Genomic DNA, 57,671 nt, shown 5'->3' on the forward strand with positions numbered 1-57,671 from the left:
GATGAAGATATTCAGTTTGCCCAATCAAGAATTAACAACCGTCCTAGAAAGTGTTTAGGGTTCAAGCAGCCAGCAGTTATTTTCAAAGAAATAATGGCCGCTTGATATGGAGAGTGTCGCACTTCGATGTTGAATTCGGGGATAAGTACTCAAATAACATCAGAAAAGATTTTTGACTAATGATGAACTTTATTCGGCTGTTAGATCTTTAGTAAGTTGATTACGAATACCAGTCAAATCATGCGAGAGCCAATCAATAAGTAGGTCTGCCGCCATAGGTTTAGCAAAATAATATCCTTGAACAAGGTCGACATTTAATTGATGAATGAACTTAAAATCTTCCAAGTGCTCTATGCCTTCAGCTACAGTCTCTAGCTGCAAATCTTTACTTAAACCCACCGTACTTTTTAGGATTGCCTGTTGTTGAGGGTTTGTTGCTACATTGTCGACAAGGATACGATCAAGTTTTAGTTCTGTTGCAGGTACTCTTGAAAGCTGTTGAGCATTGGCAAAACCAGTTCCATAATCGTCGATTGCAATCTTAAACCCCTTCAGACGCAGCTTTGCTAGCGTTTCTATGGCCTTTGATACTTCACCACACAAGGCGTTTTCTGTTATTTCAAACACTATATCTTTTGGGGAGACATGATAATTTTCGACTTGAGCGGCGATATCATCGGCTAAACTATACTCTGACAAAGACAATGGTGATAGGTTAAATGACAAATGAAAATTTAACCCATGACTAAACCAGTCCGCTTTTTGTTTTAAGGCCTGCTCAAATAAATATATGGTCAACTTTGAAATAATGCCATATCGCTCTGCAGCTGCAATAAATTCTACCGGTGAAATATCCCCACGTTTTGGATGATGCCATCTAGATAAAGCTTCAACGCCTTTAAAAAGTAGACCCTTTACCGTTAATTTAGGTTGATAGTGCAGTATGATTTCTTTTTTAAGAATACCTTGGAGAATATCTTGTTCAGTTAAATCTATTTTCGCTTGTTCAGTTTTTACTTGCGCTAGACCACGCTCAAACCGCTTTAAACTAGTCACCAGCTCTTCACCTTTGAGTGGCTTTTGAAAAGAACCTACGACTGATAATCCATCATTTTCTGCCATGGTACCGATACTCAAAATAAGAGAAGGATCTTTTGAACTTAAAATAATAACAGATTTAACTAATTTTTTTTCAGCAATTCGTCTGACTAATTCAACACCATCCATAACAGGCATTTCTAGGTCAATAAATGCAAGATCGTATTTGGCCAAAGTCAATTTTTCAAGGGCAACTAGACCATTTTCAGCTATATCAAAATCGTAAATACCCTGTACTTTACATAAGCCAATCACATGAGCTCTCTGAACTTCACTGTCGTCCACCACTAGTACTCTTGGTTTTTCCATTTGTATACCTATAACAACCTAGCCCAAAAATTAATTAATAAACCTTGTGATATCTTTCAAGTCTACAACTTGTTGAGCAGCATTTAACTTAATAGCTTCCTTTGGCATACCAAATACCACACAAGATGCCTCATCTTGTGCCACTGTTTTACTGCCTGATTCTTTCATGGCTAATAACCCTTTTGCACCATCATTACCCATTCCTGTTAATATAATACCTGTCGCATTTTGTTTTACGTTTTTTGCAAGAGATTTAAATAACACATCAACAGATGGACAATGGCGATTAACGGCAGGACCTTCAGAAACAATCGTTATATACTGCCCACCTGATCGTTTAACTTGTAAATGTCTCCCTCCTGGTGCTATCAGTACTCGGCCCGGTATGACTCTATCTCCAGATGTCGCTTCTTTTACTTCTACCTCACATAAACCATTTAATCGCTCTGCAAAAGCAGCTGTAAATTTTTCAGGCATATGTTGAACAATCACCAAACCGGGACATGTTCGGGGCAATTTAGTTAATATTTTCTCTAGAGCAATCGTGCCACCAGTTGAAGAGCCAATACCGATAACTTTATCAGTGGTCTGGGCTAAGCTGGCTAAATCTAAATCATCCACTCTGTCAGTGTCACCATTAACAAAATCCATAACATCATCGTCAGTGTGATTAGATTCAAATGATGAAGTCGGATCAGACAATGTAAATTTGTCTACTTTTGCGACTGAAGCAGCGCGAACTATAGTAATAATTTCTTTTCCAGCACTTTCTAAGAAACTCTTAACTCCCAGAGTCGGTTTACTGATAATGTCAAACGCGCCTGCAGACAGTGCAGAGACTGATAACTCTGCACCTTGTTGGGCCAAAGAAGAACAAATAATCACAGGCGTTGGTCGCTCAGCCATAATTTTCTTTAAGAAGGTAATGCCATCCATCCGTGGCATTTCTATGTCCAAAATAATTACATCAGGCCATTCCTTTTGCATTTTGCTATAAGCAAAAATAGGGTCATTTGCGACTGAACACACTTCTATGTCAGGAGCTTCGTTTAGGACCGCTGATATGACTTGGCGGACAACAGCCGAGTCATCAACTATCATTACGTTGATTGCCATATCTATCTCCCATTTTTATTCACTTACTGCTCTTGCTGATATCTTTTTAAATGAACATCGCCTGTCGACAAATCTAAAATTAGTGTTCGACACACTTCACCTAACACATCTTCATTCTTAGCGTTTAAACCCAGCTGCTTTAACCACTGATGAGCATAAGAGACGTTTTTTTCACCTATAGTAGAAGAACTTTCAGAATTATACATGTTGCTTCCGCCATAAATGCCAACCTCATATTCCTTTAAATCAGCATTGCACATCATCTGCTGTTTCAAAAATGCTAATGCCTGCTTACCATATTTATAATCGCCTGACTTAGTTGAGTTTGTGTTATCTTTTCTTTCTGATATTAAATAGTGACATAAACCACCTAATTTGAGTTCTGAATGCCAAACAGTTACCGCAACGCAAGAGCCCAAGAGTGTTCTGATTCGTTTTGGCGCCTTACCAAAATACGCTTCTCCTGCCTGCAAATTAATATCTGTATTCATTTGTACAAACTTTATTCAGACTTAGAATTCAATTTATAAATAGCTGGTTTTATCAATTCAAAATTATGAGATAACCCATGCAACGTTTCAGAATGACTGATAAACAACCAACCTCCTGGTTTCAGAGTTTTTTGTAAATTATTGACAATTTTCTGTTTGGTATCGTCATCGAAATAAATCATGACATTGCGAAGAAAAATTAAGTCGACATGTTCCATATCAGCCATGCTATCAAGTAAATTAAAGTTAAAAAACACTACTTTCTTTCTCAGCTCTGGTTTGACACGTAAATAACCTTCGTATTCGTCAGTTCCTTTCATGCAATAAGCAGTGCGATACTCCGCTGGTAAGAATTTTGCTCGGTCATCAATGTATATGCCTTTTCGAGCATGTTCTAGCACACTGTTATTTACATCTGAGGCTTTTAGTTGCCAGGGCGTAATACAGTGTTTTTGGAGTGTCATAGCAATGCTATATGGCTCTTCACCTGAAGAACCGGCAGCGCTCCACACTTTAAAGACTTTATTAGGACTAACTTGACTTAATATTTCATCTTTTAAAAAATCAAAATGTTTTTCTTCGCGAAAAAAGAAGGTTTCATTGGTCGTAATAAGTTCCAATGCACGTTCCATTTCCTGAGCATTTTCTAACAAGTTAATGTGACGATAATACTCACCAAAACTCGATAAATTTAGAGACTTGACACGTTTGAATAGACGATGCCCAAGCATGACACGTTTATGCTTGGGTAAACTTATCCCTAATCTTGAATGTACTAAGCTCTGAAATAATAAGAACTCTTGTTCTGAAGGTACAATCTCATTGGTGCAAATAGTCATCGTCGTCAGTCAGCTTATTTATCGTAGTCTACAAACTTTTCATCATCTGAGTCACTTTCATTGCGACTCTTACCTAATTTATTGGCCGAGTTACCCATTGTGCTTTTAACGTTCATTCCCGCCATATTTTTCGAATCATTATTTGATTTATTTACCTTATTAGATTTATTTTGCCTCTGCTTAGGTGTTAAAAACTCATCTAAAGTAAAGTAATTTACAGACTCTTGTAAGGTAACTGCTTGAATATTCATTTCTTCTGAAGTGGCACTTAGCTGTTCTGATGCCGCGGCGTTATGTTGCATGGTTTGATTCACTTGAGAAATTGCTTCGTTAATTTGATGAACACCCGTAGCCTGCTCTGAAGAGGCTGCTGCAATTTCTTGAACAAGGTCTGCCGTCTTATTTATAGATGGCACCATTTCTTGTAAGGATTTACCTGCTTTGTCAGCACGAACCACACTATCTTTGGCCAGTTCACCGATTTCCTGCGCAGCCACCTGACTACGTTCTGCAAGTTTTCTCACTTCTGAAGCAACGACTGCAAACCCTTTACCATGGTCTCCAGCTCGGCCAGCTTCAATTGCCGCGTTTAACGCTAATAAGTTTGTTTGATAAGCAATATCATCAATAACACTTATTTTCTCTGCAATTTTCTGCATTGCATCAACAGTTTCAGAAACCGCAGCACCGCCAGAAGAAGCCTCTTTCGCAGCTTGTTGTGCCATTCCATCTGTGATACTGGCATTTTCATTATTTTGAGAAATAGAAGCAGACATTTGCTCCATAGACGCTGAAGTTTCTTCAACACTTGCAGCTTGTACTGACGCACCTTTAGCAATTGTTTGGGCAGTAGAGTTCACCTGCGACGAGGCTGCACTCAGCGCCTCGGAAGAGCTCCTTACTTCAGTAATAATAGCTGCAAGCTCGTTTTTCATATTACTGATACTGAGTAACAACGATCCCTTGTCATTAGCCATTAATCTAATGTCAACACTTAGAACGCCTTGTGCAACTTGATTACATACATGCGCAGCATAACTGGGTTCACCTCCTAGTGTTTTAAATAAATCCCAAAAGATACAGCCCATAACGACCAAAACCAATAATGAACCGAAAACAACAAACGAGCTCAAAGAAGTCTCGACTTTCTGATACTGAACTTCCATATTCTTAATTGTGTCAGTAATTACTTTTTTAAACAAAGCTTCAGTATCAGCTGCGATTTTTGTCATGCCTTTACTAGCTGGACGATCTACGCCGCGCACACTTTTATCTACCTTTTGACCAGTCAGTCGATCACGCGCATCAAAATTGGCTAATGCAGCCATATATGCGCTCTTTAAGTCAGCATGATCTTTTTTTACATTGGCTAGCTCTTCGGTATCTAAGTTTAATGACTTGCTAATTTTTAAAGCACTAGCCAAATATTCCTGTACTTTGTCTGAGTTAGCTTGAAAACGAGTGGCATATTTATCGTATTGCTTTTTCTCATTACCTCGGATCAAAACATTTTTCCACTCTTGTACTTGGATCTTGAAAATCACATGTGCATTCGTGATATAAGTTAATAACTCTACTTGCTGACTGACTGTTTTAAAATCTTTTTCTGTAGTTTCGTGGAATTCAGATAATTTACTTAATGAAACTTGCCCTAACGAAAGCAAAGCGGTGATCACAACAACACCAAGAAATAACACTTTGGTTTTTAAGCTTACTTTATCTAACATGATAATTTCCTCTTGTACCCTTATGATACTTCTTTACAATTATTGCAACTCTGCCTCAACTAAACTTGCCAACTCAATTGGTGACAACGTTTTTTCTGCATCCAGTAAAATAACAAAATCATCTTTTACCTTAGCGATACCCTGAATAAATTCCGCTCGAATTTTAGCTCCAAAAGCAGGTGCATCTTCAACATCTGATAACGACAATTCAACCACTTCGTTTACCGCGTCAGCTAGTAGACCAAGCACACAGTACTGCTCATAACCATGTAACTCGACAACAATCACACATGTGCGTTTGTGAATTGTAATTGGCTCTCTGCCCAACCTGACAGATAGATCAATAACTGGTAAAACTTCACCTCTGAGATTAATGACCCCAGATAAAAACTGGGGCATTAGTGGTACTTCGGTGATACCGGCATACTCTATAATTTCTCGTGTTTGATGAAGTTCCATACCAAAATGCTCTTTACCAATAGAGAAGGTCAAATATTGGCTTCGTTGAGTGGAGGTACTAAGTTGTTCTGCAACTTGACTCATGATTCCTCTTACTCCTGTGTTTTGTTAATGTGTTTCATGCGCTTGTCTTGATCAATCGCAAGCTCTATTAATTGCGGAATATCTAAAATAAAGGCAATATCTCCATTACCCAGCAGACTAGAACCACCTATACCTTTTAATGGTTTAAAAATTGGTCCTAAAGGTTTGATTACTGTTTGCACTTCACCGTGAAGACGCTCAACGGCGATGCCCGCCAAATTACCCCCAAATTGCACAATAACTAATTCTTCTTTCGGCTGCTTTGCCATCGACACCTGAGAAACCAACGCATTATCAGAATCACGATTTTGAAGTTGTAAGTTAAAAACATCACTCATGGTTAAATAGGGGATCATATCGCCACGTAAATTAATGCAATTGCGTTCATCAATTTCAACATGACTTGCTAAGTCAAGGCATTCAATGATAGTTGCTTGTGGGATAATAAAATGAGTGCCACTACACTCGACGTGAAAACCATCGATTATCGCCAACGTTAGCGGTAAACTAATACGAAACTCAGACCCTTTCCCTTTCTCACTTAGAATCTCAATGCTTCCCTGTAGTGCCTCCACATTACGCTTAACGACATCCATACCCACACCGCGTCCCGATAGATTAGTAACTTGTGCAGCGGTTGAAAAACCAGGATGAAAAATCAAATTAAAAAGTTCATGATCACTTAACTCTGTGTGCTGAAAAATTATGCCTTTTTCGATCGCTTTTAATCGAACTCCCTCTTTATTAATCCCCTTACCATCATCACTGATTGCAATAACAATATGTCCTGATTCATGGTAAGCTTTTAATATCAATTCACCTTTAGGAGACTTACCCGAAACTATTCGCTCTTCAACAGATTCGATCCCATGATCCATCGCGTTTCTAACAATATGCGTTAAAGGATCGGCTATTTTCTCTACCATTAAACGATCTAATTCAGTTTCAGCACCTATGATTGTTAAACCAATGTTCTTTCCTAATTCTTGTGCTGTGTCTCTTACTATTCGTTTGAAGCGCTGAAAAGTCCCGCCTATAGGGATCATTCGTAAATTTAATGCGGCATCACGAATTTGCTCTGTAAAACTCTCGAAGTCATCAACTGCCTCTATAAGTGTTGTGTTTCTAGTTTTACCTGCGAGTAAATCGACACGCTGCTGATTAATCACCAATTCACCAATTAAATTGATCAAGTGATCAAGTCGATCTGAATCAATTCTAATTTGCTTACTGGGCGCCGTTTGTTTTATGGATTTATTTGACGTTGGTTTTTCTGCTAAGTTTATCGGTTTAGTTGATATCTCGGTTAAAGTCGCATTATCTTGAACCTCAGTGTGTTTTTCGTCGAGTGATTTATATGTGCCACATTCTTTGAGTACTTGAATTAAATACCTATTGTCTTCCGGTAATTGTTCTATTAGATCAGCAAAGTCTTTACCTGATGCATTGGGTGGCAAGATTACGATGTGAGAATCGTCTTGGACAAACATAAAAGTGTTCTCAATTTCTTCTTTGTTTGACGCTGACTCTAAAGCTATTTCGAAAGCAAAGTAGAGTTGCTCTGGGTCTAATTTAACCAATTTAGGTACTTTGTCAGTGAGGCAAACAATTCGGTGGATCTCACCAAGCGTTGATAAAAAACGAATGAAAGACATGGGGTCCATGCCGTTTTTTAAACAATCTTCAGATAAGCGAAGTGAAATATGCCAAAACCCACCAGTTTCAATGCTTGACTTACCTTCTACTTTATTTTCATTTATTGGCTCAAGTGATGCTTGTTTATCGGCCCAAGGTAATAGTTGCTCAATTAGTAATTGGCCTTTTTTTTGAACTTCAACTTGCTGTTTATATTCATCAATAGACAAAGCAACAATGGTTACCATGTGGTCTCTGCATTTAAACAGCAAATCTATTAGCGGTTTTTCAATGACTATCTTTTCATCACGTGCTCTATCTAGTACGTTTTCAACCACATGCGTAAAATCAACTATGTGAGTTAGTCCAAATATACCAGCAGACCCTTTTATAGTATGAGCTGAGCGAAAAATATCATTGAGTATATCGTTATTGATATAACCGTCATCCATTTGCAAAAGGTTGTTATCCATTAGCTCTAAATGCTCTTGAGCTTCAACGTAAAATGTTTCTAATGCAGCATCAAGAGACATATTCTACTCCTAGCGAAGATTGCACCTCGTAATTCATTAAAAACTTTAGGTCAAATAACTCACTAAACTCCTTAACAGGTTCGCTGGTACTACTAACTTGATATTGACTGCCTTGCTCTAATAAAGATTTAATGATGGAGGTAATAAGCTGTATACCAGCAGTATCAATCTCTTCTATTTTATCAAGCTTAAAAACTACTAACTGCTTAAAAGTGAATGTCTCGAAATGCTGTTGATAGGCTTCCATAACAGAGTATATTGTTAGCCCTCCTGCGAAGGAGATTTCAGTAGAGTTGTTTCTTTTTTGAGTCACTTTTATAGAAGCCATGGACTGATTTCCTTTTGTTAAGGTAAAACCAACATCGACACTGCTTGAAGCATTTTTGCGGGCTCAAACGGTTTAACTATCCAGGCTTTTGCACCTGCTGCTTGCCCTTGTCTTTTTTTCTCTTCGGCCCCCTCTGTTGTTAGCATAATAATGGGCGTAAATTTATAATTAGCCATCTGTTTAACTTCTTTAACCATACTAATACCGTCCATATTTGGCATATTGACATCTGATATAATTAAATGAATTTTTTTGCCATCAAGCTTAGCAATACCGTCTCTACCATCAATAGCTTCAATCACATTGTAACCAGCCCCTTTTAGCGTCATTGATACCACCTGACGAACACTGGCTGAATCATCAACAATCAAAATATTTTTGCTCATTAAACTCACCCTTTCATATTTATTACTGGGATTATTAACTTACTAAAAAAATGTAATCTCCGATTTCTCAGCTTGCTTCGTTTCTGCTGATTGATCTTCATGCATCTGTACTTGTTCAACCGTTGTATAAGTGCTCTTAAAGTCACTTAGCCATTGCTTGGAATTAATCTCTTCTACAGCAGAACCTGCTGATATGTCATTTAAAGCCTGCGAAATTTTGGGAGAGAATTTATTCATATTGATATGAATTTGATCGAGCATTTGACTTACGCGGTCTTGAAATTGTAGTGAGACAATTACTTCTTCTATTGAAGACTTAACCATGCGACTTTCTTCTTCCAAATGCCCTGCAGATTCGATGATTTTCATGCCTGAATCTCGATATTGGTTAATGACTTCTTCAATTACATTTTCAGCCTTCTCTATAAGCTTGACATCTTGTTTAGTAAATTTTTGAGTTTTCTCTAACGTACTGAATAATGTGGAATTTACTTGACCTATTCTCTCAGTGATACGGGTGCCCGTTTCACCAGAACGAGTTGACAGCGTTCTCACTTCATCCGCTACAACAGCAAAACCTCTACCCGCCTCTCCAGCTCGAGCTGCTTCAATGGCAGCATTTAATGCTAACAAGTTCGTTTGAGAAGCAATACCTGCTACCTCATCACCCATGTGAGAAAGCTCCTCTGCAATAGAAGTCAGATTATTTATCTCACTGAGCAACTCGTCTCGCCCAGACATAGCTTCATTTAAGGAACGAAGGATTTGATTTAGCCTTTTATCCGCGCGATCAATGATATGAGTTAAACCTGTTTCACTGTGCATGTCCCCTGATGTAGCTTGAGAGGCCTCTATCGCTACCTCAAGTTTATTGCGTATATCAGCAAAGGTAGCAGCTAAATCATTTACTGAATTATCTCCTTGAAAACGAGCTAACTCTAGCTGTTTTGCCCAAACGGGTATCAGCTCTTCAACCCACTGTAAATACTGTTTTAGGTCATCACTAGATTGTGAACTTGGGCTTGTAGAAGTCGCTTTTTCTGCTAATTCGTTTTGAAGCTGAGTTAGACTTGATTGGTGCAACTTAAAAATCGCGGTAGCTGAAACCAGGCATATGGCAAAAAGAATCAACGATATGAGATTGGATAAAGGGCTCGCTATCCATAAAATCAGAATACAGGCTAACATTATGGCCAACCCAGCGGCTGTAAATCGTGTTTCTTTTTGCATGTTTTCTCCGTTTAAGAAGCAATACAACGATTTAAATATAGGATATATTGTTAAAAATGAAAGCGAGGTATTTATAATTTACCAATACCCTCCCCTGATTATTATTAAATAATTTTTTTTATAAGAAAATATGCTTTACTTTTATGAGTATAGATTGAAGTAGTAAACTTTTTTAAAAATTGGAACAAGGTTATAAAGACTATTGCTTGCAACATATGGTACAACAGACGAATAAAATTTTAGTAAAAAATTATTTAGCCTCATATCTGCATAGGAATTAAATCTTAGTTACTTTTATACTCTGCATTTTAGTCTGAAGGGTGTATGCGATTGATCCAGCTGTTAGATTAATCATAGATGAGATGAGGCTTCGATGCCTTGTATGGTCTATTCAGTCATGTTTAGTAGATAGTCGAAAACAGTCTTGATGATGAAACGCTTTGAATGCATCATTCTAAACAAGATGCTACTGACTCACCTTTCATATCACTTCATTTTTTATAATAAAGTCAGTACCTTGTGTAACTCCCCCTAAAAATAAAACAGTTCATAAGTAGAATTTTCCATTAACTAAAATAGTAAAATTTACCGCAAACATGGCATCGGCCAAAGCACATTTTACAAATGGCGCTCAAAATATGGTGGTATGGAAGCGTCTGATGTTAAACGCCTTAAAGAACTTGAAGAAGAAAATCGTAAGCTAAAAGATATGTTTGCAACGTTGAGCTTAAAGCACTCGATGCTTGAGGATATCATTGCAAAAAAGCTGTAAAGACAAGTAGACGCAGAGCTTGGGTTGAGCATTTGAGAACTCAATTTAACGTCAGCGTCGCATTTGCTTGTGAAGTGGCTGGGCTAAGCCGCTCAGTTTTTTATTACAAACATAAACGGCCATCAGATGATGAAGTTATCGACGCATTGCTAGCATTGGTCGAACGCCACCAAAGATGGGGGCTGCCCAAACTATTTAAAAGGCTTCGCAACAAGGGTAAACCTTGGAATAAGAAGCGTGTTGAACGAGTTTACAACATGCTTAAACTCAACTTAAGACGTAAAGGAAAACGCCGTGTACCAACGAGAACGCCAGAACCGTTAAGTGCCCCAGCAGAACATAACGAATCTTGGTCAATGGACTTTATGAGTGATTCATTAAGCTATGGACATCGGTTCAGAACATTGAATGTACTTGATGACTTCAATCGACAAGCATTAGCGATTGAAGTTGATACCAGTTTAACGGCTGAGAGAGTAATTAGGACACTAAAACAGATCATTGCTTGGCGCGGAAAACCAAAACAAGGCCGCATAAAATTCTACAAAAGAGCTGTACTAAATGGGGTGGAGTTACAGCTTCAGGCTACGTTACCCGCTCTGTATAGTTATTTATAGTCGCGCTTTGATAAGCTAACAGGCATAGCATTCATTTATTCAACTTCACTTAAGGTTTGTTACAACATGCGTATTCCTTGCTACCAAGTTTTTGCAGGCAAAGCCAAACGAGGCAAAGGAACAATGGACTGATTTTATGGCTTTAAACTTCACCTTATTATGAATGACGAAGGCGGTTTACTCGTCGTAAAAGTGACCACTGGAAATATTGATGACACAAGCCAGCACTAGATATTGTCGTGAATAATACAGGTAGCTTATACGCTGATAAAGGCTTTGTATCTGCAAGCCTAAAAGCGGAACTTGCTGAGCAAGGCATTGATTTTATTACAGGCCAACGAAGTAATATGAAACGTCAGTCAATCTCATCTTGGGATAGAGTAATGCTATCAAAACGCTTCATCATTGAAACTGTTTTCGATCAGCTAAAAAACATGGCTCAAATAGACCATACAAAACACCTTAGTTGTATCTCATTTATGGTTAGTTTAATGGCAAGATTGATTGCTTATACCTTTAAGGCTAAAAAGCAGGGTATAAAATTAGCTAGGCTATGATTCTTATGCAGAACTGAGGTTAATCAACTTACTAAAAAATGCGCTTGAGTCATGCAGTGTCGGCGGCATAATTGCCCATATCATACTCAGTGCACAAAGGCAGTGTGGGTCTTTATTGATGAAGGTTGTTGATAATGCCATCGGTAATGCTCAAGTCGATAATTTATTTGTGCCTTCTTAAACAACTAAAGCCGATGGGCAAGGCATTGGTTTGGTGCAAAAAGGTGATAGAGCAACATCGATTGGTGAAGCGGCTAAATCAGCTGCGGTATTAATATTTTCTCCATCAACAGTCGCACCTAAATAAATAAGGTCTACACCATCATCATTCGGGTCGTATAAATGACGCGGACCACTATCTGCAAGCGTGGTCGCATAACCATTTGGCGCATCGCCAAAGTCGATCGAGTTATCAGTGACTTTTACTTCCGCAATAGCACAACGCGCACCGTCATTTTGCCCTGATTTAGGGCCACTGGTAAAAATGGCTGCTGTCGGTGTGTACCCTACAACTGGGCTTGTGGATAAATCGACTATGTGTATTTTTCCACTTTTATTGTTACTGGCGTAGAACTGCCCGTCAACATCAAAATAAGCCGCACCAAACGCGCCACTATCACCTGCTGTGTCTAACTGTGTTATGAACGTTGTGGTAGCGGTGTCCACGTTAATTTCATGCAAGTTGCCGTTAGACTCCATCGCGTAAAGTAAATTACTGTTAGGGTGAAATGCAAAGTCAAAGATGTTAAGATCCCAATTCTCACTACCTGTATAGTGAATTGAGGCGATAGATTGCGTAAGATCGCCATTAAGTGGAATTTTATAAAGTCCAGAATTAGGGGTGTATACAAAATAATAGGCTTCTTGGCTCGCGCCAGACCCGATAACTTGTATATCACCCACGTAAAAGTTGGTTTCGGGTAACCCCGTTACATCGAGCACTGTCATATCATAATCATTGCCTATTTGTACTATGCGCCTAGGTGATTGTTTACTGTAGCCATACATGTATTGATCTTTGTAGTTAAATCCCACTGCGTTCACGCTTGAGGTGTTAGCTGCGCCTTCGCGGGTTAAACTTGCTGCTACGGTTGTGGCTTTCGCCGAGACCAGATCAATACCGTACAACTTTGCAACAGAGTTTTGCATTAAAAAGGCTTTACTCGGACAGTTTTCAAATGGGTCAGCTATCGCACTTCCTGCGGCGAACAGCATACACATTGTTGCGATGTAAGTTTGTTTCATAATTAAAGGCCAGTAGCAGAAGTAATATACACCTCTTTAAGCATGTGATGTTCCAACTTGTAATATAATGAAAAGTATAGTTTTCATACTTTTTTACATGTGAATTTGTTGCATCTTGCAATGACTTATTTGCATATTGCGAGTGAAATTCAATTTGCGGGCGAAGAGCGTTGTTGTACTATGCGGTTTTTTGATGTGGCGGTAAGGTGAGCAGTGGAATTATCAACGTGGTTGAGTTTGGTATTTATTTGTATGGTAGGGGCCATGTCGCCTGGGCCAAGTTTGGCTGTTGTATTGCGCCATTCGTTATATAACAGTGCAAGGCACGGTATTGTTGCCAGCGTTTCTCATGGAGTGGGTGTGGGTGTATATGCCGGTTTATCATTGGCAGGTCTTGCGAGCTTAATTAGCCATTTTCCAATTGTTTATAATGCGTTAGTGTATGGTGGTGCTGCATACCTTGCTTATATGGGAATACATATACTGATGAGTCAATCATCAGGACTTACTGTCTCAAATACTCAGGCTCTCACCTCTTATAAGCAAGCCGCGCAAGATGGCTTTGCCATTGCTTTTTTAAATCCTAAACTGGCTATCTTTTTCGTGGCACTCTTTTCACAGTTTATAGATCCAGAAGCTATGACGATGACGGTGGCCATGCTCATGTGTGCGACTGTATTGGTGATTGATACTGTGTGGTATTTCATTGTCTCTATTGGATCTGCCAAAGCACGCGATAAATTTGATTTAACCAAAAAGCAAACCGTTATTGATAAAGTACTGGGTGTCGCTTTTTTACTCTTAGCGTTGCGAGTTGTGGTTGGATAGATAATAGCGATGGCGAGCGCTATTGTTGATTGTCGGACTCAAAAATCGCCAGTTTTAAATGAGCGTATCCATCGTGAGTGTTCATTATTTCTAGTGCGATGGTGTTGTTATTAATGAGGCGGCCCAATGTTACATCAAATCGAACGTTGTTCTGTTGTGCTAGGGTGAGATTGACGGTGACATCTGTAAATTGATCGTTCAAACTATGTACTTTGTAGGGACATGTGCGCACGACTAATCCAGATAATGACAGAGAAAGTACTTTACAGGGGCAAGGAAGATGTGATTAGCGTAGCTGAGTATGCTCTAATTCTTTTGTACGCCAATGACGGTAATGATTGTTGATATCCACGATACTGGGTAGCTCGCAGCTTACTGTGAGGTCTCCATCACTTTGATCATCAATGTGTGCAGGGAAGTACATGAGTTGAGAGTTAATTTTTGCTAAAAGTTGCACGTCACTTGCTTTAGCTGAGCGGCCTCTGGTTTTGACAATGTTAGGTCAAATTGTGCTGTACTTTCTCGTTGTACTATTTGCGTTATGAAATCAGATTCTTTCAGTGTAAGTTTCATGATTGCTTATTGCTTATTGCTTATTGCTTATTGCTTATAGAGTGTGCATTAGGTCAACTAATGCACAATTCTTACCGCAAAATAATAGCTTATGTGGTGATTTTGGCTCGTTTCAATAATCTCTTTTTGAGCATCATCTGTATAAGTACAAAGCTTAATATTGCTTGTAAGAAAACGGTAGCGGCCGAAAGTATCCACACGGTGGTGATTTCCATATGTGTTTGTGTCACAAAATATACCAACAATATAGAGAATAGGCCTACTCTTACCAATGTACTGAACAAAGCCGGCCAGGTATTGCCAAACGCTTGGAACATGGCTGAGTATGAGAATACGAGGCCAGCAGGTACAAAATTGAACCCCACATAACTTAAAAATGTTGCTGCGACGGCAATAACTGCCGGATCATTGCTGAAGGGTGTGAAAAAAAACTCAGGAAAGAAAATACAGGGTAAAGCCAATACAAACATTAATGAGGTAGTGGCGATGGTCGTGACTTTATATGTGGTGAACACACGCTTCATTTTACTGGCTGCATAATTTTGTGCGGCAATCGCAGGTGCGGCAAAAGCAATGGCCATTACGGGTAAAAAGAGTGCTTGCATGATCCGCGACCCCAAACCAAATCCTGCTTGCTCGTCTGTACCAAACTGACTAAGTGCCCAGTAAATCATCGCCATATATAAAAAGGTCAGCATAAACTCGCTGCCTGCTGGCCCGCCAATTTTTAGTAGCGATTTTAATATCGGTGCGTTGGGCGTGACTTTTTGTTTGTTTAATTTGAGAATATTAGGCGTACGTTTGATATACATGATACCCATAACCACAGCTGAGCAGGCTGCAAGAGAGCTGGCAAACCCAGCTCCTGCGACACCCATACCGTTGAAAATACCCACACCAGTGATCAGTATGGGAGACAGAACAATATTTAATAACAACGCAGCCATTTGTATGATCATAAAGGGTTTAACCAGCCCAGAGCCACGCATAGAGGCTGATACCACAGTTAAAATAAACTGCATCGCTAATGAAGGTAAAAACCAATATAAATATGTTACCCCTGCGGTTTCAATGGCTTCCGTAGCCGCTAATAGAGAAAAATAGTGGTGGCCAAATAAGTAACCAAACACACTAATGATTAAGCAGGCAGCTATGCCGTAAAACAACGCATGACTATATACCGCACTTGCATGAAGGGGGTCTTTTCGGCCAATTGCATGAGCGACTAAAGTCGCACACCCTACGTTAAATACTTGGGTCAATGCGAGAACGAAAAAGAACAAATTACCCGCAGTGCTTACGCCCGCCAGTGCAACATCGCCTAAATGACCGACAAAGTAGAGGTCCACAATAAAGTAAAAGGTTTGCACTAACAAACCAAAGGCAATTGGCATTGACATATTAAAGAGATGTTTATAAATAGAACCGTGTGTTAAGTTTTGCATAAAGTGTGCTTAATAATTCAGTATGATGTCCCTATTTTATTTCGCTAGTGTCGCATGTCTTGATTGTAATTGCTATGTTAGTTGTTTATTGATTTCATTAGCTATTTTATTAAGCTGAGTCTGAATGTCGACGGTGAATTCCAGCCCAAAGTTCAACCTGAAACACTCTTTATAGTGTTTCGTTGTGCCAAATACGGTACCTGGCTTTATAAAAATATGTTGCGATACTAACACTGTTGCTAGCATATCCGAATCAAGATCAGGCACTTTTATCCATAGCACCATACCACCATGGGGAATATATATGCTGCTATTAACGGGTAAGATGCTGTTGAGCAGTGTGATATATAAGTTTTTATGGGAGGCCAGCTTATTATTTGTGCGTTTGAGGTGCTGCTGATAATGACCTCGGTTGATGTAGTGTGCAATTGCTAACTGAAGGGGTTTATTAACCCCTGAGGTTCGCACTTTTTGCTGTGTAATGTACGCATCAAAGTATCGACCTGGCGCACACCACCCTAATCGAAGGCCTGCGGATAATGATTTTGAAAAGCTCGCACACCAAATAACCCAACCATTTTCATCAAAGTGCTTGATGGGAAGCGGTGGCGTGCGATTATGGCTAATTTCGCGAAATACATCATCTTCTATGATTGGTAATTGATAGGTGTTGGCTAACTGGGCAATTTGGCGTTTTTGACTGTTGCTCAAACTATGGCCCGTTGGGTTTTGGTGGTTAGCAGTGAGCAAGCATGCCACTACATTGTGCTGTTGAATAGCGTACTCCATTTGTACTAGATCAATGCCATCATGTGTACTTGGAATTTCAATCACGCGCCTTTTAAGTGTGTGTAACATATCAAGTAAGCCACTGTAACAGGGGGAGCTGACCAAAATGATGTCGTGTTCATTGCTGAGTACCGAAATAGCCAGTTGCACCGCATCGAGGCAGCCGTGGGTGATTGAAATTTCTTTTTCGGACAGTGCAAATCCCTGTGTACTAAAATGTTTGCTAAGCGCAAGCCTTAATGTTGCTTCTCCTTGTATACAGGCATAGCCCCAGATCAAATCACTATGGCGGCATGCTTGAGCAAGTGATGCACTAAGCGCTTTATGATCCACCAATGAAGCGCCAAGTTCTGCGGTGGCTAACGATTGTGGCATGAGCTCATTAGAACGCGCTGAATGTTTTGACTGGGTGGGCTTGGCAACAAAGTTTGGAAAGTCATATTTTACTGCACCAGCTATGGGCGTAGTGACAAAGTAGCCACGTTTTGGATGCGCTGTGATATAACCTTGTGACTCAACATATCGATAGCAAGCTAACGCCGTTGTCATGCTTACTTGTTGAATATCGCAAAACGACCTTAATGAAGGAAGTGGTTTGTCAGAGGTATAAATTCGCTGCTCTATTTTGCTAATTAGTTGCTGAGCGAGTTGTTTATATTTTGCTTTTTGCTTCATCTGTTATCTAAAAAAGTCCACTTTTTGTATCTGTTACCTTATTTTTATCAGCATAAACTAATATGTATGTATCGTCACTCATTAGGAATAAAAATGCAGTACACTTCAGATATTCAAAAAAGTATGATTGGCTTGTTAGAAGCGCAGTTCTGTCAATTTCGAGATCAACTGGACGCGCGGGATGTTGCATCTAAGAATCAAACTTTGGCAACCTTACCTATGCCGGAGCATGGCGCTGGGTTAAATGATTTTTATCAGTTTTTTAATCAACATGTTGTAGGCAATTTGTCGGCCAGTAATGGTGGGCGTTATTGGGGTTTTGTTACCGGAGGCGCTAACCCCTGTGCAACCTTTGCAGATTGGTTAGTCAGTTTATTTAATCAAAATGTTGCGCAGCGAGGAGATTCTATTGCCTCCGAACTTGAGCTACACACTCTAGCTTGGTTATGTGATCTGTTCTTTTTACCCGCCGACTTTAAGGGCGTGTTTACTACTGGTGCAACTGCGGCAAACGTATTGGGTGCGTTAAGTGCTCGGCAGTGTTTAGGTAAGCAGCAAGGAATGGATGTTGCGTTGGATGGCATGGCGGGATTAGCTATTGAAATATATGCGGCAACACCGCACGCGAGTATGGTCCAAAGTTTAGGCATGGCAGGGTTTGGTCAAAAGAGTTGGCATCAGGTTCGTACTTTGTCTAATAGCGAAGCCATGTGTACTGATTCTTTGGCACATATGCTGTCTAACAGTAATTGCAAAGGAAAGTTGGTGATAGCCAGTGCAGCAACTGTCACGGGGACTGATTTTGATGACCTCAGAGCCATCAGCCAGTTATGCAAACTTCATGGGGCATGGCTTCATGTTGATGCTGCATTTGGTATTTTTGAGCGGCTACTAACTGGCCCCAATGGAAAAACAGCCGGGATAGAGTGTGCTGATAGCATTACTCTCGATTGCCATAAATGGCTCAATGTACCGTATGACTGTGGTGTATTTTTAACTCGCCAACCCCGCTACTTGGTACAGACGTGTGATGTACAAGCACCTTATTTAAACACGACTTCTGGGGGTACTAACTTTAGGTCTATGGGCATAGAAAACTCGCGTCGATTCAGAGCATTACCAGTTTTGGCGACCTTAATTGGCTACGGTAAAGAAGGGATTAAAAAGCAAATACAAAATAACATTACGTCTGCGCAGGCATTTGCTCAGTGGTTGGCTAAAAGTGAGTATTATGAGTTGGTTAAGTCATGTGAACTCAATGTGGTGCTATTTTGCCCTAATGCATCGCATTCATTGAAAAGTGTAGAGGCATGTCTAGCGGCGATTAATGCATCGGGTCGAGTATTTATGACTCCAGGTGTGTGGCAGGGAAAACCTATTATTAGAGCTGCATTAAGCAATTGGGAGACGTCTGAGAGTGACATCGAACAAGTGACTACTCTACTACAGGCACTGGGGGTGTAGTGAAAGCGGCAAATGATTGCCGCTTTGCTGTCTGATCTTGGTTACTGTAAATTGCGACTTGCTGTTATTCGCGTGACGTGTGTGCGTAGTAATGCTTGTAAATATTGAGGTTGAGCTTTTGCAAATAATGGCTTATTAGGCTAACGCTTTTCTCCGTGGGTTGTGCAACTTTTGTGATCTTTTGTACGTTGTCATTTACTAATGAAAGCTTTACCAGAGCAAAAATACCAATGACTAACATGGATAATATGATTGCTGCATAACCGGCTGAGACTTGCTTATTACAGATGATTTGAGCATTTTAAACTGATGCAATGAAATTTTGCAGGATTAAAACATATTTAGGTACAAAAACACCTAGTAATTATTCAGTATTTCTAAATATTCCGTGTTTGAAAGTTGTTATTACTGATACAAAATGATTGCTTTATTAAGGTGTGTATACTGCTTTTTGTATTTTTTAAAAACTAAATGGATGGGGATGTGTTTTTTATGTTTTTAATTTGGTCTTGCTTTGTGTTTTTTGTGTGTAAATTTTAACATAATTACGTGAAGAGAGCGGGTTAATAGTGCGGATAAGGTGCCATTGTATTAGTGGGTTATTTGACCCAAGCTATTTTTAAGCACTTGTTGTTCAGCGTCTTGTATCAGCGTATCAAGGTCTCCGGTCTCTTTCATTTTTTTTATTTCTTGGTTCACCTTGGGGACTAAATGTTGCAGTGATTTATGTACATAATGGTATAAGCTTTGGCGATCTAGGCTTTTAGAGATTGGTCTGACATTGGTGATTTTGAGTTGTTTTAGGGCGACTAAGCCGTCAATTGTATTGGTCAGGGCCACATCAGCGAGCCCAGCTGAAACAAGTCTTAACATTTGTATGGTGGTGTCTAAATCTTTCGCATTAGTCATGCCTTTGGTGATATTGTTAGTATGTTTAACGCCCCGTACTTTCACTATCTGGTATTTTTTTAAATCTTTGATAGTATTTATTTTTATATTGCTATCGGCTCTAATGAAGGCCATTGTTTCTAAATGATAATAGGGAGTAGGGATCCGAATTGTTGAAGGCGTTTCGGTACCATAACTATAGATACGCATTACCTCACCGTCTTTCAATCCCGATTGGGCTTCCTGTTGCGCACGTTTACCTGGTAGCGGCGAGATTGTGATTTTGATCCCGAGTCGGTTATAAATTTCAGGGAGCACGATCCTTCCTACTTCTTGCTCAATTAAATAATTAATAGAGGCAAAATGATACTGTTCAGCATATGCCTTGGGAGTGAGTAAGAATAAAAAAAATAGGTACTTCATTGTGAATTAAGGCGTTACCAGTATCGTTGCATGATGCCATAAGTGGTCTTTAATTGCATTTTATTATATTAAAACCACTAATTTTGTAAATTAAAGGTGTTTTTTGATAATGTGATGTGTTTATTTTTGTCTGAATCATGCTTTTTGGCACCGCTTTTGCTGGTTTTTTATGCCCTATAAAGGGATGGCTAACCAATGTTAGCGTTTTGAAGGCAAAAGATTGCCATATCTATTCATTTCAGAAGGAATTAAAGAATATGAAATACTTCGCATTTGTCGTGTTCATTATATGCACTACTTTTATTCACACCAGTGCTCACGCACTCGGTAATAATAAACCACAAACCTTATTAGAGTTACTTGCTTACGCAGATAGTGCAAAACACCTTATTGAAGAGGGCGCATTTGATGAAGCGTTAGAGCGTTTAAAATGGCTAGACGATAATGGGACCCGTATTAGTTATCGCTTTTATAATTTTAAACGCTCTTCAGTATATACAACATGGTGGGATCTGGCTCAGCAATATAATCGAGCAGGGAGTGCTTATGAAAGTAAACTTGCGAGCACACTAAAACACCTGATCATTGCACCTCAGCAATGTGAAACATTCGATACGTCAATTTGGCTTAGCCAAACTCCAGAGCAGGAGCAGCACTTACTTGCTCAGATGACAGCATTAAACGCGCAATATAATGGGAGTCTCCGTCGATGTTGGAACGGTGAAGCTGAGTATTTAGCCATTAAGTACATTCACCATGATTTATTAGCGCGTTATTCTCAGGATATTTTATATGGATTCATTCACAATGTGATTGTTAAGGTTACACGTGCCTACGAACACTGTAACTTTGTTGAAGATAAAGCGCTGTGTCAAAGTAAAATTAAGACGTACTTGACTGAAACTTCGCGTTTGTATCAAGCTGTTGCTATGGATAGAGATGACTTGCAACTAGCAGGATTAATCGGCGGTGAAACATTGAAGCTATTGCTTAAATGGCAAAATCAGTCTAATTAGTTCGTAAGTTAAATTAACCAGCGAACATCAGTGACGCGCTTAATGCCAGTCAGTTATGTTCGCTCAGTATTAACGTAAACTCGTGCATATTTTTACACTACACTTGAGTGATCTACTTTCCTTAGGTGAGACAATGTCAGATCGCATGCATCAAACACGCCTTGAGCAATATCAAATTTCAGAACTTGAGATCCAAACACGCAAAAACTTATTTGAGTTGAGCGATGCAGAGCTGTAGTTTTTACATAAGTACCGTTTAGTCATTGATGGCTATTTAGAGGAGGTTGTTTCTCATTTTTATACATTGCTGTCGAGAAATGAGTATGTTGGGTTAATGTACCAAGTTAAAAAAGTAAAGGGTGCAAAATCTGTATGTAAAGTGAGAGAGCACTCTTACAGTAGCGCAGCTTGAGATTATGTTTACTGTATTAACGGGTAAGTTTGCACACGCAAGCGGAATTGACTTATCAATTGCAGACAAAGCTTACTTAGAATCCCCCTTAGCGACTGAGCCCGCTATCAGGATGTGTTATTACAACATACGATAAAATGGCTCAGAAGAAAGTGCGTTTTAACAGTCTGTACCTGTCATTTTTTTGTGATTAATAACATACCCGCGATCACAAATAATGCGCCGATTATTCTGCTGGGGGTAATGTCAATTTGGGGATACCCCAGCCAGCCGTTTTGGTCTAACGCCAGTGACGCAATGATTTGCCCACACACAATAGAAATCGCTAACACCATGGCACCTAGTTTAGGCGCTAAGAATATCGACATGGCAATGTTAAATGCGCCAAATAATCCGCCAAGCCAAGCCCACCAAGGGATTGTTGTAAATGCATTTGGTTTAAACCACGCGCCTCCTTGAATAGATGCAATGATCCCAAGCACTATGGTACCAATCAAAAATGATATAAAAGCCGCTTGTATTGGGCTGTGTAGAGCGACTCTTAACTGTGCATTTACGCCAGCTTGAGAGGCGAGTGAGAAGCCAATTACAATGCTAAAAGGCAGCAAGAGGTAAATTCCTAGGTTCGACACTTTACTTCTCCAAATTGAGTAAGTATGACTGATATGGGGTGCGGCACGAAAAGCTAAGATCAGCCTGATAATGTTAAAGACTTTAGCATAAAGTCAGGTGCTATTTATGAAACTCAAATAAAGTTTTAGATAAAACAGGTGGCTATGATGGTGTATGGTGATGTGTATCAGATAATAAAAGAGTGAGCTAGGGTTAAATGATCACATTGAGAGATCTTGGAAACGATGATCAGTTATTATTGGTGAAGTATTTAAATGAGCCTGAGGTGATCAGGTATTTGTCTTCAAAGATCCCAAACCCGTATACAGTTGATGATGCTAATTGGTGGATTGAAACTGGTTCAAAAGACCATGCCATCGTAAAAGCGGTTGAGTTTAATGGTGTCTTTTGTGGTGTTATTGGCGCGTATACTCAAGTGTTTGAATATGCGCATAGTGCCGAAGTCGGTTATTGGATTGCAAAACCTTATTGGGGAAAGCGTATTGCAACACAGGCGTTGCAATTATTTACTGCAGATATTTTTAATCAAACGAGCATTAGCCGGTTATTTAATCCGGTATCAGCACCCAATATTGCTTCTATGCGCGTACTTGAAAAAGCGGGCTATCAACTTGAGGGTGTGTTACGTCGTTCGGTTTGTAAAGCGGGAGACTGTTATGACGAGCATGTGTTTGCGAGATTAAAACCTAATGAGGGACTGGGTTAAATATCACATTGAAAAGAACAACAAGCACAGCGGTTTGTAGTTATTGTTCTTTTTCATGATAATACGCTTGGTCACTAAATGCTTAGTACCAAGGCATTGCATCAAGTTTGATTTCTTTACCAACCACTTTGATGATCAAAGGTACTAAGCGCTCTTGCTCTGGGCTAACAAATGAAAATACGTGGCCATGAATGTGCTTGCTCTTTAAGTCAGGCGCATCAACAATACCAAACATTTCTGTTGAAGCGACTTCTACAGATAGCTTTTGTTTTGCCACTTTTTCTTCAATTGCTTCTTGCGTCGGATCGACAATCGGTGTTGTTCGAGCTGTGCGTCCTGCGCGGTGAATGTAGTCATTGCTATTTACTGGCAAGTCATAGTTGATCACATAATAAAGCTGGTCAATATCGATACCGCGAGATGCAATATCAGTCGCGACTAATAGTTTGCAATCACCGTTTTTAAACTCGGCGAGGCTTTGTTGGCGCTTTTTCTGCGGGATCTCATTGTGAATACCCTGACAGCTAAAGCCTTGCTCAGCTAGCTGCGCGACTAAGTTATTCACATCGTGTTTAGTGCGTGTAAAAATGAGGGCTTTATCGCAGTTTAGCATTTTTAATAAAGTTGATAGGTTTTCTGATTTTTTATCACGCGGACACTTATACATCGTATGCAATATCTTGTTCACGGCTGGCTGTGTTTTGCTTGCTGTGATCTTTTTTGTGTGCTGTTGATGTGTTTCGCTATATTTAGCCAGTGCATTGGAATCAGTTGCAGAAAAAATCACCAGCTGCCTTTTTGCCGGTAAAGCTTCCATGATGGTTCTGAGTTCTTTAACAATCCCCATGCTCACAAGACGGTCAGCTTCATCCATCACAAAGTGCTGTACTTCAGACAGTGAAAAAACACCTTCTTTTAATAAATCAACTAAGCGCTTTGGTGTTGCAACTAAAATATCAGTACCACGTTTAAAACGTTTCGTTTGTGACGTGATACGCACACCACCAAATACACTGATTGTTCTTAATTTTAGGTCAGTGTCAAATTCAGCAATAGACGCTTCTACTTGCAGTGCCAATTCACGTGTTGGCACTAAAAATAATGCGCGTAAAGGTCTTACTTGTTTATCGCTATTATCAACTTGACTCAACTCTTGTAAAGTCGGCAACAAATAAGCCGCAGTTTTACCAGTACCAGTTGGTGCGATCGCATAAGTATCAGCCCCTGACAGCACGGCGCCAATAGACTTTTCTTGAATTTCAGTCGGTGTAGTGTAACCAAGGCGTTTAATATTTGCTTGAAGGGTCGGGTTAAGCCCGAGCTTTGCGAAAGTTGTCATGTTGACCTGTCTATAGGATAGTAAAGGCGTATTATAGCGAGTTTTTACCACAGTGCACAGCGCAGAATGAGCCGCAAAGTCAGTATTACGATAAAATGTGCCGTCGCGAGTAACGCCATACAAATAAGGCCAACATTGGGGGCGTTTGTTTGACATTGGGCTAAAGCTTAAATGTTGCCAAGTGTTTACAGTCTTGTCACTGGTGCGCTTTATTTATACTTTCACATCAATAATTGACTGCCCAGCTTCAAGACCAAACTCCTCTACAAGTTGGGTATAAATGGCATCTTTGCTGTCTTGGCTCAAGTTTGCATATTGCTGAGTCGAGTCGGTGGCGTCAGAAACCAACTCAGCAAATTGTTCAGCAACTGAACTCAAATCAATTGAAGTCTGTGTATTTTGGTTGGGTGGAGGCGGTGGTCGCTGTTCTTTATCTAGACCGGCCAGCTCTCCCACTATTTTTGCATCAAAGCCTGTGTCCGCCATTAATTGTTCTAATTGTTTGTCGGGTTTAATACCAGCTTCAGAAAATGTACTGACAATGGCTTGTGCGTCTTCTGTGGACAAGTTTTCGGGGTCAAATTCAGTGAGCGTATCGGCAATGGTACTCTGCTGCTCTTGACTTAATTGAGTGTTTTTATAAAAAACATCGTTTGAGCCTGAGGGGGAAACGCCGTTAATCATGGTGTTGTCTTAAAGAAACTGCTTTGGATAGGGTAACCATAGAAATGAATTGTGCAAAAAGTGTGAAAGCAGGTCGTGTTTTTCTAACGGAGATCCCAAAACCCCCCGTGTTTTGTGATCAAACCGCTGAACTTACTTGCAATACGTTTTTGTATACTTTAGCCTTACTTTGTTGAGTAAGTTTGGTTTGAAATGTTGATGACACGATATTTGCACAGTTTGGTTTTTGTTGCGCTGCTTGTTGCCATAATAGGCCAAAGCTTTGCAGCTGCCGATCTGCCGTGTAAAATCATGATGCAGCATATGCCCAATGGCGCTCACCAACACGCCTCACTTCATAACAGCTCTGACGAAACCGCAGATGTATCTCATATGATGCACAGTGATATGTCGAGCATGGTAATGGGTCATAGTGATGCGCAAGATTGCTGTAAAACGCAATGTAGTTGCCCACCTAGTGGGTGTGTACCCTTCGCATTAGCGCTTATGAGCAGTGAACTTTTACTGAGTGATGCAACCTATACACAACCCAGTTTTCTTTTTTCAGTCTTTATAGACTCCCCAATACAAAGCTTATATAAGCCCCCTATATTTGCCTAGCCTAGGACAAGTCTGTCCAAAATTTATCATATTGAATGATTTTTGATTCATTGACGTTATTCGTGATGCATTTATGGGTATTACGATCGGTAATTTTATAAACCTTGCTACGCATTTTGTGATTCTCAGTGAATAAGATACCACTTAGCAAGGGTGTTAATAGGCAAATTATGACTCCTATTTTGACAATGGTTTTTTGTCGCAGTTATAGGCTACAAATCACTGTGAGGCTAAAAATATGAAAGTATTTAGCTCAATGACATGCGCAATTTTATTCGGTACTACGCAGCAAGCTCTCGCGAGCACAACACCAGAGTTGACCCTATCTATGGCAATTGAACAGGCGCAAAACCATGATGCATGGCTGGTGAAAAGTAACCAAACACAGGCTTCACTGACTGCCCAGCAGATTGCTGCGGGCACATGGGAAGACCCTAAAATTGCAGTGGCAATGAATAACCTGGCAAGTAGTGATTTCGCGTTTAAGCGTGACAATATGAGCCAATTAAAAGTGTCAATGTCACAAGTTTTGCCCCGAGGCGCATCATTGCAAATCAAGCAAAATATTTTGGCGTTAGAGGCTCAGCAGCAGCCAATTTTGCGTGCGGATCGCCGAGCTAAAGTCGCCATGGTGGTCAGCGAATTATGGTTAGACGCTTATACGGCAAAAATGACCATTGAATTGATCAATAAAGACGCCCATTTGTTCGAACAACTCGCTGATATAAGTGAAGCAAACTATGCTTCAGCGTTAGGTAAAACACGTCAACATGATGTGATCCGTGCACAAGTTGAATTAGCCCAATTACAAGACCGATTGGTTGTTGAACAGCAGCGTTTGGCGACCAAAAAAGCCACATTATTAAATTGGCTTCCTGCAAGTAGTCCAGGGTCAAGCGCGTGGCAATTCAATGCACATGGCGACTTATTTACCATTGCTAAGACATTGCCAGATGATACGGTATTTTCCTCAATGCATTCATCTCTTACGCCATTTGGTGACGAGACGATGGCTTTACTTATGCGTCACCCTAGATATTTAGCACAAAGTAAAGAGGTCGAATCTGCAAAGCAATCGGTGACACTTTCAGAGCAAAAATATAAGCCTCAATGGACTGTTAATGCCAGCTATGGTTATCGTGCAGATAGCCCAACAGGGCTGGAACGGCATGATTTATTGTCAGTCGGGTTTAGTTTTGACTTACCATTATTTACAGAAAATAAGCAAGATAAAGAAGTGCTTAGTGCACAAAGTCGTACTGAAGCTTTAAAAACTGCACAGCTTTTAACTTTAAAGGAGTTGGGAGCAGGGCTTGCAACAGAGCAGCAGGCGTTAACGCAATTACAAAAGCGACTGGAATTATACCAAGACATCATACTTGAACAAAGTCATCAACAAGCTGAGGCTGTCCTGAGTGCATATAACAATGATGATGGTGATTTTAATACCGCAGTACAAGCCAAAATCACTGAGCTGAATGCACGCATCGCAACACTTAATATATACATAGAAAAACTAAAAACGTTAGCACGAATTAATTACTATTTAGCAGGCACTGATACCTCGCTGAATGACATGACAGGGGGATCGTATGAATAGCAAAATAGCGCTGGTCATTGGCGCAAGTTTAGGGGCTGTATTATCGTATTTTATGGTGAGTTGGGTTGGCTCTTACATGCCTTCAGAAACGCCATTAAATGATGACACCCCAAAGCCATTATATTGGGTTGCGCCAATGGATGATAATTACCGTCGTGATAAACCAGGGCTTTCGCCTATGGGAATGGATTTAGTCCCAGTATATGCTAACAATGATGCGCAAGCTGATTCCCCAGGCACAGTTACAATTAACCCATCAGTGATTAACAACTTAGGGGTACGGACAGCGAAGGTTAACTTGACGACTTGGCAGCAACATATTGAAACGGTTGGATATGTGCAATATGACCAAGAAAGTATGGTGCATATTCATCCACGCGTAGAAGGGTGGATTGAAACTCTCTATGTTAAATCTGCGGGAGATAGAGTTTCTAAGGGGCAACCACTGTACACATTATATTCGCCGCAGCTGGTTAATGCTCAAGAAGAATACTTAATTGCATTGAAGCGAAGCAACCGCGCTTTAATGCGTGCAGCAGCAGACCGATTAAGGGCGTTACAGCTATCTGATGAATTCATCGATAAACTTAAAAAGCGACAGACAATACGTCAGTCGATCACCTTCTATGCCTCGCAATCAGGGGTGGTTGATGTTTTAAAAATACGAGAAGGATTTTATGTAAAGCCAGGTACAACCTTAATGAGTTTGGCAACTCTTGAACAAGTTTGGGTAGAAGCGGAAGTGTTTGAGCGTGATACCGCACTGATTGAAGTTGGTTTACCTGTAAGTATGACACTGGATTATTTACCGAATAAAACATGGGTAGGTCAGGTTGATTATATTTATCCAAGCTTAAATGCGACAACTCGCACATTAAGAGTGCGTTTGAAGTTTTATAATCCACAGCAGCAGCTTAAGCCCAATATGTTCGCTCAAGTGAGTATTGCGACGCGGCCTCAGCAAGCTCAGTTACAAGTCCCGAAAGAGGCGGTTATTCGTACCGGTAAACAAGATAGGGTTGTGTTGGCGTTGGGGAACGGTCAATTTAAGTCAGTTGCGGTCTCCGTTGGGAGTGTGGGCCATGACTTTATTCAAATTAAAGAGGGGCTTGGCGAGGGAGATGACGTTGTTACCTCTGCACATTTTTTAATTGATTCTGAGTCGAGTAAACATTCTGACTTTATGCGCATGAACCACGATGACGTTAATGACATGGCTACTGTAAAAGCTGAGGTCATTTCAATAGACGCTGATACACGAATACTAACCCTTGATCATGGCGCAATCGATGCGTGGAATTGGCCACAAATGGTCATGGACTTTAAGGTGGATACGTCAGTTGATGTTACGCAATTGAAAGAAAATACATTCTATATGTTTGATATTGAAAAAAGCCATGACAATGCTTATCAGGTCATGGATTACTCATCCCTATCAGGGATGAATGATGTGCAAAGTGCGACAGTAACAGGAAGCGTAAACAGTATTAACTCACAAACACGTGTGCTGAATATTAGCCGTGGCCCAATTGAAAAGTGGCAACGAGGCCCTGCAACGATGGAGTTTACGTTAGCGTCTGACTTAGATATTTCGTTACTGAAGCCAGAACAACAGATCATGTTTACTTTTGAAGTACGAGAAGATTTGGTCATCGTAGAATTTAGCGCGCAATCTCTTCCTCAAACACACGACCAACACAATATGGAAGGCATGCAACATGATTGAAGCAGTGATCCATTGGTCAGTTAAAAACCGACTTTTCGTACTTATGTTGTGCATTGTTTTGGCCGTTGGCGGTGTTTTTTCAATAAAAAATACGCCTGTAGATGCGTTACCAGATCTGTCAGATGTACAGGTGATTGTGAAAACCAGTTACCCTGGTCAGTCTCCTCAAGTGGTGCAAGATCACGTCACGTTTCCATTGACGACGGCGATGTTATCGGTGCCGGGCGCGAAGACCGTTCGTGGTTTTTCATTTTTTGGTGACTCTTACGTGTACATTATTTTTGATGATGATACCGATCTATATTGGGCGAGAAGCCGAGTATTAGAGTATTTAAGTCAAGTTGCCCCGACGCTCCCCGACAACGCGAAACCTCAGTTAGGACCGGATGCTACGGGAGTGGGTTGGGTGTATATGTATGCATTGGTTGATAAAACTGGGCAACATGACATTAGCCAGCTGCGCAGTTTACAAGATTGGTTTTTAAAATATGAACTGCAGGCGGTATCGGGTGTATCTGAGGTTGCTGCCATCGGTGGTATGGTTAAACAGTATCAAGTGCAAGTCGACCCCGATAAGTTACGCGCTTATGGCATATCACTGGCACAAGTACAATTGGCTATTGCGCGGGGCAACCAAGAAACAGGCGCTTCAGTGGTCGAAATGGCAGAAGCTGAATATATGGTTACAGCGACTGGATATATAAAGAATGTTGCAGATATCACAGCCATTCCTTTAGGGTTAAATAGCCAAGGTACAGCCCTGCGCATTGGCGATGTTGCAGAGGTCAACCTAGGGCCGCAAACTCGTCGGGGCATTGCAGAGCTCAATGGTGAAGGTGAAGTGGTTGGTGGGGTTGTGGTTATGCGCTTTGGCGAAAATGCACAACAGACCATTACGGGGGTAAAAGCGAAACTAGCTCAGTTGGCTCAAGGTTTACCTGATGGGGTTGAGATTATCACGGTATATGACCGCTCACTATTGATTGAGCAAGCAGTTGATAATCTATGGTCTAAGTTACTCGAAGAGCTCGCGGTTGTGGCGCTAGTATGTGTGGTATTTCTATTTCATATTCGGTCATCCATTGTGGCGGTGATCAGTTTGCCGATGGGCATACTTGTTGCATTTTCAGTGATGTACAGTCAAGGTATTAACGCCAATATTATGTCTTTAGGTGGTATTGCTATTGCCATTGGCGCAATGACGGATGGTGCTATTGTGATGATTGAAAATATGCACAAGCATATGGAAAAAACCCCGTTAACAGATGACAATCGCTGGGAAATAGTGACGAAAGCGGCATCAGAGGTCGGCCCTGCATTATTTTTTAGTTTGCTGATCATCACGGTGAGCTTTTTACCTGTGTTTATTCTAGAAGCACAAGAAGGACGAATGTTTGCGCCACTGGCCTATACTAAAACATACGCGATGGCAGCATCTGCAGGATTAGCGATCACCTTGACTCCAGTGTTGATGGGGTATTTTATTCGCGGCAAAGTAATATCAGAGCGTAAAAATCCCGTAAATAGACTATTGATTGCGGCATACATACCGGTGTTAAAAAAGATATTAACGTGGCCTAAGACAACGTTGGTGATAGCGCTTGTTGTGACTGTGGTCGGCTTTTATCCGATGAATAAAATAGGGAGTGAATTTATACCCCCATTGGATGAAGGCGATTTAATGTATATGCCTACCACTTACCCTGGTATTTCCATTGGTAAAGCCAGAGAGTTACTACAACAAACTGATAAGTTGATCCGCACTGTGCCAGAAGTTGAACTGGTATTTGGTAAAGTTGGACGGGCTGAAACGGCAACTGACCCCGCGCCATTGACCATGATTGAAACATTTATCAAGCTGAAACCACGCAGTGAATGGCGTCAAGGTGTTACTACGGAGTCTCTTAAGCAAGAGTTGGATGCTCTAGTGAAGTTTCCAGGTGTGACAAATGCGTGGGTGATGCCTATTAAAACCCGTATAGACATGTTGGCGACGGGCATAAAAACCCCCGTTGGCCTCAAAGTCGCTGGGCCAAACTTAAACACTATTCAAGCTATCGGACAAGAGATAGAACGCATTTTGTCTGATGTAGCAGGCACTTCATCAGTGTATTCAGAGCGAGTCGCTGGTGGCCGTTACATTAAAGTCGATATTAATCGCCATAAAGCGGCCCGATATGGTTTGAACATTGCGGATATTCAGCAAGTCATCACAACAGCAATTGGCGGGATGAATGTTGCGCAAACCATTGAAGGACAAGAACGTTACCCAATAAATGTGCGGTATCCTCAAGATCATCGTGATTCACCTGAGCAATTGGCCCGATTGCCAGTGGTAACGCCAGCTGGTCAGCGTATTGCATTAGGGGATGTTGCCGATATTTATATTGAATCTGGCCCACCTGGTATCAAAAGCGAAAATGCGCGTATCAATGGTTGGACCTTTATTGATATTGAACACAGTGATATTGGCAGCTACGTAACGCATGCGCAGCAAGTTTTAGCGCAGCAACTGAAATTGCCTGTTGGTTATTCTATTACGTGGGCCGGACAATATGAATATATGGCGCGTGCCAAAGCCAAGCTCGCGTATGTATTACCCCTGACTTTAGCAATTATCGTCGTGTTGCTGTACTTAAATTTTCGCAGTTTTCGAGAGGTGTTTATCATCATGGGTACCTTACCGCTAGCAATGATTGGTGGGCTGTGGCTGCTATATATTGAAGCGTTTAATTTTTCTGTGGCTGTTGGGGTTGGCTTTATTGCCTTAGCGGGAGTCGCCGTGGAGATAGGGGTGATCATGTTGGTGTATCTCAATCAAGCGCGTGACACACTGCTGGCTAAAAATAGACAACTCACCACATCGGTATTAAGAGATGCCATTTTACAAGGAGCGGGTATGCGTGTGCGGCCTATCATGATGACGGTTGCCACCATCATCATTGGTTTGCTGCCTATTTTGTATGGCAGTGGCACGGGAACAGAAGTGATGAGCCGAATTGCAGCACCTATGGTCGGTGGCATGTTTAGCGCAGTGATACTTACTCTACTGGTGTTACCGGCAGTGTATTTCTTACTGAATAAGCCTAAGGCTGTTTAAAGAACAGGCGCTCTTTGGCTTGCACTGTGGATTTTTAAAGCATAGCTAAATTGGACCTAGCAACGAAAGCGGGTGATGAATCCGTATTATAGAAGCTGTTCAACTTTTATAATACGGAGCTGATTGATAGGGTGATATGCAGGCCCTTTACTATATGAGGAGAAACAAATACGGACACGTGGCATGTTTGAAAATACTTTAGATAAGCACGCCTTTAGCTTTTTTCTTGTTGATAAAGTCCAGTTCAGGTATTTGGTATAAGTTAATCAATGAGGGCATTGCGATTGCAACGGGTGCCATGTTTGGCGCAAATGATAAGTTTGAGCACTATTGTAGGATCACCTTTGCGTTACCCCAGAATACAGGTTTAGCGATCGCTTTGAGAAAGTTATTAGGGGCTGTTGATCTTTCAGGTTCATTTTTACAGCATTTTGATTGGCTTTTATACCAGGCAGAGGCTGCGTAGCATGGTTATTCCATGAGAGTTAGCCGATAACATAGTAGAAAAGCCAATCGAGCGCTGCCTACCGGTTCTTTTGAGCGCCCTTTTTTCTATGTTGCTTAATATTCACTTAGATTACTAGGCCACACATTAAGCGCCGTGATAAAAGCACGCTCAAAGAGAACAAAAATAGAACAGCAAAGATCAACAGTCCCTAGTAACCGTACTTTTATCTAAACAGTTTTTATATGAGATAGATGGGTTTATGTTATTTAATTGTCTGTTATTGGCTTTTTCGGGGTTGAAGATAAAGTTTCTGTTGGACCCTATTGAGGTATATTTGTTTCTATATTAGGATCCCCCGGATTTTAATTATATTCGGGACATGGACAATGAAAGTACCTGCGTTTTTTCTCTGTTTTTTAATTTTATTAACAGGGTGCGGCAATGGAAATGATAGTCAAAAAAAGTATTGGCTGATGCAGAAATTATTGAATCGACAACGCCAGAATCAGCTCCACCGCCGGTAACACCCCCGCCAGTAACCCCCCCGCCGGTAACACCCCCACCGGTAACACCACCTACTCCAGAAGAGTCAATGTCAAAAATTGTCAACGCACAAGGTAGTCCAGACGCGCAGTTACTCAGTTTTGACGATTTTAATAACGCACAGCTAGCCTGTGTTGATATAGAGTCTGTTATTGCAGCGACTATCTACTTAGAAAACGCAACGAATTTTCTTGAGGAAAGTGAATTACGCGATAGAGTGTGTTCAGTGGTTAGCTTGTACAATGTGGTCAACAAAACTGGTTTAACACCAGAGCTGTTGATTGGCTCTGGTGTTGAAGGTTTGACAGATGATGTGGGTAAACCTGATCTCTGGGCATTTGATGAAGTAATGTTAGATGCACCTGAAAAAAACTTTCTGGTGCCAGAGCTACAAAAGTTAGTGAATGCGTTTCAGTATAACCGTGATAACGTGTGGCCAAAGCAAATAAATCTCTCATTTGATGATGGTGGTGCCCTAGATTCATTGTACGAGCACTTATGGCTATTTGAAAAATATAATGCAACTATTACCTATTTTGTCAGTCATTTAGCTTTGATTGACGAGCAACGTGTATTGGAAATTGAAGCGCAAGGGCATGAAATTGGTCACCATGGTGCACTTCATAAGCATGCTGCAATTTATTCAAAAGAACATGGTGTCGACAAGTGGTTAGAAGACGATATACTCGGCCAGTTAGCGGATATGAAAGCGCTTGGTTTAAATGTGACTACATTTGCTTACCCGTTTGGTGCGCGCACCAAAGAAACCGATGAGGCGTTGTTAAAGCACTTTACACATGTTCGCCGCTTTGCTGCTTGGGGTGGGTTAGAGTACCGAAATCAACGCAGTGACTTAGCCATTATGACTGGATATTCTATCGACTCACATACTATTAATTTAGAACGAATCTTTAAAGCAATGGATACGCTACGCGGTGGTGAAACACTTTATCTAGGAACTCATGCAATTGGCAATTACACAAGCCCTTGGCATATCACCACAGAAAATTTAGAAGCAGTGATTTCTTATGCTGCAAGTAAAGACATTCAATTTTGTAAAATGGCTGAATGTCAGAACTTTAAAAAAGCCAGCGAATAAAGCTGAAGTGGGTTAAATTGACTGAAATTATATGTTATCAATTCAACCCACCTGCATTTGGCTATTATATCCCTTAGTAGCCTAACATCCGCTTTAGTGTTGCATCTTTATCAACTACATGGTGCTTTATTGCACCGACTATATGTAAAACTAAAGCGCCAGTTAAACTATAAGCTATCCACGAATGTGACAGTTTTGCACCATAGTAAATAGTTTCATTGAATGCAATTATTTCACCATCCAACTCATTTCTAGAGACCAATTCAAAACCAAATATATTAATACCATATCCACCAAACCCAGAATACAGCATGCCAGATATTGGTAGTGCAAGCGTACCTAATAATAACAACCAGTGCACGATGACAGAAAGGTGATGTTCATGTTTTGGATAGTCACTGGCTGGTGCGGGAAAGCCCTTTTTTAAGCGCCAGATCACTCTGGGTAAAATGATAAGTATTGCTAAAACACCGATTGCTTTGTGGATTGGATAGAGTGACCATACTTCCCAGTAGACCATGTAGTATCCGATGACAATGACCCCAATCATGGTTAAGCCAACAAGCCAGTGCAGTGATATGGTTAACGGAGATAATGTTGAGTGCGTTCTATTCATTATAGTTTCTCGAGTAAGTATCTGATTAGAGTATTGCTCAAGCTTAAATGAAGAAAACCCCTAAGTTACAGGGCTTAGGGATGAGTGGAGGAGCAGTGTGATCAGCTTTCCTCTTTCCTCCATTCATCCCCTTTAACCTGTTATCGACTGGCGATAAGTGTCCGAATGGTTGAACGTTGACTTTTGCTAATAGGAATAACTTGGTTATTGGTTAGATAAGCGCTTGCATGACCTGCGGGGTGGTTTTTGAGTTGGCCAATGTACTCAAGATTAACCAAGTAAGAGCGATGACATTGTACAAAGTCATCTTTTGGCAGTAACTTATGTAGTTGCTTTAATGTCGCACGAGTCAAGTAAGTACGCTCTTGTGTGATAACCTCCATATAATTGCCTGCAGCTTGAATAAAAAGTATGTTTTGATACGCTAGCGTGTGCGTTAAGCCATCGACTTCAATCATTAACGCATTGACTTGCGAACGAGTGTTATTGTTCTGTAGTGCCTTTATTGGCGTGTTGGGCTTGTTGAATAAAACCTGTTTTAAGTGCCATAGCAAAACCACAATCAGGAGTGCTGCGGCATGCTTTGGCCATATAAAGAAAAGGCTGTGAACAATGCTGATGTCTGACTGTGAGACCTCAAGGACCACAGAAAATGTGAGGCTCAGTGACAGGGTTGATAGACTTAATACACAATAAAAGAGGCTATTTGACAGTGGAAACTTGCGTCGTGATTGCAACATATGCAGAACAAATGGAGTGAGAATGAGCCAAACACCCCATTTTTGAAGTGGAAATGTGATTGAGTCTATAAGATTAATCGACTTGTGTTCTATAAATATGCTGTTGATCAAGCAATTCGCAAAAATTAAGCACATAAACATCACCCACCCGATGCTCGAAATACAATGGTCATGTTTTAAAAGTGGTGCCACGCTTTTTTTATTTCTCATAGTTTTGATGACTCCTTTAAATAATGAAAAAAACGACACGATTAATTATCAGTTTAACGGTTTTTAATTGTTGTTATTTTGATAAATAAAAGCTTTAAAAATAGAGAGGTAGTTAATATATTTGTGCAGTTTGACTGCACTTTAAGCAAACAGTTCCCAAGAATGAATTATTTCATTAATGTAATTGCAAATGTGAATTAATCTCATTACCCTTCTCGTGATTTTGCACCTTCTGTGCAGTAAATTTCTAGTTTGGAGTGTATACATGCGTTACTCAGTTTTATGTTTAGCAATCGGTTCAGCAATAGCCACATCGAGTGTGTTAGCTAAGTCGTCTGAAATTGAAGTGATTGAAGTGAAGGGGACTTACTTTAATGACTACAAAGTTGATACAGCTAAAGGAGCAATGCGAACAGATGCTTCTTTACTCGAGACTGCACAATCAGTATTTGTTATATCAGACACCGTGATTGATGAACAATTAGCGACGACGTTGGGTGAAGTCTTAAATAATGACGCAAGCTTAACGGCTGGTTCTAAGCAACGTAACCGAGAAACATTCAATTTGCGTGGTTTTGGCTTAAGCTCATCAAACGGATATTTGCGCGATGGACACCAGCATTGGTCACACTATCAGCAGCCCATAGAAACATTAGAGCAAGTAGAGATCATTAAAGGCCCGTCGAGTATTTTGTATGGTCAGTCTGGTCCCGGTGGTTTAGTGAATATGGTGACTAAAAAACCAACGCCTAAAACATTGATGAATTTTGGGGTTGATGTTGACCATTTAGGGTCTACCAGAGCGACTGCTGATATTGGCGGTGCTATTACCGCTGAAGAAGACTTACGTTACCGTGCCGTACTCGTCAAGCAAGATGTCACATTTGACCGCGAATATGTCGATGGCAATGAGCGCACGCGCGACCGTTTTTTAGGTTCACTGGTGCTTGACTATGATATAAACGATAGCAGCTTTGTTCGTGTACATTACGACAGAACCAATGACAAAGCAGGCCTAGATACGGGGGCTTGGTTAGACAACACAGGTCAAGTAATTGGTAATGATAAAACAATCAGAGACTTTTCGTGGGCATTTACTGACATAACTGTTGAAAATAAGGGGATTGACTTTACGCATGCACTCACAGAAAACTTCCAAGTAACGGTTGGATATAATGAACAAGATTTCTCCCGTCAGCGTTTTGAGTCTGCACCAAGAAAGCCAAAGGATTATCAAGTTGGGGATAGTTACGGCTCGCGTCCATACGATCGGTATGACGATTGGCAGTTTACGACTGCATTTGTTGATTTTACGGGGGAATTTGAACTAGGTGGTTTTGATCATCAAGTGCTTATTGGTGCTAACTCATTGGATTATTATTATGGACAGTTACGTGTAAGAGCGAGTGCGGTTGATTTTATTGAAGGTCAAACTCAGCCAGCTCGCCCTGACATTAGTTATGCGACAGATGACTCTTTGTACACCAGTGAATTCGACTATTACGGTCTTTATGTTCAAGACTTAGTTACCATTAATGAGCAATGGCAAGTCTCTTTTGGTGGCCGTTACGATAAGCAAAACAAAGAAAATGCCGATAACGAGTCATTCTTACCAAAAGGGGGGGTGTTATATCACCCAAGTGAGAATGGCACTGTTTATTTTAGCTACTCAGAAGGGTTTGAACCGCAGCGTAGTGAAAAGCTTCATAATGAAGAGGATAAGAACCATGGCATGAAGCTAGATGCCATCACTTCACAGCAGTATGAAGTGGGTACTAAGTGGCAATTAGTGGACGATAGATTGCTATTAACCGCTGCCGCTTTTGATATTAGTAAAACAGGTACGCTTATTTCAACCGCTGTTGAGGGTCAAGACTATGAAACCGTGACGACCCAGGCAGGTAAGCAGCGTCATACAGGTTTTGAGTTCTCGGCACAAGGGGCGGTTAACGATCGTTTATTTGTGATGGGATCTGTCATGAATCTGAACGCTGAATATGAGCGCGATGAGAGTCTCTATCAGGGTAAGTCGCCAATTGATGCACCTAAATGGTCAGCATCTTTATGGTCTCGTTATGAGTTCAGTGATGCTTTTGCAGTCAATGCCGGGGCATTTTATCAAGGTGAACGTTTTGCTGACTATGACAACACCATTACCAAAGATGCATATACGCGTGTAGATGTGGGCGCAACCTATAAGCTTGGGCTTTCGCATGCAAATGTCAACGTGCGGTTTAATATCGAAAACTTATTTGATAAGAACTATCTAGCTGGTGGCGGTGTGAATAATGTCACAATAGGTGAAGGCACCACCTTTAGGCTGGCGCTACAAGCCGCTTTTTAATCGTTATCCATAAAAAAATGTGGCGTCGCTCACAGCGACGTCACTAATATTGCTTGCTGTAACGCGCTATTTTTGTCACTGTGGCCACCTTCGTTTTGTTACAAGGAATTCGGTTATAGCTATCTCTCATCACTCCTCGTTGTTTACCGGTGTAAACCTCATTAACGTTCAACATAGTACGCTTAATTTTAGTAAACATCTTCATTCGACATATCATATTGGGCTAATAACACAGGGAACTCAGTCGTTTAACGCAAAAGGTAAAAACGTGATAAATGGTCCTGGGCAGCTACAACTTATGGACCCTGGTATAACGCATGATGGAAGCAGCAACGAACTGAAGGTTTCTAGTAAAATATTCTCTATTTCTGTCAGTGCGATACATGAATTTCTGGATCAAAAAAATACGTCATTGCTTACTTTTTCTGATAACTGCATTGAAGATCAGTCACTTTATTCGATATTTAGTCAGTTACACACATATATGGCTGCTGGGTATGCAAATACGCTGTGGCTTGAAAGTGCCTTTTTATCAAATTTAACATTACTTGCGACACGATATGGTCATTTTACTGAACCGAAAGTTTATTGCTTAGGGCGTTCTAATCTTGCAAAGCTAAATGCCTTTATGCACGAACATATTGCTGAGAAATTGACTGTGTCACGGCTTGCAAATGAATGTAACTTAACTGATATACAATTACTTAGGCAGTTTAAGGCGCTAACTGGCATAACCCCTTTCGCTTGGTTACTGAGAATACGCCTCGAAACCGCGCTGCAGTTATTACACAGTGGTATACGCAGTACAGATGTTGCTATGCGCGTTGGTTTTTACGATCAAGCGCATTTTATTAATGCCTTTAAACGAGCGTATGGCATAAAACCGAGTGAGTTGTATTAATTTTAATTGTTAATTTTTTACAATGAATTGACTGTGTCATTTTCTATACTTTTGTGCGCAGACTACCTTATGGAAAAATCTGGGGAGGCAGTCATAAAAGAAGAGGATGAATGTGATGCAAAAAATTAATTTGGCTCAAAAATTTTTATTGTTCGATGAGCCGTGGCAACCCAAAGTGGTGGCGCAAATGAATGACTATCAGTTTAAAGTCGTGAAAGTACAAGGTGAATTTGTCTGGCACCAACACGATCATACTGACGAGACTTTTATCGTTGTATCTGGACAACTCAACATCGCTTTTGTGGATGAAGTGATCACGCTCAATAGAGGTGAAATGATAGTCGTGCCTAAAGGCGTGCAGCATAAGCCCTTTGCAGATCAAGAATGTCAAATATTGATCATTGAACCACAAGGTGTAAAAAATACTGGAGATGAAGAAAGTGCATTAACCGCCAAAAATGATGTGTGGGTTTAAGCGTATTCTGAACGGCCATAGTGCATAGTGGGCTGAACACACCTTTGGTTAGTCAAAGGGGGCTTTTTGAGAAATAGTAAATAAGAGGTTTGCGCATTATCGAATGCTTGTTTGCCGATAGATAACCTCATCGAGTTTATGATTATAATTAATTCTTTACATGTTTATGAATCGCTTTCAATGAGGTTGTACCTTAAATGTACATATTTAAAGGTAGCGACGGCGGCACTTTATATGCTAAAACTAGTTTCCACATTTTGGAAACGCATTTTGGATTTGTGCTCTAGATTTGCGTTGTAATAGGAGAAAGTTGTTAGTGAATTACCCCAAACCACTTAAAGCCGGCAGTCGTATTGCTATCTGTGCTTTTTCATCTTCGGTACCGCAAGCTTGCTATGCAAGGCTCGATAAGGCAGTGGCGTTTTTACAAGAGCAAGGTTTTGAAGTGATTGAAGGGCCAAGTGTCCGCCACGTAGGGGAGTGGGATGCGCAAACACGGGCAAATGAGCTAAATATGTTCTTGTTGGATGAGGGTATATCTGCAGTACTTCCTCCTTGGGGAGGGGATTTAGCAATGGCTATTTTACCATTATTAGATTGGCAGGCGCTTCAAGCAACATCACCGAAATGGGTGCTTGGCTTCTCGGATGTAAGTACGATTATGACGGCGCTGACAACACGGTTAAATTGGGTCACCGTTCACGCAACAAATCTAATGCAGTTGACGTCATTACAGACTGATCCGCTCACCCGCGCGACATTAGATGTACTATCACTGCAAGTTGGTGATAAGTGGGTACAATCAGCGTCTAGTCACTTTGAAACCGCCAATGCTTGTCCAATTTCAGATCCAAATATGGTGTTTAATCTCACAGAAATAACTCAGTGGCGTCTACTGCCAAGTCAGCAGGGTATTGCAAGTGACAAAGTCGCATTTGCGGGACGCTTAGTTGGGGGATGTTTAGACACCCATCAACATATTTTAAATACCGAGTTTGCAGACATCGAGCAGTTTTCACACCAATATCGTCAAGAGCCGCTGATTTTGTACTTTGAAAATGGGGAGCTAAGTGACCATGGTTATATCCGCGCATTACTTGGTTTAAAATTCAAAGGCGTGTTCAAGCATGTGTCTGGTGTTTTATTTGGTCGTAACGCGGTGAATAAATACAAGGTCAGTGCCAATGAAAAAATTCTGCTAGAGGCGTTAGGCTCATTGAATATCCCCATTGTTTTTGACGTTGATATAGGTCATACCCCACCTAACATGACACTACTTAACGGGGTGTATAGTGAGGTTGATATTTCACCTGTAGGGGCAACAGTAGTGCAATATTTGCAGTGATTTACATGGAGGGATATAGCTAATTTGTTACTTTTTAGTGTTTTAAAGATCTATAATTTAACATGGGTGTAGGTAAGATTCCTATGCGTTTTTATGAATAGAATAATTTTTATCTTATTGTTTGTTAAATTTATTATTTTTATTTATTAGGGATAAATAATGAGTTTTAGTTTTTCTACTCGGTAATTCATGTGAATTATTACACTGTTTTACACGTTCATTTGCTTTTCAATTGATTAATTATTTGCAATGCTTTAGTCTTGGTTTTGTGCTTTCATAACAGGCATAACCGCTCCTTGATAAAAATAAGAAGTCTGTTGTAGGACTAGGGTAAATAAAGCCATGGAATTTGATACGTCACTTTCTCACTCTGCACAATGTATGAAAAAAGCAATTCCACTGATGGTGAAATACAAAGTACCTGTTACACCATTGAATTATGCGATTTGGTATTGCTATGTGTTAGGTTCTAATGAGCAGCTTAATACCGAGTTGGAGCGTGTTTTAGATAACTATCAAACATGTCCCCCTGCACATGCCAAGCAATTATTTGATGAGTTTTTATCAGATAAGGATTTAGCGTTATTTCATCAAATGTCAGATTCATTTCAAGAAACAATCTCTGGTGTACAAGTTGAAATTGATAAAACACTAGAATCTTCTCAAGACTTTTCGGCTGTATTATCACAGTGTCATTCTGGTTTGTATGATTTAAAAAGAAATAGCCTAGATTCTTTTGACGATGTTTTGGGCTATGTTGATCGGTTAACAGAAGAGTCGGTTGTGATGCAGCAAACAGCCTATCAATTCCAAAAGAAGTTGGAAAATGCTTACGCAGAGATCAGTGATCTGAAATCTGCGCTGGTTAACACACAAGAAGCAGCAAGCCAAGATCCATTAACTGGGCTGTTGAATCGCGGCAAGTTTGATGAAGATATCGTCATGTTTTGTAAAACGGCACCGACAGGTACTCACCGGGCTTTGATCTTTGTTGATATAGACCATTTTAAGCAGTTTAATGATGATTTTGGTCACCAAAAGGGTGACGATGTTTTAAAAGTTGTTTCAGCGAAAATTATCAAACATACCGAAGGTATTGGTAAAGCATATCGATATGGTGGTGAAGAATTTTGTATATTTGCAGAGTTAGACAGCTTAAGTGAAGTGGTTAATTTTGCCGAAGGCATTCGTAAAGATATTGCAAAGCTGTCTGTTAAAGGCAAAAAAACTGGCAAAGCCGTTCGTTCAATTACAGCGAGCTTTGGTATTGCCTTACATATTGAGCAATGTTTAGTAACTCATTTGATTGAGCGTGCCGATAAAGCACTTTATTTAGCGAAAGAGCATGGTCGTAACCGAATAGAAATTGCTGTGTAGCACTTATTTAGACTGTTTAAAGGTGTGCTTTTGTAAAGTGCAAGGTCATTTAAGGCTTTGACTCGATTATAAAAAACTATAAAATTGTGTCTACTAATCACTATTTGAACCACAGTAATGAAAAGAATTATCGTCTGTATGGATGGTACATGGAACAAGCCCACCCAGTATGATCGAGGCAAGCGTAAACCCACTAATGTTGTCAAAGTCGCCCGCGCAATCGAGCCTGTTTGCAGTGATGGAATTCATCAAATAGTGTATTACAGTGAAGGTGTTGGAACGCAGTGGGGTTTAGATCGTATTTTAGGGGGGGGCTTTGGTATTGGGTTATCGCAGAATATTCTTAAAGCCTACCGGTTTATTGTTCATAATTACCAGCCTGAGGATGAAATTTTCCTGTTTGGTTTTAGCCGTGGTGCTTACACGGTACGCAGTTTAGCTGGGCTTATTAACAAAGTCGGTCTATTGCCTAAAGACCACGCATTTTATATGCCTGAAGCCTATCGCTTATATCGTAAACAACCTTCAAAAATACAATTAGACGCTTTTCAACGACAGCATAATAGTAAAAAAGTAAAAATTAAGTTTGTTGGTGTATGGGACACTGTTGGCGCTTTAGGGATCCCGCTTGGGTTTAGGCGTTTTAATCGTCGCTACCAATTCCATGATGTGAGTTTAACTAATAATATTGAACATGCATTTCAAGCGCTCGCCATTGATGAACGTAGGGGCGTTTTTAAGCCTGCTATTTGGCAACTTCCGAAAGGGTCAACACAAACTCTACAACAACAGTGGTTCGTGGGCAGTCATAGTAACGTAGGTGGCGGCTATAGCAAAGATGGTCTAGCCAATATCAGCCTGCATTGGATCAAAGACATGGCTGAGCAATATGGGTTGCAGTTTAATGAAACGTTTTTACGATACTATAAACCATACCATCTAGACGAATACCGTAATTCAATGACTTGGCTGTATAAGTTAACGGAAACAATGCGAGAAATAAGCTATAAACCCTATACGAATGAATCACTGCATGAAAGTGTACTTAATCGTATGAGTGACCTACCAACATACCGTCCTGAAAATGTTATGCCAATGGTAGAATCTACGGATGAGAAGGTAATTGGGTAATACCATGAACTATATTATTAAAGAGGGCACTGTTAACGAGTTGATGTGTATTGAGAATAACATCCCTGAATTTTCCTCTGCAAAATCACATGCAGAGATTAATGCAAAAATCGATGCCCGCTCACATATATTGCTGGTGGCTTATGTCAATGAGCAACCGGTTGCTTATAAGCTTGGTTATGCCAAAAGTAGCTCGCTATTTTACAGTTGGCTTGGTGCTGTTCTACCTGATTTTAGGGGGCAAGGTATTGCAAAGGCATTACTTATGCGTCAAGAATCCTATGTAAGAGAGTGTGGCTTTCAAGCCATTGAAGTTAAGTCAATGAACCGTTTTAAGCGCATGTTACAGATGCTGATCACACATGATTATCAGATTGTCCATTGTAAGCGATTAGATGATAACAGTGATAGCAAAATTACATTTAGGAAAAATCTTTAGCTTGATTCAAAATCATTATCGCAAAAATAATGATTTTTTCCTTTTTCTGTGTCGAAACTCAAATTAAATTAATTCATTTTCATTACATTTGTGAAAATTTAGTAAATAAAGTTATTTTATTTCTTCCTGTAAACAATTATCATTACGGCCCTAATTTAAATACACAATTAAATATGCAGCGTATCGCTTACTGCAAGTGGTACCGTATTTTAGTATGTGATTGAAGGAGCAGTAATGTCACGTCGTTTTTTTCTTACTGGTGCAACCGGAGTTGTTGGACTATCTATTCTTGAGCAGTTGAATGAGGATGACCAAGTGTCTATTTTGGTCAATCGACAACGCTTTAGTACATTGCCAACTGGCGTTAGTCAGCAAATAAAAGGTGATATTTCCAAGCCTGATTTTGGTTTAGGTGCACACGAGCTTGCACAATTAAATGAAATCGATGTATTGATCCACAGTGCAGCGTTAACGGACTTTACCGCCGATGCTGATGTGTTGGCTGATATTAATATTGCAGGCTTGCAGCATGCTAAAGTGCTGGCAAATAAGCTCAATGCTAAATTAATTTATATCAGCACTGCATTTGTGCAAGGGAGAAATGGTCATGCATTTAATAATTATGAACACAGTAAGAAATTAGCGGAATCATCGTTGGATGATGATGTGACCGTGATCCGACCATCAGTCATTATTGGCGATAGCATCAAAGGTATTATGCCCAAAAAACAAGGTATGCATAATATGCTTAAACTAGCCACAAAAGAGGTTATTCCTGTTGTACCGGGCGATGCCAGTACCTTAGTGGATGTTATTCCCAGAGATACAGTGGCCAGTGGTATTTTAACTGTTGTTGATAACAACCTATCTGGTGAGTTTTGGTTAACCGCAGGCGATGACGCTAGCACCTTAGGTCAAATGTTAACAATTGGTACTAACCCAGATTACTTTGAGCGCTATCAAGTGAAATTTAAGCCGCCTAAATTGATCAATCCAACCACATTCGACCGGCTGATAAAGCCGGTATTTTTACCTGCGCTGCCCCGTCGATATAAACGTATGTTTGAAGAAACCTCAATTTATTTAAAATACCTAGATATGAGTGAGGGCTTTAGTTCCGATCTTGAAAAACTCGGTGCCTATGATCAGGGCCCAGAGCCATTCGATATTCCTGAGGTAATGGTAAAGAACATCGCTGCATTTGATGATATCCATCCTCTCAGTGAGCTGTTAGTTGCCGAGGAGGTGTAATGAAAGAGGAAACGCTGAAGGCATTAAAGTCTCATAGCAATCGTTCAAAAGCACGGCTATCGAGTATGATGAATTTACCGATCGAACATTGTGCTCAAGGCTGTGAAGTTGTCGATACCCAAGGTGAAACGTACTTAGATTGTGGTGGGTTTGGCGTCTTTATTTTGGGCCACCGTCACCCTGAAGTGATACACAGTGTCACTGAGCAGCTCAATAAGCTACCAATGAGTAGCAGGACCTTGGTAAATCAAACACTAGCGATTGCGAGTCAAAAGTTAGCTGATTTTAGCCCTGCGTCATTAGAATATACTTTTTTTACAAACTCTGGTGCAGAGTCTACAGAGCTGGCTTTAAAGCTGGCCCGAGCGAATGGCTGCAATAAAATAATAGCACTCACTGGGAGTTATCATGGCAAAACGTTAGGTGCATTAAGTGTGACACATCGAGCGGCTTTTAGAGCGCCATTTGAGCCTTTGTTTGATGATGTTATTTTTATTGAGCGCGACGATGTGACAGCGCTGTCTAGTTGTTTTGAAAATAGCCAAGATACCTATGCAGTTATTCTTGAACCTGTGCAAGGTGAAGGCGGTGTTTATCCGTTATCAGTTGAATTTGTGCGCTTAGTCAGTGAGCTATGTAAAGAGAACAGCGGGCTGTTTATTGCCGATGAGATCCAGTCGGGTTTGGCCAGAACTGGATATGATTGGGCGATAGACGCCTATCAGGTGACACCGGATATTATGCTGGTAGGGAAGGGGCTAAGTGGCGGGGTTGTACCTTGCGCTGCAGTGGTCGCGACTGCGGCCGCATTTGAGCCTATTAATAAAGATTTCATGTTGCACAGCAGCACCTTTGGGGGGTCTCCCATTGCTTTAGCAGCAGCAATTAAAACGCTAGAGATACTGGCTCGGGATAGTATTTCAGAAAAGGCAAAAGCAATCGGTGAAGTCATTGTTGAAAAGCTCACGTCGCTTGCAGAACCTGCGGGTATCATCGTAAGAGGCAAAGGCTTATTGATAGGCCTTGATGCACAAACCCCAGCGCGCGCAGGGCAACTCACTTTATCATTATTACAACACAAAGTTATTACCAGTCATTCGCTGAGTAATGCCACGACCGTGCGACTAACGCCGAGTGCTTTGCTAAGTCATTCTCAGATTAAACAATTAACCACGGCATGTGCTGCCGCCTTTTCGTCATTAACTGCTATGGAGCAAACATCATGAGACGCGTCACTATTGAAAAACAATTACCTGTATCTGCAGAGCAAGCTTATAAAACGATTTCTGATTTGAAACAGTTTGAAAAACACTGTGCAGCTGTGATCAGTATTGATGTGAACAAAATATCTGATACGCAGAGTGACTCAACGTGGAAAGTCCATTTTCATGATGGTGAAATGTGTTGGCGTGAAAAAGACATTTTTAATGACCAAGAACTTACGATAGATTTTAATCAGCTTGAAGGTGATGCGGAAGAGTTCTATGGTCGTTGGATCGTGGAGGCCCTGTCTTCAAATCGTGCTAAAGTTTGCTTTGAGGCGTCTTTTTGTATGGGGATCCCCACTCTCGCAGATATTCTTGAGCCGATTGCGGAAACGGCGATTACCAACAATATAAATAACATGCTGACCGAGCTATTTATTGCTGAAACAGAAGGTGAACCTGCGTAATGATTTTAACAGATGCTTACGCGAGCTTAGACAATTTCTTGCCCGGGTTGAAAGAGAAATTAGCGTCGCAAAATTTTAGTGATAACGAAGCTGAGCATAGTCCTGTCATCAGTTGGTTTAAAGACAGTGGTGGTTGTCGCTTAATGGTTAAAAAGTGTTATGGAGGCCTCGAGTTAACCCCGTGGCAAGGTGTTTTGGTTCAGCTTGGGTTAGGGGCATTGTCTCCGTCTTTGGCCATTGGTGCGGGTATGCATCAGTTTTCTATTGCAACATTGCAAGAAATGGCTAAAACCAGTACCGGTTTAGAGTCGCTCTTATTAGAGGCAATTGCTAAAAATGATTTGTTGGTGTCATCGGCGTTTAGTGAAGGCAATACGTCTAAAAGTATCCTTAAAAGCCAGATCATTGCTAAACCAAGTGGAAAAGGGTTTATTGTAACGGGCACTAAAAAGCCCTGTAGTTTAGCCCATGATATGGACTTATTAACGGCGAGTGTACGTGTTGAACCTGAAGACACAGACCCTTATTTTGCGGTTGCACTCATTCATAAAGAGAATGACGGCGTTAATGTAGAGCAGTTTTGGGACGCAAACTTTCTCAAAGCCAGTCAAAGTGAAGCGGTAAAGCTAAATGAGGTGTATGTACCTCATAGTATGCTTGTTAATGTCGATGAGAACATGGCTTATCACGCGCATATTTGTGGCTTTGTGTGGTTTGAGTTACTGACAACTGCATCGTATCTAGGCATGGTGTACGGGCTTGTGGACGAAGCGAAAAAGCGTGGGCGCTTGTGTGATCAAGAGACCGTGGCAGCTTATATCAAGCTTGATACGGGGGCGCTTGCACTAAAAGCAATTACGTATGATATGCATGATCAAACGCAAGATACATTATCGCAAGTGTTAGCCTGTCGCTATCATTTACAAGAGGTGCTAACGCAAGTTACTGCACAGGTAATGGAAAAAGTCGGGGGTCTTAATTATATTGGTGATAACTATTTCTCAAGTATAGCGCAGACAATACACGCTTTTAATTTTCACCCGCCTGCTAAGCACAGTATGTTAGCGCCACTGGCCGCATATTACGATAATCAACCTTTGGTAATGGTATAAAAATGCGAATTGCACTTTCTAATATAGAAAATGTTGCAACTCAAAACGCGATGGTAACGGTATTGCGCCGTTACCATCGCGATATAAAGTTAGTAATATTAAGTGATCCATACTCCCAAAAAAATGGTGGTTTTTTTACTCAGTTTGCTCGTAATTTACGATTGCGCGGTATGGGGTTTGTCAATTACTTGTGTATTAAGATGACCGCAATGCCGATTATGCGTTTTGTTGCGAAGGTGTTTGGTAAAAAGCCTTTACCTAGTATTGAGCAAGTGTGTGCTGAATATCAGATACTCTGTATTAAAGTGAAAGATATTAATTCAAAAGAAGCTGTGGCTGAGGTAAAGCGCCAGCATATAGATTTATTATCCATATTTTATTTTGATCAGATTTTACATGAGGTAATGATAGAGGCCCCGAAAATTGGGGTTGTGAATTTCCATCCAGCATTTTTGCCAAGTTGTAGAGGTTTGTTCCCTATATTGTTTAGTTATTTATATAATGAACAAAAATATGGCTTGTCAGCACATTGGGTGACGAATACAGAAATAGATGCGGGCCCATTAATTGCGCAATGTGCTATCGAGTGCCATGAGCCAAGCAGTTTACTGCAATTAGATCGTACTGTATGCGATCAATTCACTGTATTTTATCCGCAAGTAATGGCATTGTTATCTGATGACTTGAATACACTTTCACCGCACTCTAGTGCTACTGAAAGTTATTATTCTTATCCTAATAAAGCACACTTAAAAGAGTTAAAAGTGCGACAGTTACCGTTTTTACGTGTAGGTGATATTGCTAAAATGATGTTGGACAGTTCTCAATAAGGCCGTTCGAGCTAATTACATTAAGCATAAATTTATGCCTATCGTGGGCGTTGAGTCTTTAAACGGTCATTTTGATACAACAAGGAACCACAGTGAAGTTACTCGTTCTCTTACTTAATGTTTTATGGTGCAGCTATGTTGTTGCGGCGGATGAAAAAAAGTCACTGCCTATCGCGGCATATACTTTAAAACTTGAGCCAGGTTATACACAAATGCGCGCCGTGACGGGCAAAGTCATTAAGCAACATGAAGCAAGTTTGAGCTTCGAGTTTTCAGGTAAGGTTCAATCGATACACTTTGATCAAGGTGATTGGGTTGATGCAGGGCAAGTGATCGCCACCCAAGACACCCAGCTCCTTGAAATTGAAAAGTTGCAATTGGAAGCAGAGAAAGCAAAGCTCTATGCGCAATTAAAATTGGCGAAAATAGAGCAAAAACGATTTGAGAAACTGAGTAAAAAGAATTATTCGGCAGCCCAGCAACTTGATGAATTGACTACAAAAATTGAAGTTATTTCAGCTGAACATGCGTTATTGGATGCTAATTTACAGTCTGTAGCAATTAGACTGAACAAGTCACAATTAATAGCTCCGTTTTCAGGATTGATAGCGCAAAGGCATGTACATTTGGGGGAAATTGCAAGTCCTAGTAAGACGATGGTGACGTTATTCGAACAGAACAAATCTCAAGTTGTTTTAGGCGTGCCTATGTCTTTACAACACTCGATTAATGACACTATGACGGTTGCCGTATCACAAGAACAATACCGCGCAAAATTATTGAGCCGTGGTGCACAAGTTGATAGCTTATCGCGTACCTTGATGATGCGCTTTGAATTGCCAGACGACGCGCGGGTTTATGCAGGTGAACTTGCACGTATGGTCATAACCACTTTTACAGAACAACCTGGTTTTTGGATCCCACTGAGCGCTTTAACAGACGGAGTACGAGGTACTTGGCAAGTATATGGTGTAAAAGATCAAACAATAAACTCAATTGGGGTAAATGTGCACTATACCGATGGAGAATATGCCTATGTGAGTGGGGCATTGAGTGAGCATCCTGTGATTGTGGCGAATGGATTACACAAAGTAGCTGCGGATATTAAGGTAGAAGTCGTTCAAACGCTTAGTAGCCGGAGTTTGTAGTATGCCGTTTTTATTTTCCAACGGTCGATTGCAAGCGTTAGTGATTGCACTGCTGATTGTGACTGGCTTTTCAGCGCTGAATAATTTACCGCGTAGCGAAGACCCCAGGATCATTAATCGATTTGCCATTATTTCCACTTATTTGCCCGGCGCAACAGCAAGCCGTGTTGAAGCTCAAGTAACTGAAAAGCTGGAGCTAAAGCTTAAGTCTCAAGCCGAAATAAAAAATATGATTGGCATGTCGCGTGCTGGTATATCGGTTATCAGCATTGAATTAAAAGATGAAGTGACAGAGGTGATCCCGGTATGGTCCAGGTTACGGGATTTGCTCGCCGATGCGCAATCTCAGCTACCTGAGCAGGCGAGTTTACCTGTGCTTGAAGACGATAGAGGTTACGCTTATACCAAAATTGTTGCCATTACTGGTAAGGAGAGTCAATCGTCGTTAATGAGCTTGAATCGCTATGCGAAAGAGTTAAAAAACCAGCTTACCAATACCTCTGGTGTTGAGGTTGTGCATTTATTCGGAGGAATTGAAGAGGAGATCAGAGTTACCTACGATACAGACAAAGCGGCAATCGCAGGTGTGTCGTTGCAGCACATCGCTGATGCTATTCGAGGCGCAGACCCAAAAGTAGCCGCGGGGGCATTGATCAATAGTCAAGCGCACTTGCAGATTGAATTAAGTGGTACGTTTGACTCATTGGCACGTATTGCGGCGATCCCACTGTCTAGTAATGATGATATTGCACAATTTGTATTGGCTGATGTGGCAACGGTTAGTCGAGAGGTGCGCTCACCTCGCAGGGAAATAGCACTGGTTAATGGTCAGCAAGGGATTTTTTTAGGAATAAGAATGCAGCCCGATTTTCGGGTAGATCGTTGGTCAGAAATGATTGACGATAGTTTAGATCGTTTTGAAAAATCGCTGCCTAATAGCATTAATTTACACAATGTATTTGATCAAAAAGTCTATACCGAAGCGCGGCTCGGTGAATTAATTGAGAATATTGCCGTTGGGTTCGTACTGATCCTCACCGTATTGTTATTAACTTTGGGGTTTAAAGCGGCCGTTATTGTTGGCATCGCATTACCGTTAACGGTGTTGTTTACGCTTGGTTGTATGAATATGTATGGGTTACCTATTCATCAAATGTCAGTGACTGGATTAGTGGTAGCACTGGGGATCATGGTAGATAATGCGATTGTTATCACTGACTCAATTGCACGTTTCCGACAACAGGGAATGACGGCTTTAAAGGCAGTGGAAAAAGCGGTCAATCATTTCTGGCTACCTCTACTGAGTTCCACTTTGACAACTATTTTAGCCTTTGCGCCCATAGTACTTATGCCGGGACAATCAGGTGAATTTGTTGGCGGAATAGCGTTGAGCGTTATTTTTGCTTTAGTGGGTTCTTATGTCATCTCTCACTCACTTATTGCAGTTTTTGCGGGGCGGTTTCTGCCTGACAAGAACCAGCAGGGCATATTTCATAATGGTATTTGTTTACCGCGTCTCTCTGAGCGCTTCAAAGCGTTGTTGTATTTCGCTATTGAGCGCCCAAGAAGAACCATTTTAGTGGTAATGATACTCCCTATTGCTGGTTTTTTTGGTGCTAGTCAACTAACGGAACAGTTTTTCCCCTCGGCTGATAGAGACATGTTTCATATTGAGGTGAGGCTATCGGCTAATAGTAGTATTGCTGCGACACGAAGAAATGTGGCGCAGATGTCGGAATTTATCCTTGAGCATGAGGGAATAGAGCAATTAAACTGGATGGTTGGTAATAATATCCCCTTGTTCTATTACAATTTAATGCAGCGTGATAAAGGCGCAAAAAATTATGCACAAGCTATGGTGAAGGTAACAGACTTTGAAACAGCCAATACACTCATCAAAAAGCTGCAATATGGATTAGATAGAGAGTTTCCTCAAGCGCAAACACTGGTGCGCAAACTAGAGCAAGGGCCGCCGTTTAATGCGCCGATAGAATTGCGAGTCTATGGGCCTAATTTATCGGTATTAGGTGAAATAGGGCAAAGTTTGCGCTCAGAACTCATTGCACATCAGCAAATAACACACACAAGAACGACTTTGGAGTCGGGCAGTGCAAAGGTAGTGCTAAATGCAGATGAGTCTCTCCTAAGCCACACTGGTGTGAAGTTAACCGATATTGCGACTGTACTCCAAGCCCAGTTAGAAGGGGTCGTTGTGGCATCGCTTCTTGAGAAAACAGAAACAGTACCTGTTAGGTTGCGTACTTCACAAGCGCAGAGTAACTCAATAGACGATTTATACGCGACTCAGTTTATGAGTGCTCAACCATTGTTGTTAGGCACATTTGCGCAAGTTAACTTAAAACCTGAACAAAGTACGATTCATCGTCGCAATGGCGAACGGGTCAATGTTGTTGAAGCCTTTCTTGAGACGGGCGTCTTACCACAAGCAGTACTAAATGAAATCCAGCAACAATTGCAAGCGGTACAGCACACACTGCCGGCGGGGTACCGTATTGAAATAGGCGGGGAGTCACAACAACGAGATGAAGCTGTTGGCGTATTACTGGGGCAAGTAGGGGTTATCGCGGTGCTGCTTATTACTATATTAGTATTAACGTTTAACTCTTTCACTACAACGTTGGTCATACTCGTGACGGCGGTACAGTCAGCTCTGCTTGGCTTATTGAGTGTGTATATTGCAGGCTATCCGTTTGGTTTTACCGTGATCATTGCATTGTTAGGCTTAATGGGATTAGCCATTAACGCGGCAATCGTTATTTTATCTGAGTTAAAAGCCAATAATGCTGGTAGCGATGTGCAAAAAGTGGTGCACAGTGTGATGACCTGTACGCGCCATATTAGTTCTACGACCATTACGACAGTTGGTGGGTTTATGCCTCTAATTTTGGCTGGAGGTGGCTTCTGGCCGCCCTTTGCTGTTGCGATAGCGGGTGGTACAGTATTGACGACGGTGTTGTCTTTTTTCTTTGTGCCTGCAGTGTATAAATTATGTATAAAAGCTGCACCTTTAAGCGATATAGAGCCTGTAGTCATGAGCAGCAAGTAAATGGGCTTATGAGGGGTTAACAACATAAGTGCGTTTATTGAATAATAACACTTCGTATTTTTCGATGTTATTAACTGTAATAATATGATTTTATTTTATTATCAGACAGGTAAACTGGCTTTGTTTTCACACTTATCCCTCATCACTACCCATGATGTGTTTGGCCGCTTTTGCGGCCTTTTTTCTTTTTAGCATATTATTTATATTTAGTGCTTAGTGCTTGTCTACACATAAGGATAATACGCAAATATCTGTACTTAATATGGTATGAGTTTTGAAATTGGTCAGCGAAATACTTTTTGGGAACACCATGAATATTTAGTTGGCTGATACGTTTGATATGCATTTAGGTGAATTTGTGAATAAGGTTATTTAGAGAATATGTATCAGCGCTATGTGCTAATACATATTCTCACGCGTTTATTACTCTGTTTCTACTGCATCTGGCTTCATGCCAAGTTGCGCTGATATAACACTATCAAGGTTTTGAACTTGAGTAAGCACAAGCGATAGATCCATTGTTTGGTCTTCTATTTTGAAAATTGCGTGTTGTTCTTACGTATAAATCAACGAAAGTCCTAATGAGTCAGCGATTTTCTGAGCAACGACATAGGTTGGCAGTTTAGCCACAACTTCACCGGTTAATGTATACGTCTCATGAGAATTAAGCTCTGCTACTTGGTCGCCAACGTAAAGTGCAGGGGATAGAACTGTTCCTTCACCTTTTGCAAAAGATTGGCCGTTTGAAAGGAATGTGTGATTCGATAATTGCACAGGCTCTGCAATCAAGATTTCCTCTGCTGTTACTTGTGCCATAAAAACGAGCGCTGGGATTAATAATGCTTTCATAATTTATCTCCTATTTATGACCGATGAAACGGATTTTCCAAGAAGTAAGTGTGCCATCTTCTTGGTTATTTCTATGTGTAAAGTGTACGTTAGGCTTGCCTGATGCTGAAAGACTAAAGGTGAATTTTCATTTTGGCCTTGCGTATCAATGAGGCGTAACGTCCATAAGCCGTTAGCTGACTCGCCATAGAAGTTATGAGACAGTATTTGAGTTTCGGTAAAACCTGAACGACCAAAAATAGTCCCAGTACGCGGTGTCATGACTACACTACGTGTCCCTGATGGAGATATGAGCTCTACGGCAACATCTCGGTTGTTTGTATGATCAGTATTTAGCTGAATTTGAACGGTTTCTACAGTGAGTTCTTCTGGTTGTTCAAAATGGCTGTCAACATCCGTCAGTGTGCCGTCAGGGATCAGGATATTGGCAACAGTAGTGTGCCAATCGGTGATCTTTAAAGGTGGTAGAGCTGCCTTTAAAGGGTTTGCGGTTTTATTGACTGACTCTAAGTCGTTACCAATACTGTTGCCGGTGATATATGTTTGATCTCTTGATCTCTTGAACTCGGTCACTTTTCTTCTCAAATATCTGCTTTTCTCTCGCGCGCTACTTTGCACCAAATTGTTGATGCTGGTTTTATGTTCACTGGTTCAGAGTTAATTAAATATATCAGCGTAAAATGCGACTTCTTTGAAAAAAGCAAACTAGAAAGTAGTGTTGTTATGGCAATTGTAATTAGTAGTGTGCTGTTGTTCGTGTTGTCGGTAAGTGTCTTAATGAGTGCCATTGTATATAAAAAAACTAATCTAAAAAGGGCTGGGTTATTTGGCTTGCTGGTGAGTTTTGTATTAATAGGAAGTAGTTATTACGGTGATTTTTGGCAAATGGACGGATGTTTAGACAGCGGTGGTAGGTATAATGAAACCTTGAAGGTGTGTGAGTAAGCTTAACGGGTTTCAAGTTGCGGTATTTTTAGTGCGAAGAGGCGCTTAGATCTACCGCATTTCAACGCGCTCAGGAAAAAAGTAATTTATTTCTGCCGCGATTGGCAATTAACCCAAGACTATTGCCGCGAAAAAGTCGATAATTACGTTAATTTAGATTTGCTTGCTCGCAGGCTGTGTGTGTCTATGTTTTAACATGATATACGTTACGTCGCGCGCAACACCAAACGTGGAATACCTCAATGGAAATTAAAGTTAATTTTCTCGATAACCTGAGACTTGAAGCTAAGTTTGATGACTTTACAGTTGTTGCCGATCAACCAATTCGATATAAAGGTGATGGCTCAGCACCTAGCCCATTTGATTACTTTTTAGCGTCTTCTGCATTGTGTGCGGCTTACTTTGTTAAAGTATATTGTGTAGCCCGTGATATTCCGACAGACGGTATTCGTTTGTCGCAAAACAACATTGTTGATCCTGAAGATCGCTACAACCAAATTTTTCAAATTCAAGTTGAGTTACCTGAAAGTATCTCAGATAAAAACCGTGAAGGTATTCTACGCTCAATTGAGCGCTGTACGGTTAAAAAAGTAGTACAAACTGGCCCTGAGTTTAAAATCGACACGGTTGAGAACTTAGATGAAGATGCGCAAGCTATGCTTATGACGCAAGCTGATAATGGGTCTAGCACGTTTATTGCGGGTAAAGACTTACCCCTTGAGCAAACTATTGCAGACATGACTGGTATTTTAGCTGAGCTAGGCATGAAAATTGAGATTTCATCGTGGCGCAACATCATCCCACATGTGTGGTCTTTACACATTCGCGATGCAGCTTCTCCGATGTGTTTTACCAATGGTAAAGGGTCAACAAAAGAAAGTGCATTATGCTCAGCGTTAGGGGAGTTTATCGAACGCTTAAACTGTAACTTTTTCTATAATGACCAATATTTGGGCCAAGATATTGCAAACAGTGAGTTTGTACATTACCCCAACGAAAAGTGGTTTAAGCCAGACGAAAGCGATGCGTTACCGGCAGAGATACTTGATGAGTATTGTTTAGACATTTATAACCCTGACGGGGAGCTGCGAGGCTCTCACTTAATTGACACCAATTCGGGTAATGTAGCGCGTGGTATTTGCTCAATACCGTACGTACGTCAATCAGATGGTGAAACGGTATACTTTCCATCAAACTTAATTGAGAACTTGTTCTTAAGTAATGGGATGAGTGCGGGTAATAACTTTGAAGAAGCCAAAGTACAGTGTTTATCTGAAATATTTGAGCGTGCGGTTAAAAGACAGATCATTGAACAAGAAATTGTGTTACCTGATGTACCTCGTTCGGTTATTGAAAAGTTCCCGGGGATTTTAGAGGGCATCGAAGGGCTTGAAGCACAAGGCTTCCCGGTTGTTGTTAAAGACGCCTCGTTAGGTGGGCAGTTCCCGGTCATGTGTGTAACGCTAATGAACCCAAAAACAGGCGGTGTATTTGCTTCATTTGGTGCTCACCCTAGCTTTGAAATTGCGCTTGAGCGTAGTTTAACTGAGTTATTACAAGGGCGTAGCTTTGAAGGTCTGAACGATGTACCAAAGCCAACCTTTAACAGTATGGCAGTCGCAGAGCCAGAAAACTTTGTTGACCACTTTATTGACTCTACTGGGGTGATCTCATGGCGCTTTTTCAGTACTAAATATGATTATGCGTTTGTTGAGTGGGATTTCTCTGGTTCAAACGAGCAAGAGTGTGAGCAATTGTTTGGCATTTTGAAAACGCTGGGTAAAGAAGCGTATGTGGCAGAGTTTTCAGACTTAGGCGTAGCGTGTCGTATTCTAGTGCCTGATTACTCAGAAGTTTACCCGGTTGAAGACTTAATTTGGGATAACACCAATAAAGCATTGCAGTACCGTGAAGACATATTGAATTTACATACACTTGATGACGATGCGCTAGCGGATTTGGTTGAACGTTTAGAGGAAAGCCAACTCGATAATTATATTGATATTCGCACTTTAATTGGCGTTGAGTTCGATGAGAATACGGTCTGGGGGCAAGTCACCATATTAGAGCTTAAAACACTTATTTACTTAGCACTTGGCGAATTAGAAGAGGCCATTGAGCTGGTTGATTCGTTCTTACAATATAACGATAACACCGTGGCACGTGGATTATTTTATCAAGCGGTTCATGCGGTACTTGAAGTGAGTCTTGATGACGAACTTGAATTAGCGCACTTTGAAGGCAACTTTACCAGAATGTTTGGACAAGACGTCATTGAAAATGCCATCGGTTCAGTCTCTGGCGATGTGAAGTTTTATGGCTTGACGCCAACAAATATGGCCCTTGAAGGGCTTGATAAGCACTTACGCTTAATTGATAGTTATAAAAAGCTACATCAAGCACGGGCACAAAGAGCAGTTAAATAACTTGATAAATTACATAGCTTTATAATATTTACGCCGGCATATTATTGATTTATATGTCGGCCTTTTATTAAAGCTCTAATAAGGCTAAGCGCTGTTCCACAAAGCTTAAAAAGGTGTCTAGCTTTTTAGAGCTATCCCGTTTTATGCGGTAAATTGCTCCGAGCGTTTTTTGACCCCGCTTTAATTCTGGTAATAACTCCACAAAACCACCCGAGTTAATGTCTTTTTGACAAAAATATGAGGGTAGCATACCAACCCCAACCCCCGCTAATACCGCCTCTCTGATATGAAATCGGTTATTTGCAATTAAATTACCGCTAAAGGTATGCTGAGTGCCATCATCTTGTGACCAAGCGTTTTCGAGGGTTGAGTGACG

General features: G+C 40.7%; 51 protein-coding genes and 4 pseudogenes (1 of these 55 running past the window's edge). 30 read left to right on the forward strand and 25 right to left on the reverse strand.

Annotated elements, in window-relative coordinates; translation table 11 throughout:
• Positions 1-105 (forward strand): annotated as a pseudogene (locus CWC18_RS21470) (IS30 family transposase); the annotation flags it as partial.
• 84 nt (positions 106-189) lie between these two features.
• Here the strand turns inward: CWC18_RS21470 and CWC18_RS09985 are convergent.
• The 11 genes and pseudogenes from CWC18_RS09985 to CWC18_RS21935 form a co-directional block, all read right to left on the reverse strand.
• Positions 190-1,407: an EAL domain-containing response regulator gene (locus CWC18_RS09985; RefSeq protein WP_138675191.1), complete on the reverse strand. Its 1,218-nt coding sequence runs from the start codon at positions 1,405-1,407 to the stop codon at positions 190-192.
• Between the two features lie 30 nt (positions 1,408-1,437).
• Complete coding sequence (locus CWC18_RS09990; protein WP_138592301.1) at positions 1,438-2,523, reverse strand: protein-glutamate methylesterase/protein-glutamine glutaminase; 1,086 nt, start codon at positions 2,521-2,523, stop codon at positions 1,438-1,440.
• Between the two features lie 23 nt (positions 2,524-2,546).
• Positions 2,547-3,014, reverse strand: a complete 468-nt coding sequence (locus tag CWC18_RS09995) for a chemotaxis protein CheD (protein ID WP_138592302.1) — start codon at positions 3,012-3,014, stop codon at positions 2,547-2,549.
• A gap of 11 nt (positions 3,015-3,025) precedes the next feature.
• Positions 3,026-3,853 (reverse strand): CheR family methyltransferase, encoded by an 828-nt coding sequence (locus tag CWC18_RS10000; RefSeq protein WP_138592303.1) that lies wholly within the window; start codon positions 3,851-3,853, stop codon positions 3,026-3,028.
• Positions 3,854-3,867: 14 nt separating this feature from the next.
• Positions 3,868-5,580, reverse strand: a complete 1,713-nt coding sequence (locus CWC18_RS10005) for a methyl-accepting chemotaxis protein (RefSeq protein ID WP_171041076.1) — start codon at positions 5,578-5,580, stop codon at positions 3,868-3,870.
• 39 nt (positions 5,581-5,619) lie between these two features.
• On the reverse strand, positions 5,620-6,123 hold the full coding sequence (locus CWC18_RS10010) for a chemotaxis protein CheW (protein ID WP_130255210.1): 504 nt from the start codon (positions 6,121-6,123) through the stop codon (positions 5,620-5,622).
• A gap of 8 nt (positions 6,124-6,131) precedes the next feature.
• The gene (locus CWC18_RS10015; protein ID WP_138592304.1) at positions 6,132-8,291 is read right to left on the reverse strand and encodes a chemotaxis protein CheA; all 2,160 of its coding nucleotides are present in this window, start codon (positions 8,289-8,291) and stop codon (positions 6,132-6,134) included.
• Positions 8,281-8,619, reverse strand: coding sequence for an STAS domain-containing protein (locus CWC18_RS10020; RefSeq protein ID WP_130255208.1), 339 nt, complete (start codon positions 8,617-8,619; stop codon positions 8,281-8,283). Before CWC18_RS10020 ends, CWC18_RS10015 begins: the two co-directional genes overlap by 11 nt.
• 17 nt (positions 8,620-8,636) lie before the next feature.
• Entirely contained in the window at positions 8,637-9,005 is a 369-nt protein-coding gene (locus CWC18_RS10025) for a response regulator (RefSeq protein WP_130255207.1), read from the reverse strand.
• A gap of 42 nt (positions 9,006-9,047) precedes the next feature.
• On the reverse strand, positions 9,048-10,235 hold the full coding sequence (locus tag CWC18_RS10030) for a methyl-accepting chemotaxis protein (protein WP_138675192.1): 1,188 nt from the start codon (positions 10,233-10,235) through the stop codon (positions 9,048-9,050).
• Between the two features lie 277 nt (positions 10,236-10,512).
• Positions 10,513-10,691, reverse strand: a pseudogene (locus CWC18_RS21935) (transposase); the annotation flags it as partial.
• Between the two features lie 145 nt (positions 10,692-10,836).
• Here CWC18_RS21935 and CWC18_RS10035 point away from each other — a divergent pair.
• From CWC18_RS10035 to CWC18_RS21860, 3 genes and pseudogenes are all read left to right on the forward strand, one after another.
• Positions 10,837-11,007: a transposase gene (locus CWC18_RS10035; protein WP_283235308.1), complete on the forward strand. Its 171-nt coding sequence runs from the start codon at positions 10,837-10,839 to the stop codon at positions 11,005-11,007.
• Between the two features lie 74 nt (positions 11,008-11,081).
• Positions 11,082-11,522: pseudogene (locus CWC18_RS10040) on the forward strand (DDE-type integrase/transposase/recombinase); the annotation flags it as partial.
• A 63-nt stretch (positions 11,523-11,585) separates the two neighbouring features.
• Positions 11,586-12,181: pseudogene (locus CWC18_RS21860) on the forward strand (IS982 family transposase); the annotation flags it as partial.
• Positions 12,182-12,358: 177 nt separating this feature from the next.
• Here CWC18_RS21860 and CWC18_RS10060 read toward each other — a convergent pair.
• The gene (locus CWC18_RS10060; protein ID WP_212747726.1) at positions 12,359-13,426 is read right to left on the reverse strand and encodes a DUF6923 family protein; all 1,068 of its coding nucleotides are present in this window, start codon (positions 13,424-13,426) and stop codon (positions 12,359-12,361) included.
• A gap of 213 nt (positions 13,427-13,639) precedes the next feature.
• Between CWC18_RS10060 and CWC18_RS10065 the strand changes: the two genes are divergently transcribed.
• A complete protein-coding gene (locus CWC18_RS10065) occupies positions 13,640-14,254 on the forward strand; it encodes a LysE family translocator (RefSeq protein ID WP_138592309.1) in 615 nt (204 codons plus the stop codon).
• 19 nt (positions 14,255-14,273) lie between these two features.
• Here CWC18_RS10065 and CWC18_RS10070 read toward each other — a convergent pair whose 3' ends face one another.
• From CWC18_RS10070 to CWC18_RS10080, 4 genes are all read right to left on the reverse strand, one after another.
• Entirely contained in the window at positions 14,274-14,456 is a 183-nt protein-coding gene (locus CWC18_RS10070) for a hypothetical protein (RefSeq protein ID WP_138592310.1), read from the reverse strand.
• 84 nt (positions 14,457-14,540) lie between these two features.
• On the reverse strand, positions 14,541-14,711 hold the full coding sequence (locus CWC18_RS21015) for a hypothetical protein (protein WP_171041078.1): 171 nt from the start codon (positions 14,709-14,711) through the stop codon (positions 14,541-14,543).
• Positions 14,712-14,916: 205 nt separating this feature from the next.
• Positions 14,917-16,272 carry an MATE family efflux transporter gene (locus CWC18_RS10075; RefSeq protein ID WP_138675194.1) on the reverse strand — a complete coding sequence of 452 codons (1,356 nt, stop codon included), beginning with the start codon at positions 16,270-16,272 and terminating at the stop codon, positions 14,917-14,919.
• 72 nt (positions 16,273-16,344) lie between these two features.
• Positions 16,345-17,736, reverse strand: coding sequence for a PLP-dependent aminotransferase family protein (locus CWC18_RS10080; RefSeq protein ID WP_138592312.1), 1,392 nt, complete (start codon positions 17,734-17,736; stop codon positions 16,345-16,347).
• 93 nt (positions 17,737-17,829) lie between these two features.
• On the opposite strand from CWC18_RS10080, the gene CWC18_RS10085 reads away from it, so the two are divergent.
• A complete protein-coding gene (locus CWC18_RS10085) occupies positions 17,830-19,200 on the forward strand; it encodes a pyridoxal phosphate-dependent decarboxylase family protein (RefSeq protein ID WP_138675195.1) in 1,371 nt (456 codons plus the stop codon).
• A 591-nt stretch (positions 19,201-19,791) separates the two neighbouring features.
• On the opposite strand, the gene CWC18_RS10090 is transcribed toward CWC18_RS10085, so the two are convergent.
• Positions 19,792-20,511, reverse strand: coding sequence for a substrate-binding periplasmic protein (locus tag CWC18_RS10090; RefSeq protein WP_138675196.1), 720 nt, complete (start codon positions 20,509-20,511; stop codon positions 19,792-19,794).
• A gap of 257 nt (positions 20,512-20,768) precedes the next feature.
• Here CWC18_RS10090 and CWC18_RS10095 point away from each other — a divergent pair, with 257 nt between their 5' ends.
• Positions 20,769-21,527 carry a hypothetical protein gene (locus CWC18_RS10095; RefSeq protein WP_138675197.1) on the forward strand — a complete coding sequence of 253 codons (759 nt, stop codon included), beginning with the start codon at positions 20,769-20,771 and terminating at the stop codon, positions 21,525-21,527.
• Between the two features lie 588 nt (positions 21,528-22,115).
• Here CWC18_RS10095 and CWC18_RS10100 read toward each other — a convergent pair.
• Positions 22,116-22,571, reverse strand: a complete 456-nt coding sequence (locus CWC18_RS10100; RefSeq protein ID WP_171041079.1) for a DMT family transporter — start codon at positions 22,569-22,571, stop codon at positions 22,116-22,118.
• 197 nt (positions 22,572-22,768) lie between these two features.
• Between CWC18_RS10100 and CWC18_RS10105 the strand changes: the two genes are divergently transcribed.
• Complete coding sequence (locus CWC18_RS10105) at positions 22,769-23,278, forward strand: GNAT family N-acetyltransferase (RefSeq protein WP_138675198.1); 510 nt, start codon at positions 22,769-22,771, stop codon at positions 23,276-23,278.
• 82 nt (positions 23,279-23,360) lie between these two features.
• Here CWC18_RS10105 and CWC18_RS10110 read toward each other — a convergent pair whose 3' ends face one another.
• Positions 23,361-24,617, reverse strand: coding sequence for a DEAD/DEAH box helicase (locus CWC18_RS10110; protein ID WP_138675199.1), 1,257 nt, complete (start codon positions 24,615-24,617; stop codon positions 23,361-23,363).
• A gap of 213 nt (positions 24,618-24,830) precedes the next feature.
• Positions 24,831-25,301: a hypothetical protein gene (locus CWC18_RS10115; protein WP_138675200.1), complete on the reverse strand. Its 471-nt coding sequence runs from the start codon at positions 25,299-25,301 to the stop codon at positions 24,831-24,833.
• A gap of 192 nt (positions 25,302-25,493) precedes the next feature.
• Between CWC18_RS10115 and CWC18_RS10120 the strand changes: the two genes are divergently transcribed.
• From CWC18_RS10120 to CWC18_RS10145, 6 genes are all read left to right on the forward strand, one after another.
• A complete protein-coding gene (locus CWC18_RS10120) occupies positions 25,494-25,901 on the forward strand; it encodes a hypothetical protein (protein ID WP_138675201.1) in 408 nt (135 codons plus the stop codon).
• Positions 25,902-26,139: 238 nt separating this feature from the next.
• Positions 26,140-27,501 (forward strand): TolC family protein, encoded by a 1,362-nt coding sequence (locus CWC18_RS10125; protein WP_138675202.1) that lies wholly within the window; start codon positions 26,140-26,142, stop codon positions 27,499-27,501.
• Positions 27,494-29,227 carry an efflux RND transporter periplasmic adaptor subunit gene (locus CWC18_RS10130; RefSeq protein ID WP_138675203.1) on the forward strand — a complete coding sequence of 578 codons (1,734 nt, stop codon included), beginning with the start codon at positions 27,494-27,496 and terminating at the stop codon, positions 29,225-29,227. The genes CWC18_RS10125 and CWC18_RS10130 overlap by 8 nt, the downstream gene beginning before the upstream one ends.
• Positions 29,220-32,327, forward strand: a complete 3,108-nt coding sequence (locus CWC18_RS10135) for an efflux RND transporter permease subunit (protein WP_138675204.1) — start codon at positions 29,220-29,222, stop codon at positions 32,325-32,327. The genes CWC18_RS10130 and CWC18_RS10135 overlap by 8 nt, the downstream gene beginning before the upstream one ends.
• Positions 32,328-32,553: 226 nt before the next feature.
• Positions 32,554-32,793, forward strand: coding sequence for a hypothetical protein (locus tag CWC18_RS10140; protein WP_138592323.1), 240 nt, complete (start codon positions 32,554-32,556; stop codon positions 32,791-32,793).
• Between the two features lie 448 nt (positions 32,794-33,241).
• Complete coding sequence (locus CWC18_RS10145) at positions 33,242-34,417, forward strand: polysaccharide deacetylase family protein (RefSeq protein WP_138675205.1); 1,176 nt, start codon at positions 33,242-33,244, stop codon at positions 34,415-34,417.
• Between the two features lie 73 nt (positions 34,418-34,490).
• On the opposite strand, the gene CWC18_RS10150 is transcribed toward CWC18_RS10145, so the two are convergent.
• On the reverse strand, positions 34,491-35,033 hold the full coding sequence (locus CWC18_RS10150) for a cytochrome b (RefSeq protein WP_249348242.1): 543 nt from the start codon (positions 35,031-35,033) through the stop codon (positions 34,491-34,493).
• A 140-nt stretch (positions 35,034-35,173) separates the two neighbouring features.
• Entirely contained in the window at positions 35,174-35,983 is an 810-nt protein-coding gene (locus tag CWC18_RS10155) for a LytR/AlgR family response regulator transcription factor (RefSeq protein ID WP_138592325.1), read from the reverse strand.
• A gap of 265 nt (positions 35,984-36,248) precedes the next feature.
• Here CWC18_RS10155 and CWC18_RS10160 point away from each other — a divergent pair, with 265 nt between their 5' ends.
• The 14 genes from CWC18_RS10160 (at position 36,249) to CWC18_RS10225 (ending at position 53,075) form a co-directional block, all read left to right on the forward strand.
• Positions 36,249-38,327: a TonB-dependent siderophore receptor gene (locus tag CWC18_RS10160; protein ID WP_138675206.1), complete on the forward strand. Its 2,079-nt coding sequence runs from the start codon at positions 36,249-36,251 to the stop codon at positions 38,325-38,327.
• 19 nt (positions 38,328-38,346) lie between these two features.
• Positions 38,347-39,228 (forward strand): helix-turn-helix domain-containing protein, encoded by an 882-nt coding sequence (locus CWC18_RS10165; protein WP_138592327.1) that lies wholly within the window; start codon positions 38,347-38,349, stop codon positions 39,226-39,228.
• Between the two features lie 115 nt (positions 39,229-39,343).
• Positions 39,344-39,703 carry a cupin domain-containing protein gene (locus CWC18_RS10170; RefSeq protein WP_138675207.1) on the forward strand — a complete coding sequence of 120 codons (360 nt, stop codon included), beginning with the start codon at positions 39,344-39,346 and terminating at the stop codon, positions 39,701-39,703.
• A gap of 316 nt (positions 39,704-40,019) precedes the next feature.
• Positions 40,020-41,048 (forward strand): S66 family peptidase, encoded by a 1,029-nt coding sequence (locus tag CWC18_RS10175; RefSeq protein WP_171041080.1) that lies wholly within the window; start codon positions 40,020-40,022, stop codon positions 41,046-41,048.
• A gap of 342 nt (positions 41,049-41,390) precedes the next feature.
• Positions 41,391-42,425 carry a GGDEF domain-containing protein gene (locus tag CWC18_RS10180; RefSeq protein ID WP_138592330.1) on the forward strand — a complete coding sequence of 345 codons (1,035 nt, stop codon included), beginning with the start codon at positions 41,391-41,393 and terminating at the stop codon, positions 42,423-42,425.
• A 117-nt stretch (positions 42,426-42,542) separates the two neighbouring features.
• On the forward strand, positions 42,543-43,556 hold the full coding sequence (locus CWC18_RS10185) for a DUF2235 domain-containing protein (RefSeq protein WP_138675208.1): 1,014 nt from the start codon (positions 42,543-42,545) through the stop codon (positions 43,554-43,556).
• A gap of 4 nt (positions 43,557-43,560) precedes the next feature.
• Positions 43,561-43,995, forward strand: coding sequence for a GNAT family N-acetyltransferase (locus CWC18_RS10190; RefSeq protein WP_138675209.1), 435 nt, complete (start codon positions 43,561-43,563; stop codon positions 43,993-43,995).
• A gap of 234 nt (positions 43,996-44,229) precedes the next feature.
• Positions 44,230-45,246 (forward strand): SDR family oxidoreductase, encoded by a 1,017-nt coding sequence (locus tag CWC18_RS10195; RefSeq protein ID WP_138592333.1) that lies wholly within the window; start codon positions 44,230-44,232, stop codon positions 45,244-45,246.
• A complete protein-coding gene (locus tag CWC18_RS10200) occupies positions 45,246-46,472 on the forward strand; it encodes an aspartate aminotransferase family protein (protein ID WP_138592334.1) in 1,227 nt (408 codons plus the stop codon). The genes CWC18_RS10195 and CWC18_RS10200 overlap by 1 nt, the downstream gene beginning before the upstream one ends.
• Positions 46,469-46,918 carry a type II toxin-antitoxin system RatA family toxin gene (locus tag CWC18_RS10205; RefSeq protein ID WP_171041081.1) on the forward strand — a complete coding sequence of 150 codons (450 nt, stop codon included), beginning with the start codon at positions 46,469-46,471 and terminating at the stop codon, positions 46,916-46,918. The genes CWC18_RS10200 and CWC18_RS10205 overlap by 4 nt, the downstream gene beginning before the upstream one ends.
• The gene (locus CWC18_RS10210) at positions 46,918-48,030 is read left to right on the forward strand and encodes an acyl-CoA/acyl-ACP dehydrogenase (protein WP_138592336.1); all 1,113 of its coding nucleotides are present in this window, start codon (positions 46,918-46,920) and stop codon (positions 48,028-48,030) included. The genes CWC18_RS10205 and CWC18_RS10210 overlap by 1 nt, the downstream gene beginning before the upstream one ends.
• 2 nt (positions 48,031-48,032) lie before the next feature.
• Entirely contained in the window at positions 48,033-48,860 is an 828-nt protein-coding gene (locus CWC18_RS10215; RefSeq protein ID WP_138592337.1) for a formyltransferase family protein, read from the forward strand.
• Between the two features lie 92 nt (positions 48,861-48,952).
• On the forward strand, positions 48,953-50,008 hold the full coding sequence (locus tag CWC18_RS10220; protein ID WP_138592338.1) for an efflux RND transporter periplasmic adaptor subunit: 1,056 nt from the start codon (positions 48,953-48,955) through the stop codon (positions 50,006-50,008).
• A gap of 1 nt (position 50,009) precedes the next feature.
• Positions 50,010-53,075 carry an efflux RND transporter permease subunit gene (locus CWC18_RS10225; RefSeq protein WP_138675210.1) on the forward strand — a complete coding sequence of 1,022 codons (3,066 nt, stop codon included), beginning with the start codon at positions 50,010-50,012 and terminating at the stop codon, positions 53,073-53,075.
• Positions 53,076-53,630: 555 nt separating this feature from the next.
• On the opposite strand, the gene CWC18_RS10230 is transcribed toward CWC18_RS10225, so the two are convergent.
• Together CWC18_RS10230 and CWC18_RS10235 are read right to left on the reverse strand one after the other, a co-directional pair.
• Positions 53,631-53,924, reverse strand: coding sequence for a hypothetical protein (locus tag CWC18_RS10230; protein WP_138592340.1), 294 nt, complete (start codon positions 53,922-53,924; stop codon positions 53,631-53,633).
• Positions 53,925-53,927: 3 nt separating this feature from the next.
• On the reverse strand, positions 53,928-54,497 hold the full coding sequence (locus tag CWC18_RS10235) for a proprotein convertase P-domain-containing protein (RefSeq protein WP_249930098.1): 570 nt from the start codon (positions 54,495-54,497) through the stop codon (positions 53,928-53,930).
• A 150-nt stretch (positions 54,498-54,647) separates the two neighbouring features.
• On the opposite strand from CWC18_RS10235, the gene CWC18_RS10240 reads away from it, so the two are divergent.
• The gene (locus CWC18_RS10240; protein ID WP_138592341.1) at positions 54,648-54,869 is read left to right on the forward strand and encodes a hypothetical protein; all 222 of its coding nucleotides are present in this window, start codon (positions 54,648-54,650) and stop codon (positions 54,867-54,869) included.
• A gap of 242 nt (positions 54,870-55,111) precedes the next feature.
• Positions 55,112-57,295, forward strand: coding sequence for an OsmC domain/YcaO domain-containing protein (locus tag CWC18_RS10245; protein WP_138675211.1), 2,184 nt, complete (start codon positions 55,112-55,114; stop codon positions 57,293-57,295).
• 67 nt (positions 57,296-57,362) lie between these two features.
• Here the strand turns inward: CWC18_RS10245 and CWC18_RS10250 are convergent, their stop codons facing one another.
• A protein-coding gene (locus CWC18_RS10250) for a LysR family transcriptional regulator (RefSeq protein WP_138675212.1) crosses the window boundary here: on the reverse strand, positions 57,363-57,671 show its final stretch. The gene runs 591 nt beyond the window's last position; only the last 309 of its 900 coding nucleotides appear in the window; its start codon lies off the right edge, out of view; it ends in the stop codon at positions 57,363-57,365.

This window comes from Pseudoalteromonas aurantia, assembly GCF_005886875.1.
In the GTDB taxonomy this organism is placed as follows: Bacteria; Pseudomonadota; Gammaproteobacteria; order Enterobacterales; family Alteromonadaceae; genus Pseudoalteromonas; species Pseudoalteromonas aurantia_A.

What these genes read in the sequence shown, in the direction of transcription:
- CWC18_RS10135 (WP_138675204.1), top strand. Translation starts at nt 29,220, where the DNA reads ATGATTGAAGCAGTGATCCATTGGTCAGTTAAAAACCGACTTTTCGTA.
- CWC18_RS10160 (WP_138675206.1), top strand. Translation starts at nt 36,249, where the DNA reads ATGCGTTACTCAGTTTTATGTTTAGCAATCGGTTCAGCAATAGCCACA.
- CWC18_RS10215 (WP_138592337.1), top strand. Translation starts at nt 48,033, where the DNA reads ATGCGAATTGCACTTTCTAATATAGAAAATGTTGCAACTCAAAACGCG.
- CWC18_RS10205 (WP_171041081.1), top strand. Translation starts at nt 46,469, where the DNA reads ATGAGACGCGTCACTATTGAAAAACAATTACCTGTATCTGCAGAGCAA.
- CWC18_RS10020 (WP_130255208.1), bottom strand. Translation starts at nt 8,619, where the DNA reads ATGGCTTCTATAAAAGTGACTCAAAAAAGAAACAACTCTACTGAAATC.
- CWC18_RS09990 (WP_138592301.1), bottom strand. Translation starts at nt 2,523, where the DNA reads ATGGCAATCAACGTAATGATAGTTGATGACTCGGCTGTTGTCCGCCAA.
- CWC18_RS10195 (WP_138592333.1), top strand. Translation starts at nt 44,230, where the DNA reads ATGTCACGTCGTTTTTTTCTTACTGGTGCAACCGGAGTTGTTGGACTA.
- CWC18_RS10110 (WP_138675199.1), bottom strand. Translation starts at nt 24,617, where the DNA reads ATGACAACTTTCGCAAAGCTCGGGCTTAACCCGACCCTTCAAGCAAAT.
- CWC18_RS10025 (WP_130255207.1), bottom strand. Translation starts at nt 9,005, where the DNA reads ATGAGCAAAAATATTTTGATTGTTGATGATTCAGCCAGTGTTCGTCAG.
- CWC18_RS10180 (WP_138592330.1), top strand. Translation starts at nt 41,391, where the DNA reads ATGGAATTTGATACGTCACTTTCTCACTCTGCACAATGTATGAAAAAA.
- CWC18_RS10230 (WP_138592340.1), bottom strand. Translation starts at nt 53,924, where the DNA reads ATGAAAGCATTATTAATCCCAGCGCTCGTTTTTATGGCACAAGTAACA.
- CWC18_RS10005 (WP_171041076.1), bottom strand. Translation starts at nt 5,580, where the DNA reads ATGTTAGATAAAGTAAGCTTAAAAACCAAAGTGTTATTTCTTGGTGTT.
- CWC18_RS10060 (WP_212747726.1), bottom strand. Translation starts at nt 13,426, where the DNA reads ATGAAACAAACTTACATCGCAACAATGTGTATGCTGTTCGCCGCAGGA.
- CWC18_RS10125 (WP_138675202.1), top strand. Translation starts at nt 26,140, where the DNA reads ATGAAAGTATTTAGCTCAATGACATGCGCAATTTTATTCGGTACTACG.
- CWC18_RS10030 (WP_138675192.1), bottom strand. Translation starts at nt 10,235, where the DNA reads ATGCAAAAAGAAACACGATTTACAGCCGCTGGGTTGGCCATAATGTTA.
- CWC18_RS10130 (WP_138675203.1), top strand. Translation starts at nt 27,494, where the DNA reads ATGAATAGCAAAATAGCGCTGGTCATTGGCGCAAGTTTAGGGGCTGTA.
- CWC18_RS09985 (WP_138675191.1), bottom strand. Translation starts at nt 1,407, where the DNA reads ATGGAAAAACCAAGAGTACTAGTGGTGGACGACAGTGAAGTTCAGAGA.
- CWC18_RS10225 (WP_138675210.1), top strand. Translation starts at nt 50,010, where the DNA reads ATGCCGTTTTTATTTTCCAACGGTCGATTGCAAGCGTTAGTGATTGCA.
- CWC18_RS10105 (WP_138675198.1), top strand. Translation starts at nt 22,769, where the DNA reads ATGATCACATTGAGAGATCTTGGAAACGATGATCAGTTATTATTGGTG.
- CWC18_RS10155 (WP_138592325.1), bottom strand. Translation starts at nt 35,983, where the DNA reads ATGAGAAATAAAAAAAGCGTGGCACCACTTTTAAAACATGACCATTGT.
- CWC18_RS10190 (WP_138675209.1), top strand. Translation starts at nt 43,561, where the DNA reads ATGAACTATATTATTAAAGAGGGCACTGTTAACGAGTTGATGTGTATT.
- CWC18_RS10115 (WP_138675200.1), bottom strand. Translation starts at nt 25,301, where the DNA reads ATGATTAACGGCGTTTCCCCCTCAGGCTCAAACGATGTTTTTTATAAA.
- CWC18_RS10075 (WP_138675194.1), bottom strand. Translation starts at nt 16,272, where the DNA reads ATGCAAAACTTAACACACGGTTCTATTTATAAACATCTCTTTAATATG.
- CWC18_RS10120 (WP_138675201.1), top strand. Translation starts at nt 25,494, where the DNA reads ATGTTGATGACACGATATTTGCACAGTTTGGTTTTTGTTGCGCTGCTT.
- CWC18_RS10010 (WP_130255210.1), bottom strand. Translation starts at nt 6,123, where the DNA reads ATGAGTCAAGTTGCAGAACAACTTAGTACCTCCACTCAACGAAGCCAA.
- CWC18_RS10150 (WP_249348242.1), bottom strand. Translation starts at nt 35,033, where the DNA reads ATGAATAGAACGCACTCAACATTATCTCCGTTAACCATATCACTGCAC.
- CWC18_RS10170 (WP_138675207.1), top strand. Translation starts at nt 39,344, where the DNA reads ATGCAAAAAATTAATTTGGCTCAAAAATTTTTATTGTTCGATGAGCCG.
- CWC18_RS10015 (WP_138592304.1), bottom strand. Translation starts at nt 8,291, where the DNA reads ATGTCTCTTGATGCTGCATTAGAAACATTTTACGTTGAAGCTCAAGAG.
- CWC18_RS10000 (WP_138592303.1), bottom strand. Translation starts at nt 3,853, where the DNA reads ATGACTATTTGCACCAATGAGATTGTACCTTCAGAACAAGAGTTCTTA.
- CWC18_RS10085 (WP_138675195.1), top strand. Translation starts at nt 17,830, where the DNA reads ATGCAGTACACTTCAGATATTCAAAAAAGTATGATTGGCTTGTTAGAA.
- CWC18_RS10240 (WP_138592341.1), top strand. Translation starts at nt 54,648, where the DNA reads ATGGCAATTGTAATTAGTAGTGTGCTGTTGTTCGTGTTGTCGGTAAGT.
- CWC18_RS10095 (WP_138675197.1), top strand. Translation starts at nt 20,769, where the DNA reads ATGAAATACTTCGCATTTGTCGTGTTCATTATATGCACTACTTTTATT.
- CWC18_RS10245 (WP_138675211.1), top strand. Translation starts at nt 55,112, where the DNA reads ATGGAAATTAAAGTTAATTTTCTCGATAACCTGAGACTTGAAGCTAAG.
- CWC18_RS10080 (WP_138592312.1), bottom strand. Translation starts at nt 17,736, where the DNA reads ATGAAGCAAAAAGCAAAATATAAACAACTCGCTCAGCAACTAATTAGC.
- CWC18_RS10185 (WP_138675208.1), top strand. Translation starts at nt 42,543, where the DNA reads ATGAAAAGAATTATCGTCTGTATGGATGGTACATGGAACAAGCCCACC.
- CWC18_RS10200 (WP_138592334.1), top strand. Translation starts at nt 45,246, where the DNA reads ATGAAAGAGGAAACGCTGAAGGCATTAAAGTCTCATAGCAATCGTTCA.
- CWC18_RS10090 (WP_138675196.1), bottom strand. Translation starts at nt 20,511, where the DNA reads ATGAAGTACCTATTTTTTTTATTCTTACTCACTCCCAAGGCATATGCT.
- CWC18_RS10210 (WP_138592336.1), top strand. Translation starts at nt 46,918, where the DNA reads ATGATTTTAACAGATGCTTACGCGAGCTTAGACAATTTCTTGCCCGGG.
- CWC18_RS09995 (WP_138592302.1), bottom strand. Translation starts at nt 3,014, where the DNA reads ATGAATACAGATATTAATTTGCAGGCAGGAGAAGCGTATTTTGGTAAG.